The organism is Variovorax sp. 10N420 (assembly GCF_056394705.1).
In genome coordinates this window covers 1-57671 of the sequence record NZ_JBFTIJ010000010.1, presented here as the reverse complement: position 1 = coordinate 57671, position 57671 = coordinate 1, and the positions used below count along the sequence as shown (strand labels likewise).

The 57671-nt window shown below is 63.9% G+C and carries 46 protein-coding genes and 3 pseudogenes (1 of these 49 running past the window's edge); 20 read left to right on the top strand and 29 right to left on the bottom strand.

Annotated elements, in window-relative coordinates:
• A protein-coding gene (locus tag AC1DEK_RS23390) for a hypothetical protein (protein ID WP_478127686.1) crosses the window boundary here: on the bottom strand, window positions 1-180 show its beginning. 489 nt of this gene lie to the left of the window's left edge; only the first 180 of its 669 coding nucleotides appear in the window; it begins with the start codon at window positions 178-180; its stop codon lies off the left edge, out of view.
• A gap of 1162 nt (window positions 181-1342) precedes the next feature.
• Complete coding sequence (locus tag AC1DEK_RS23385) at window positions 1343-1687, bottom strand: hypothetical protein (protein ID WP_478127685.1); 345 nt, start codon at window positions 1685-1687, stop codon at window positions 1343-1345.
• Window positions 1688-2238: 551 nt separating this feature from the next.
• Between AC1DEK_RS23385 and AC1DEK_RS23380 the strand changes: the two genes are divergently transcribed.
• The 3 genes from AC1DEK_RS23380 (at window position 2239) to AC1DEK_RS23370 (ending at window position 6205) form a co-directional block, all read left to right on the top strand.
• On the top strand, window positions 2239-3159 hold the full coding sequence (locus AC1DEK_RS23380) for a DUF6502 family protein (protein ID WP_478127684.1): 921 nt from the start codon (window positions 2239-2241) through the stop codon (window positions 3157-3159).
• Window positions 3156-4547 (top strand): DUF5666 domain-containing protein, encoded by a 1392-nt coding sequence (locus AC1DEK_RS23375; RefSeq protein ID WP_478127683.1) that lies wholly within the window; start codon window positions 3156-3158, stop codon window positions 4545-4547. Before AC1DEK_RS23380 ends, AC1DEK_RS23375 begins: the two co-directional genes overlap by 4 nt.
• Before the next feature lie 197 nt (window positions 4548-4744).
• Window positions 4745-6205, top strand: a complete 1461-nt coding sequence (locus tag AC1DEK_RS23370) for a metal-dependent hydrolase family protein (RefSeq protein WP_478127682.1) — start codon at window positions 4745-4747, stop codon at window positions 6203-6205.
• Window positions 6206-6242: 37 nt separating this feature from the next.
• Here AC1DEK_RS23370 and AC1DEK_RS23365 read toward each other — a convergent pair whose 3' ends face one another.
• The 8 genes from AC1DEK_RS23365 to AC1DEK_RS23330 form a co-directional block, all read right to left on the bottom strand.
• A complete protein-coding gene (locus AC1DEK_RS23365) occupies window positions 6243-7553 on the bottom strand; it encodes a TolC family outer membrane protein (RefSeq protein WP_478127681.1) in 1311 nt (436 codons plus the stop codon).
• Window positions 7550-9652, bottom strand: coding sequence for a peptidase domain-containing ABC transporter (locus AC1DEK_RS23360; RefSeq protein WP_478127680.1), 2103 nt, complete (start codon window positions 9650-9652; stop codon window positions 7550-7552). Before AC1DEK_RS23360 ends, AC1DEK_RS23365 begins: the two co-directional genes overlap by 4 nt.
• A gap of 1 nt (window position 9653) precedes the next feature.
• Window positions 9654-10853: a beta-barrel domain-containing protein gene (locus tag AC1DEK_RS23355; protein ID WP_478127679.1), complete on the bottom strand. Its 1200-nt coding sequence runs from the start codon at window positions 10851-10853 to the stop codon at window positions 9654-9656.
• Between the two features lie 36 nt (window positions 10854-10889).
• A complete protein-coding gene (locus AC1DEK_RS23350) occupies window positions 10890-11717 on the bottom strand; it encodes a lysophospholipid acyltransferase family protein (protein ID WP_478127678.1) in 828 nt (275 codons plus the stop codon).
• A 548-nt stretch (window positions 11718-12265) separates the two neighbouring features.
• Window positions 12266-13300, bottom strand: coding sequence for a fimbrial protein (locus AC1DEK_RS23345; RefSeq protein WP_478127677.1), 1035 nt, complete (start codon window positions 13298-13300; stop codon window positions 12266-12268).
• A 1-nt stretch (window position 13301) separates the two neighbouring features.
• Entirely contained in the window at window positions 13302-15965 is a 2664-nt protein-coding gene (locus tag AC1DEK_RS23340; RefSeq protein ID WP_478127676.1) for a fimbria/pilus outer membrane usher protein, read from the bottom strand.
• A gap of 9 nt (window positions 15966-15974) precedes the next feature.
• Window positions 15975-16751: a fimbrial biogenesis chaperone gene (locus tag AC1DEK_RS23335; RefSeq protein WP_478127675.1), complete on the bottom strand. Its 777-nt coding sequence runs from the start codon at window positions 16749-16751 to the stop codon at window positions 15975-15977.
• Between the two features lie 226 nt (window positions 16752-16977).
• On the bottom strand, window positions 16978-17520 hold the full coding sequence (locus AC1DEK_RS23330; protein ID WP_478127674.1) for a fimbrial protein: 543 nt from the start codon (window positions 17518-17520) through the stop codon (window positions 16978-16980).
• 698 nt (window positions 17521-18218) lie between these two features.
• On the opposite strand from AC1DEK_RS23330, the gene AC1DEK_RS23325 reads away from it, so the two are divergent.
• Both AC1DEK_RS23325 and AC1DEK_RS23320 read left to right on the top strand, forming a co-directional pair.
• The gene (locus AC1DEK_RS23325) at window positions 18219-18956 is read left to right on the top strand and encodes a hypothetical protein (RefSeq protein WP_478127673.1); all 738 of its coding nucleotides are present in this window, start codon (window positions 18219-18221) and stop codon (window positions 18954-18956) included.
• Between the two features lie 127 nt (window positions 18957-19083).
• Window positions 19084-20721 carry a long-chain-fatty-acid--CoA ligase gene (locus tag AC1DEK_RS23320; RefSeq protein ID WP_478127672.1) on the top strand — a complete coding sequence of 546 codons (1638 nt, stop codon included), beginning with the start codon at window positions 19084-19086 and terminating at the stop codon, window positions 20719-20721.
• A gap of 27 nt (window positions 20722-20748) precedes the next feature.
• Here AC1DEK_RS23320 and AC1DEK_RS23315 read toward each other — a convergent pair whose 3' ends face one another.
• From AC1DEK_RS23315 to AC1DEK_RS23300, 4 genes are read right to left on the bottom strand one after another with little or no spacing between them, the layout of a single operon-like run.
• Window positions 20749-21168, bottom strand: a complete 420-nt coding sequence (locus AC1DEK_RS23315; RefSeq protein ID WP_478127671.1) for a DUF4189 domain-containing protein — start codon at window positions 21166-21168, stop codon at window positions 20749-20751.
• Window positions 21169-21226: 58 nt separating this feature from the next.
• Window positions 21227-22201 (bottom strand): Bug family tripartite tricarboxylate transporter substrate binding protein, encoded by a 975-nt coding sequence (locus tag AC1DEK_RS23310; RefSeq protein ID WP_478127670.1) that lies wholly within the window; start codon window positions 22199-22201, stop codon window positions 21227-21229.
• A gap of 57 nt (window positions 22202-22258) precedes the next feature.
• The gene (locus tag AC1DEK_RS23305) at window positions 22259-22621 is read right to left on the bottom strand and encodes an AtuA-related protein (RefSeq protein ID WP_478127669.1); all 363 of its coding nucleotides are present in this window, start codon (window positions 22619-22621) and stop codon (window positions 22259-22261) included.
• Window positions 22618-23991, bottom strand: a complete 1374-nt coding sequence (locus AC1DEK_RS23300; protein ID WP_478127668.1) for an acyclic terpene utilization AtuA family protein — start codon at window positions 23989-23991, stop codon at window positions 22618-22620. The genes AC1DEK_RS23305 and AC1DEK_RS23300 overlap by 4 nt, the downstream gene beginning before the upstream one ends.
• Window positions 23992-24087: 96 nt before the next feature.
• Here AC1DEK_RS23300 and AC1DEK_RS23295 point away from each other — a divergent pair, with 96 nt between their 5' ends.
• Window positions 24088-25044, top strand: a complete 957-nt coding sequence (locus AC1DEK_RS23295; protein ID WP_478127667.1) for a LysR family transcriptional regulator — start codon at window positions 24088-24090, stop codon at window positions 25042-25044.
• 6 nt (window positions 25045-25050) lie between these two features.
• Here the strand turns inward: AC1DEK_RS23295 and AC1DEK_RS23290 are convergent, their stop codons facing one another.
• On the bottom strand, window positions 25051-25377 hold the full coding sequence (locus AC1DEK_RS23290; RefSeq protein WP_478127666.1) for a hypothetical protein: 327 nt from the start codon (window positions 25375-25377) through the stop codon (window positions 25051-25053).
• Between the two features lie 127 nt (window positions 25378-25504).
• Here AC1DEK_RS23290 and trxC point away from each other — a divergent pair, with 127 nt between their 5' ends.
• Together trxC and AC1DEK_RS23280 are read left to right on the top strand one after the other, a co-directional pair.
• Complete coding sequence (gene trxC / locus AC1DEK_RS23285) at window positions 25505-25942, top strand: thioredoxin TrxC (RefSeq protein ID WP_478127665.1); 438 nt, start codon at window positions 25505-25507, stop codon at window positions 25940-25942.
• A gap of 75 nt (window positions 25943-26017) precedes the next feature.
• On the top strand, window positions 26018-26302 hold the full coding sequence (locus tag AC1DEK_RS23280; RefSeq protein ID WP_478127664.1) for a hypothetical protein: 285 nt from the start codon (window positions 26018-26020) through the stop codon (window positions 26300-26302).
• A 23-nt stretch (window positions 26303-26325) separates the two neighbouring features.
• Here AC1DEK_RS23280 and AC1DEK_RS23275 read toward each other — a convergent pair whose 3' ends face one another.
• The 6 genes from AC1DEK_RS23275 to AC1DEK_RS23250 form a co-directional block, all read right to left on the bottom strand.
• Complete coding sequence (locus tag AC1DEK_RS23275) at window positions 26326-27090, bottom strand: bestrophin-like domain (protein ID WP_478127663.1); 765 nt, start codon at window positions 27088-27090, stop codon at window positions 26326-26328.
• Between the two features lie 57 nt (window positions 27091-27147).
• On the bottom strand, window positions 27148-27468 hold the full coding sequence (locus AC1DEK_RS23270) for a hypothetical protein (RefSeq protein ID WP_478127662.1): 321 nt from the start codon (window positions 27466-27468) through the stop codon (window positions 27148-27150).
• A gap of 18 nt (window positions 27469-27486) precedes the next feature.
• The gene (locus AC1DEK_RS23265) at window positions 27487-27942 is read right to left on the bottom strand and encodes a FecR domain-containing protein (protein ID WP_478127661.1); all 456 of its coding nucleotides are present in this window, start codon (window positions 27940-27942) and stop codon (window positions 27487-27489) included.
• Between the two features lie 10 nt (window positions 27943-27952).
• Complete coding sequence (locus AC1DEK_RS23260; RefSeq protein ID WP_478127660.1) at window positions 27953-31582, bottom strand: two-partner secretion domain-containing protein; 3630 nt, start codon at window positions 31580-31582, stop codon at window positions 27953-27955.
• Between the two features lie 38 nt (window positions 31583-31620).
• On the bottom strand, window positions 31621-33192 hold the full coding sequence (locus tag AC1DEK_RS23255) for a ShlB/FhaC/HecB family hemolysin secretion/activation protein (protein ID WP_478127659.1): 1572 nt from the start codon (window positions 33190-33192) through the stop codon (window positions 31621-31623).
• A gap of 259 nt (window positions 33193-33451) precedes the next feature.
• Window positions 33452-34522: a flavodoxin family protein gene (locus AC1DEK_RS23250; protein ID WP_478127658.1), complete on the bottom strand. Its 1071-nt coding sequence runs from the start codon at window positions 34520-34522 to the stop codon at window positions 33452-33454.
• A gap of 219 nt (window positions 34523-34741) precedes the next feature.
• On the opposite strand from AC1DEK_RS23250, the gene AC1DEK_RS23245 reads away from it, so the two are divergent.
• The 4 genes from AC1DEK_RS23245 (at window position 34742) to AC1DEK_RS23230 (ending at window position 38535) form a co-directional block, all read left to right on the top strand.
• The gene (locus AC1DEK_RS23245) at window positions 34742-35164 is read left to right on the top strand and encodes an FHA domain-containing protein (protein ID WP_478127657.1); all 423 of its coding nucleotides are present in this window, start codon (window positions 34742-34744) and stop codon (window positions 35162-35164) included.
• 186 nt (window positions 35165-35350) lie between these two features.
• Window positions 35351-35971, top strand: a complete 621-nt coding sequence (locus AC1DEK_RS23240) for a response regulator (RefSeq protein ID WP_478127656.1) — start codon at window positions 35351-35353, stop codon at window positions 35969-35971.
• 157 nt (window positions 35972-36128) lie between these two features.
• Window positions 36129-36776, top strand: a complete 648-nt coding sequence (locus tag AC1DEK_RS23235) for a response regulator (protein ID WP_478127655.1) — start codon at window positions 36129-36131, stop codon at window positions 36774-36776.
• Complete coding sequence (locus AC1DEK_RS23230) at window positions 36766-38535, top strand: sensor histidine kinase (RefSeq protein WP_478127654.1); 1770 nt, start codon at window positions 36766-36768, stop codon at window positions 38533-38535. The genes AC1DEK_RS23235 and AC1DEK_RS23230 overlap by 11 nt, the downstream gene beginning before the upstream one ends.
• Window positions 38536-38539: 4 nt before the next feature.
• Here the strand turns inward: AC1DEK_RS23230 and AC1DEK_RS23225 are convergent, their stop codons facing one another.
• The 6 genes from AC1DEK_RS23225 to AC1DEK_RS23200 form a co-directional block, all read right to left on the bottom strand.
• Complete coding sequence (locus AC1DEK_RS23225) at window positions 38540-40201, bottom strand: alkaline phosphatase D family protein (RefSeq protein WP_478127653.1); 1662 nt, start codon at window positions 40199-40201, stop codon at window positions 38540-38542.
• Window positions 40116-44147, bottom strand: a complete 4032-nt coding sequence (locus AC1DEK_RS23220; protein WP_478127652.1) for a GMC oxidoreductase — start codon at window positions 44145-44147, stop codon at window positions 40116-40118. Before AC1DEK_RS23220 ends, AC1DEK_RS23225 begins: the two co-directional genes overlap by 86 nt.
• A gap of 132 nt (window positions 44148-44279) precedes the next feature.
• A complete protein-coding gene (locus AC1DEK_RS23215) occupies window positions 44280-44759 on the bottom strand; it encodes an H-NS family nucleoid-associated regulatory protein (RefSeq protein ID WP_478127651.1) in 480 nt (159 codons plus the stop codon).
• Window positions 44760-44858: 99 nt separating this feature from the next.
• Window positions 44859-45503, bottom strand: a complete 645-nt coding sequence (locus tag AC1DEK_RS23210; RefSeq protein ID WP_478127650.1) for a dihydrofolate reductase family protein — start codon at window positions 45501-45503, stop codon at window positions 44859-44861.
• Window positions 45504-45632: 129 nt separating this feature from the next.
• On the bottom strand, window positions 45633-46928 hold the full coding sequence (locus AC1DEK_RS23205; RefSeq protein ID WP_478127771.1) for a lytic murein transglycosylase: 1296 nt from the start codon (window positions 46926-46928) through the stop codon (window positions 45633-45635).
• Between the two features lie 96 nt (window positions 46929-47024).
• The gene (locus AC1DEK_RS23200; RefSeq protein ID WP_478127649.1) at window positions 47025-49721 is read right to left on the bottom strand and encodes a bifunctional acetate--CoA ligase family protein/GNAT family N-acetyltransferase; all 2697 of its coding nucleotides are present in this window, start codon (window positions 49719-49721) and stop codon (window positions 47025-47027) included.
• 147 nt (window positions 49722-49868) lie between these two features.
• Between AC1DEK_RS23200 and AC1DEK_RS23195 the strand changes: the two genes are divergently transcribed.
• The 8 genes and pseudogenes from AC1DEK_RS23195 (at window position 49869) to AC1DEK_RS23160 (ending at window position 57264) form a co-directional block, all read left to right on the top strand.
• Window positions 49869-52787, top strand: coding sequence for an adenosylcobalamin-dependent ribonucleoside-diphosphate reductase (locus tag AC1DEK_RS23195; protein WP_478127648.1), 2919 nt, complete (start codon window positions 49869-49871; stop codon window positions 52785-52787).
• A gap of 199 nt (window positions 52788-52986) precedes the next feature.
• Window positions 52987-53586: an NAD(P)H:quinone oxidoreductase gene (gene wrbA, locus AC1DEK_RS23190; protein WP_478127647.1), complete on the top strand. Its 600-nt coding sequence runs from the start codon at window positions 52987-52989 to the stop codon at window positions 53584-53586.
• A gap of 25 nt (window positions 53587-53611) precedes the next feature.
• Window positions 53612-53854 (top strand): hypothetical protein, encoded by a 243-nt coding sequence (locus AC1DEK_RS23185; protein ID WP_478127775.1) that lies wholly within the window; start codon window positions 53612-53614, stop codon window positions 53852-53854.
• Window positions 53751-54062, top strand: a complete 312-nt coding sequence (locus AC1DEK_RS23180; RefSeq protein ID WP_478127770.1) for an ester cyclase — start codon at window positions 53751-53753, stop codon at window positions 54060-54062. The genes AC1DEK_RS23185 and AC1DEK_RS23180 overlap by 104 nt, the downstream gene beginning before the upstream one ends.
• Window position 54063: 1 nt before the next feature.
• Entirely contained in the window at window positions 54064-54834 is a 771-nt protein-coding gene (locus tag AC1DEK_RS23175) for an SDR family NAD(P)-dependent oxidoreductase (protein WP_478127646.1), read from the top strand.
• Window positions 54835-54850: 16 nt separating this feature from the next.
• Window positions 54851-55705 (top strand): fumarylacetoacetate hydrolase family protein, encoded by an 855-nt coding sequence (locus AC1DEK_RS23170; RefSeq protein WP_478127645.1) that lies wholly within the window; start codon window positions 54851-54853, stop codon window positions 55703-55705.
• A gap of 9 nt (window positions 55706-55714) precedes the next feature.
• Window positions 55715-56520: pseudogene (locus AC1DEK_RS23165) on the top strand (beta-keto acid cleavage family enzyme).
• Window positions 56521-56604: 84 nt separating this feature from the next.
• Window positions 56605-57264, top strand: coding sequence for a hypothetical protein (locus tag AC1DEK_RS23160; protein WP_478127644.1), 660 nt, complete (start codon window positions 56605-56607; stop codon window positions 57262-57264).
• Between the two features lie 61 nt (window positions 57265-57325).
• Here the strand turns inward: AC1DEK_RS23160 and AC1DEK_RS23155 are convergent.
• Window positions 57326-57469: pseudogene (locus tag AC1DEK_RS23155) on the bottom strand (IS6 family transposase); the annotation flags it as partial.
• A gap of 21 nt (window positions 57470-57490) precedes the next feature.
• Window positions 57491-57671, bottom strand: a pseudogene (locus AC1DEK_RS23150) (L-idonate 5-dehydrogenase); the annotation flags it as partial.

Genomic DNA, 57671 nt, shown 5'->3' with positions numbered 1-57671 from the left:
CCGCGCCAGCGCCAGCGCCACCACCCCCGGCGCCAGCGCCAGCGCCACCACCCCCGGCGCCAGCGCCAGCGCCACCACCCCCGGCACCGGCACCAGGACCTCCGGCACCGGCACCGGCACCAGGACCTCCGGCACCGGCGCCAGCGCCCGGGCCGCTACCACCGGCACCACCTGATCCACTTCCCGCTCCGGGTCCGCCGCCGCCCGAGGCCCCTCCCGCGGCTGCGCCGGCCTCAGGGGCTATGGCAGCGGCGAAGCCTCCTATGGCGCCAAGACCCTTCGACATCGCAGTTCCTGTTGCTCCCCGTCCAGAAGATGCTGCATTCACGCCAGACCCGGACTGCGGCGCCCGGCCTGAGGCCTGAGCTGCGTTCACACACAATGCTTCGCCAAACGGGTTGTAAGGATCGCAATGTGCCGAGCCGCCCTGGCCCGGAGCAGTTCGCGCCGCCGTTTGGACCGGAGGGCGCACAGGAGGCGTCTTCGGGGACCTGATGGCGCTCGCCGGTTCGACAGATGCAGATGGCCTCGGCTCGGAGGGCACCGCGACAGGGACCACCTCCCGACGCTCGCTTTCGGAAGTGCGCGCTGCGGCGTGCAGTGTTTCATCGTCCCGACGCGATGTGCGCACGTGCCGAGGCGCTGCGGTGACCATTCGTACTTGCGATTGCGATTGCGATTGCGATTGCGATTGAGATTGAGATTGCGGTTGCTCGTGCGTTTGTGCCCCCGTCGTCGCCTCATCAACAGCGGCAACTTGTGGCTGCGGCGGATCCGGCGCGGCGACGCTTGGCTCGGGCGGCACCGCCGGTACTTCGTTCGATGCGGCAGGGGTCGCGGCAGGAGGTTCCGCCGCAACGGCCGGAGCGCTTGCGGGCGGTGGTTCTGGCGCCGGCTTGATCGCTGGCAATTGCAATTGGGCCGATGCGGACGGCTTCGGTACAGGGCTGTACTCCGCTGCGTGCTTCAGATTCAAGTACCAGAGGACAAAGGCTGCGCTCGCGATGACGATGGCGATCAACATCAGGAGGACGGATGCATCCACGTTCTTCGGAAAATGAGCCTGCACATCGCGCCGGGGCCTGGGCGCGATCTGCCAGGAGTCCGGGGCGGCGGTCAGGGATTGGCCATGAACCGCCAGGGGCAAGTGCGGCAAGTGCGGCAAGTGCGCCCCAGTCGTCAAGGGCACGGAGGGCTCTGTCGGACCGAAGGCATTCGCCAGAGTGCGGACGCCGGAGAACTTTCCCGCACACCCCCGGCAGTACTTGGCGCGATCCCTGTTCGGTGTGTGACACGCTTCGCAGAACTTTGTCATTGCGCCACTCCGCCAGGCCCCGGTAATTCAAGGAATCGATATGAAGGCAGTGATCACGATGAGCGAACCGATCACCACCGAGAAGGCCAGGAAATCCACGGCCCACGCGCGCTCCGGCGCGGCAGCGTTGGGCCAGATGGAAGCCATGAGGTGCGTGCGCCTTGCGTGGTCTCCCGCGGCATAGAAGGCGGGCAATTTGTGCGAGCAGCACTTGCACAGTTGCGCCGAGCGCGTGTTGATGGTGTTGCACGCATCGCACACCTCTGCGGATGGCCTCCAGATTTGCATTCGCGCAAGATCCACGATGCTTCCGAAGGCGATGTCGGAGGGCCGGCGTGAAGACTCGACAGGAACAATGGCGGCAGTTGTCATGAAGGTTCTCCTCGTGTGAAGTTCATCCGGATTCATCGAGCCGGCCCTGCGGCACACGAACGCTGGGCCCTGGCTTTCCCGAAAGCGCGCTTCAGTCGCTGTTCCGTGACCGCGAGCCGCGCGAACAGTCGCAAATCGAGGTCCGTCGGCCCCGGGCCGCGCCCTTCGATCCGTTGCGCGAACGCGAGCACGATCCGCTCATGAATGGCTTCCCTTGCTCGCATCGCGATGACCCACGTCCTGCGCGAACTCATGGCGCGGACCGCGAGGAGTTCACGCGCGGTCAAGGTTCTGCTGCGTGCATCCAGCACAAAGTGCCTCGCTCGTCGACTCATCAATCTCATTCGTTGCGTGGCGGGGTTCGGCATGGGTTCCTCAGTTGCTAAAAATGTGAAAACTTCACAGATGTAATGCTCTTGTCCTATAGTGAATCCCGTGCTGATGTCAGACAGCGCCTGATGTCACTGTCCTATGCGTAACTGCCGGTTAACTTCACGGGTCCGGACCCAGGAACATCGCTATCTACGGCACTCGGCCTGAATGCCATGGCCATGAAACGGACTGCATCGAACAACGCCACGCACGAAAAGGCTCCGCGGCTGCTGCGCCAGCCGATGGTTCAAGCCCGCGAAGGCCAGCTCGGCTGGGTGCTCGAGGCGTGCGCGCGAGTGCTGCGTCCCCTGGTGAGGCTCGCGCTCTCGTTTGGCGTGAAGCACGCGCACCTCGAGGAATTGCTGCGCGATGTCCTGGTTGACGAGGCGCGTCGGGCGTGGTCCGCCAAAGGTACCGAAGCCAACATCAGCCAGTTGTCGGTCACGACCGGCTTGAACCGAAGAGTCGTGACCAGCAGGGTGCGAGAGGCTGACGCCTCCTTGCCGCAAACCGAGATGTCGGTCGAAGCCAAGACCTTGACCTTGTGGCTCGAGATGTTCGCGAACGATCCTGCCGCGCGGTTGCTGCCGATTGCATCGCAGGAAGCAGACGAACCATCCTTCGAGGCGCTCGCGCGCCGTGCGAGCCGTGGCAATGTTCATCACCGCGCTATCCTGGATGAGCTCGCGCGGCTCAACATGGTCATCGAGCATGAAGAGACGGCAGAGTTGGCGGTTGCTGCCTTCGTGCCCGTCGGCGACCTGAAGGCCATGCTCGCCTTCCTTGGCGACAACGCACGCGATCACTTGTTGGCCGGCGTATCGAATACCGTGGGCGGAAAGCCGCCGATGCTCGAGCGATCGGTTTTCGCGGCCGGCATTTCGCTGGCCGACTGCGAGCGGATTCATCAACTTGCGCGTGAACGCTGGGGAGGCCTTCACCACGAGTTGACCCAGGAAATGCGACGCGCCTTCGAAGCTGCGAACAAGCAGCAGAGGGGGCGCATTCGAGTCGGCATTTACACCTTCTACGAAGACGTCGAGGCTGAGCCCGCTGCGGCGAAGGTCGGCCCGTCCAAACCACCGAAAGTAAAAGCATGACGAAATTCCTTCCGCGCCACGGCCTGCTGTCGTTGTTCGCCGCCTTGCTGCTGTCATGCGGGGGAGGTGGCGGTGGAGGGGGCGGCGGAGCAGGCCTGGTCCTCGGGGTTTCGGCGCCTGGGAACCCCGGCGCAACCGCGACGAGCCCCGTCGGCGGTCCCGGTGGCGCTCCGGGTTCGGGGTCGGGCGTGGGTCCGGGTACGAGCGGCGACGCGAGTTCCGGGGGCAATGGTCTCGGCGGTATCGACGGCAACACGAACGGCGGCACCACGACGGCTTCGGGAGGCGACGACGGATCGGGCGTGGGCTCCGGCGGCACCGGCGTGACCACCGCGGATGCGGTCGGCGTCGGCACAGTCGACGGCGCGGGAAGCATCATCGTCAACGGACTTCGCTACGACACCAGCGCCACGGTAGGCCACGTCGAGGACGCTCCGAATGGAATTCAACTGGGAATGACCGCGAAGGTGACTGGACCGGTCGACGCGGAATTCACGGGCGGCATTGCCCATCAGGTCGACTCCGCTGCGGACTTGCGCGGCCCGGTCGAATCGCTCGATCTGTCAAAGGGCAGCTTCGTCATCCTCGGCACGCGGGTGACGACCGACGACGCCACCGTCTGGGCCGACGCGTCCGGGCTTTCCGCGATCCCCGTCGGCAAGACCTTGCAAATCTGGGGCTTGCCGTCCGGGCCTGGGGTGATTCGCGCGACGCGCATCGAGCAGCGCGATCCCTCGACAGCCATTCTGTCGGGACCCGTTCAGAACCTGGACGCGGCGGCCCATACCTTCACGCTCAGCGGCCTCGTGATCGACTATGGCAGCGCGGTTCTCAGCGGAAGCCTGAATAACCAGCCACTTGCGAACGGCACCATTGTTCGCGTGCGGGCCAACATCGCTTCACCGGGACGCCTCGGCGCCATGCTGGTGCAATGGTGGTATCCGGTGCCGACGGCGAATGCGACGACCGCTCACTTGGAGGGCGTCATCACGGACTATGCAGGACTGGGCACGTTCCGCCTGCTCGGCTTCCCGATTGACGCCAGCGCCGCGCAGATCACGGGCGGACCAGCCAGGGGTCTTGGCAATGGTGTGAAGGTGGTCGTCGGAGGCACAGTGTCGAACGGCGTGTTGCGGGCGACCAAGCTCAAGATCCGCAACGTGCCGGGCACCGGCGGACCGGCGTCGTTCAATCTCATTGGGCCGGTGGGCGCCTTCAAGTCGCCTTCCGACTTCCGCGTCAAGGGACAACCCGTGAATGCGGGCGGGCCGGGGGTCGTGTTCTCCAACGGCACGGCGGCCAATCTGGCCAACGGCGTCAAGGTGAACGTGCAGGGCACGCAGGTGATCGATGGCGTTTTGATCGCCAACACGGTCGCCTTCGAGTGAAGATCGAACCGGAGAGTCAGCGAGCCAGCAGTCAGCGAGCCAGCCCCAGCGACAAAGGCGAGAAATTGTCAACGGCATGCGCTTGCCTTGGCGGGATCGCCTCCTCCGCCTAGGATGACGGGTCCGCGCGGACAGGCGCCATGAACGCGCCTGCCTGTCGCGTGGACTCGATCGATTGCAACGGAGAAATTTGACTCATGTACGCCTGCGCATCCCTGACAGACGACGCCGTGGTGCGCCGCGCCGTATGTCTTTGCCACCGCCCGGAAATCCAGACGCTTACTAACCGCATCAACGCCGATCTGTCGCGCCGCGGCTTCGTCGTCGGAATGGCCGCTTCCATCGCATCGCTGGGCCTTCCGTTTCGGGCTCGCGCGCAGTCGGCTTCGCCTGCGGCGCCCAGGGCGGTGCTGTTCACCAATGTGCGGCTCTTCGACGGCAAGTCCGCTTCGGTGCGTGACGGCATGTACCTCCTGGTCGAGGGCAATCGCATCAAGGGCATCGGTACAGGCACGCCGGCTGCACCGGAGGGCGCACAGGTGGTCAACGCAGGCGGCCGTGTGCTCATGCCGGGCTTGATCGACGCGCATTGGCACTCCCTGTTTGCGGCCTTGCCCTTGCCTGTCCTGCTGCAGGGCAACATCGGCTACATCCATCTCGCCGCCGCCGGAGAAGCCGAGCGGACGCTCATGCGCGGCTTCACGACTGTGCGCGACCTCGGTGGCCCTGCCTTTGCATTCAAGCAGGCGATCGACGAAGGCCTGGTCGTGGGGCCGCGCATCTATCCCTGCGGCGCCATGATCACCGGCAGCGGAGGCCATGGCGACCTGCGTCCGCTGGGCGAGCTTCCTCGCAGCCCGGGTACGCCGAGCGCCGTCGAGAGAACGGGCGCGGCGGCGATCGTCGACGGCCCCGACGAGATCCGACTGCGCGTGAGAGAGCAGCTCACGCAAGGTGCATCGCAGGTCAAGCTGGTTGCTGGCGGCGGTGTCTCTTCACCGCGCAGCCCGCTGGATCTGACCACGCTGAGCGAGGCCGAACTGCGCGCGGGTGTCGAAGTCGCGCGCGACTGGAACACCTACGTCGCCGCGCACGCCTACGCGCCGACGACCGTGCAGCGCGCCATCAACGCAGGCGTTCAGTGCATCGAGCATGCGCATCTCATGGACGAGACCACGGCCAGGATGATGGCCGACAAGGGCGTCTGGCTGAGCATCCAGCCCTTCCTCTCGGAGGAAGATACCGGCCCCATGAGCGGCCCCAACCGAGTCGCGGCGCTGCAGGTCTTCGCAGGCACGGACAGCGCCTACAAGCTGGCCAAGAAGCACAAGATCAAGACGGCATTCGGGTCGGACATGCTGTTTGCGCCGGCCCTGGCGAAGCGCCAGGGCACGATGCTCACGCACCTGACGCAGTGGTATTCCACCAGCGAAATCCTCGCCATGGCGACTTCGGTCAATGCGCAATTGCTCGGCCTGTCCGGCCCGCGCAACCCGTACCCGGGCAAGCTCGGTGTGCTCGAAGAAGGCGCCTACGCGGACATGCTGCTGGTCGACGGCAACCCGCTGGACAACATCGCGCTGCTCGCCAATCCCGACGCCAGCCTTCTCGTCATCATGAAAGACGGCAAGATCCACAAGAACACGCTGAAGGCCTGATATGGCACTGGCGGCAGCGCTGGCGGGAGCCTTGTGACTATTGCGAAACAGGCCCACCGGGCGTCAGAAGCGCATCGACTTGCGCGACTTCATTGAGGTCCAGCGTGCCCGTTTCGGCCTTGAGCTCCAGCAGCGACATCAGCGATTCGTATCGCGCGCGCATGAGGCTCTGTTGGTTGGCATAGAGTTGGTCGACGGCGCGAAGCACGTCGCCGCTTGTCCTGCCGGACACCTTGAACCCGATCCGAGTGGATTCGAGCGCCTTGTGGGAGGTCGCCACGAGTTGCGCCAGCCGGTCGGTCCGCGCGAGGCTCCATCGGAAGCGCGAGAAGTGATCCCGCGTGGCAGCTTCCGCTTGCCGGGACGCCGACAGGAGTTCAGCTTGTGCCTTGTGTTCCAGCGAGACGGCTTCCTTGTGGCGCGCATGCGTTTCTCCGCCGTTGAAGAGGGGGACGGTGATCGTCAGCATCGCTGTCGTCGTCGACGCGGGCTGCGAATAGCCCGCTGCCGCGCCGGCCGGCGTATGGTTTGCCGTCAGGCCGATCACCGGATAGTGCTCGGATCTCAACTTGCCCACTTCGAGTTCCGCAATGCGCAGCTGGATCTGTTGGCGTTGCACAGCATAGTTCTGCGATCGCGCCTGTGTGACCCAGCGTTCCGCGTCCTGTGGCTCCAGCGTTGGGCGTATCGCGGTGTCCGGCAAAGCCGACAGGAACGTGACGGGCACGCCGGTCGCCTGCTCGACCGCGCGATATTTCAGGCGTAGTTCGTTCTGCGCATCCATCTGCTGCAGGATCGCCTGCTGGCCGACGGATTCGGCTTCGTCCAGATCGATCACCGTGGCTTCGCCTGCGGCCTGCTGGCGGCGAAGCACCTCGAGATGCGAAGCGACCGCTGCCGCGTAATCCGTCGCTCTCTTGAGCTCGTCCTCGGCGGAAAGCGCCTCGAAGTAGTTGCGCGCCGCACGCAGGATCGTTGCCTGGTGCGCGTCGGCGAGATCGACCGCGCCACGCGCCACGATGAGATCCGCCTGCTTGTAGCTGGTCCAGCTCGTCCAGTCGAACAGGGGTTGCGACAGGCCGACGGTCCAGCCGTTCTGCCAATAGTCTGCCGTCGGAAGTCCATCGGTGGCGGTTCGGTTGTAGGCGCGTCCCCAGCCTGCGCTGAGCTTCGGCAACAGAGCGGCGCGCGCCTTGGGAACCGCTTGTCGCGCTGCCTCATAGCCTGCGCGAGCCTGGGCAAGATCCGCGTCGTGCTGGATGGCCGAGTCGATCACCGTCATGAGGTTGGCAGCGTTCGCACCAACTGCCTGGGCAGACAAGGCCAGCAAGAGCACCCTCAGCTTCATACCAGCGCTCCTGTCCGCCGGTCGCGCACGAGCCGACCTTCGACCAGTTCGTAACGCGTCTCGAAGGCGGATGCCAGGTGCATGTCATGGGTGATGACGACCACGGTGCAGTCCAGCCTTTGCAGCAGCGCGGCGATGCGCCGCACCGAGGCCGGGTCCAGGTTGGACGTCGGCTCATCGAGCAGCAGCAATTCGCGCTGCTGCATCTGGTAGAGCGCGCGGGCCAGGAGGAGGCGTTGGCGCTGCCCTGCGGAGACGTTTGCCATCGTGTCGCTGATGATCGTTCGCGTGCGCATCGGCAACCGCATGATGTCATCGAGCAAGCCGACATCTTCGAGCAGCGAATGAATGCGCGCCTCGTCGGCGTTTCCTTCGAACGAGGACACGTTGTCGGCAATGGTCCCGTGCAGAATGATGTCGCCCTGCCGCATGTGAACCGCGTGGCGTCGAATCTCGTCGACCGCGAGGTTGGGCCACGCAATGCCATTCAGGGCGATGTGCCCTTCGCTGAGCGGCTCCGCGGCCGCAAGCAGCTTGAAGATCGTTGACTTTCCGCTACCGGATGGTCCGGTGATGGCGATCTTGTCGCCCTTGCGGATGTCGATGCTCGCCTCCTCGAGCGTCGGGCGGTCCGACACGCCGTAGCGAAAGGTCACATCGCGCATCTCGATGCGTTGAAACTTGCGCACTTCCACGCTCTTGCGGCTGTCGCTCAATGGCGTGTAGCGCTCCGGGTCGCACTTGACGATGTCATCCACCCGGGCGACCGGCACGCTCAGCATGAAATAACCGAAGGCGGCATTGATGGAGCGTGCGAGCCGCTCCGACATCAGTGACTTGTAGATCAGGAACGAATAGAAGACGCCTACGGAGACAACGCCACTGAGCATGAAATTCGCCGCCAGCCAAGTGATGACGATCATGTCTCCGTAGTCGAGCAGCTTGAGCACGCCATCGCGCATGCTCCCCAGCCGGCTGCCTTGCAGGACCGCCGCGATGTATGCCTTGTACTTCGCCATGTAAATTGCCGTGCGCCGTGTCTCGCCTTGCGCCAGCTTGATGAGGGTCGCCGCGCGGATCGTTTCGAACAGCGCGTCATCGCAGCGCGCGGAGTTCTCCATCACGAGCGCGTGCGCATCGCGCATGGGCAAGAAGAGCGCGAAGGAGACGGCCACGTAGAGCGCAAAGATCAGGAGCGCTACGATCGTCAGCTGCCAACTCTGGACAAGCATCAGCACCAGCGCGAGCGCGGCTGCCGCCAAGTCGATGTACAGCGAGATGCGAGTTCGCGTTGCATACGCGCTGATCTCATCCTGCGCCTTAATCCGGGCGAACAAATCGCCCACGTTGCGCTTCTCGAACCAAGGGATGGGATTGCGCAAGAGATGCCCGAGCAACCCTGCTGTCATGTTGATCTGCGCCAAACCGTACAACAGTTCGACGAGGTAGCTCTGGACGAACTGGCTCAGCGCGCCAATGACAAAGATGCTGGCGAAGGTTAAGGCCAACACGTTCAACAGGTTCAGGTTGTCAGTGGCCACGACCTGGTCGAGTACGAGATTGCCGAGGTAGGGCATCGCCAGGATGGCGAACTGACCGCCCAGCGCGACGAACATCACCTTTGCGATTTGCGCGCCGAGTTGCGGATTGCATGAGCGCACGCGAGCCAACGCTGCTGGCACGCCGGACTTGGCCCGGATGCGCTGCATCTGCGGTGTCGCCGTGCACTCGAGCAAGTAGCCGGAGACATTCGTCGTGAAAGTTTCCCTGGTCACGCGCCGGCGACCGGAGGCCGGATCGATGAGGTGCACGTAGCCGCGGACAACCTTCTCGAACACCACGAAATGCGCCCCGCCGAAGTGGACGATCGATCCGCGCGAAAGCTCTGACAAATTCGCGGGGTCGAATCGATACGGCTGCACCGACAGGCCGAAATCCACGGCAACGTCGTACAAATCCATGAGCGTCAGGCCGTTGGCGGAGATCGGGCGATAGGCCGACAGCTCGCGCACTTCAGTGGCACGGCCGAGGTGCGACAGGACCATGGCCAGGCACGCATAGCCGCATTCGGCGACTTCGTTCTGATAGATCGTGCGCACGTCAGCCCCTCAGCACGCGAAACAGGGGAGCGAGAACCCACTCTGCGATCGTTCTGCGCTCGACGACGATGCTGGCCGTCGCACGCATGCCGGAAAGGATCTTGAATTGCTGGCGCTCGAATTCGAAGGTGTCGCCGCGCAGCGTCGCCCATGCCATGTAGTCGCCGCCGCCTTCCGCCGCCGACGGGTTGGGCGTGCCTTCCGTCGGAGCGGAGGCCCGCATGGTCGTCCCCGAAATCGAATCGATCCGGGCTTCGTAGCTGCCGAATCGCTCGTAGGGGAACGCGTCGAACTTGAGCCGAACCGTCTGACCCTCGCGCACGAAGCCGCGCCGCCGCGATGGAATGTGCAGCGCGGCGCGCAAGGGCCCGCTCTCGGCCGTGTCGATGACCAACGCGACATCTTCCGGTTCCAGCGACTGGCCGGCGACCAGATTGGAAAAGGACACGACCCCCGCCTTCGGCGCGGAGATTGTCATGTTCTGCCGCGCCTCTTCGAAGCGCACGCTCAGGTCCTGGAGTTCGCGCGCATGCTGCGCGTCGAGCGACGCGAGCTGCGTCTCTACATCGGTTTGCGTGCTTCGCAGCATGGCCAGCTCGCCCTGCAACTGCTGGCGCCGCGCCGCGCCCTGTGCGACGACGGCTTTCGCCTGGTGCATCTCCGCCGTGGCCTGCTCGATCCGGTCGACCATCACGTAGTCGGAGACGGATTGCAGCCGCGTGACCTTCTTTTCGAACTGGTACACCAACCGGCGGTTGTGAACGAGTTGATCGTCGAGTGCCGCAGCTTCTGCCCGCCGGCTGGTCTGCGTGAGCAGGGAAGCGTCCAACTGCGCCTTCAGGTTGCTTTTGCGTTGGCTGTATTGCATTGCGATCGTTCGAACCTGCTCGTCGCGCACCTGTTCATCGAACAGGGGGCGCTGGCGGCCGTCGCTCGACAGTGAGAGATCCTTTTCGAGAACGAACAGGGGCGTGCCTTGCGCGACGTGTTCGTTCGCCTGAACGTGGACCACAGAGACGAGCCCGGTCAGGCCCTGGATTTTGAAGTCCGCGGGAGAAACGATTTCACCCTTCACGTCCTGCTTCAGTTCGATCTCGTGAAAAAACGCAAAGGCGATTGCGACCGCGAGAAATGTCGATGTCGCGTAGCAAATCCATCGCCAGGAAATGTCGCCAAAATGAGGGAGGTGGGTCGAATCCATATGAACGCTGTCCGCATCAGGTGCAGCGTGTTCGCTTTATTTGGCTGGGGAGAAGGCGTACATGGAGGGGTGACCTCCGAGAAGCCAGTTCGGATAATTGTCGATCAATGCAGTTTCGATGCGATGAGCGAGTTGTTGCGGTGCATCGGCGTCGGCGAGCGCCATGGGCTCGAATAGCTTGGCACTGAATCGCCCCTGGTCGAAGCGCAGATAAAACGCCAAAAGCACGGCATTATGAGATGCGCCAAGCCGAAACACGCCATTGTGAATGCGCGCATTTCGATTGAACATCGAAACATCGACCGTCTGCATCGGATATTGGTGCATTGCAAATGGCGGCGCGTCGGTGAACATGGCGACAATGCCGTTGCGCCTCAGCGCCCGTGCAACACGCACGCCTAATCCATTGCGGTTTTCATCTCCGTAGGTGTACAAGACCTTGATGCCCGGAATTTGCGCATCGTCGTTCCCATAGATATGTCTGGGAACACCAGAGACAACAGAAATTGATTCAACGCCCAAAAGTTTCTGCAATTGATCTATGACATAGATGTTCGCGTATTGGGAGACGTAGTGGAATGGCGAAACGACGACGGGACGCTCCGGAGTCCTGGCCTTTAGACGAGCAATCTCATCGGCCAATGCCGCAGCCACCGTTTGCAGGTCTGGCCAGGCTTCATCGGCTCGCCGGCGCCTCCCGAAATAAATCCGCCGATCAATCAGACTTTCCAGCAAGGAGCCAGCGCTTGCGCGGCGCGCAAGCGCTGGCGTCAAGTGGAACATTTCGCGACCCATTTCAGCGCGTACCACGCCATCGGTGCGGATGCGACGACTGAAGAAACTGGCAACGAAAAACCAAACCATTATCGGCCGGCCACATACGGCCAATGGAATGCGGCCTATCAGTTCAGTCTGAATTTTGTATTTTGTGCGCGTAATCCAGTGTCGCAAAGCAAAGCAAGATTTATTCCGTTTTCACTGATGCGTAAACGGACCTTTCGGTCCGTTTACGCCTTTTTCAGGACGTCAGAAAGGAGCGGTCGGGTTACCTGGATAGTTAGGCGGCGGTGCCGGTATTGCCGGTGCTGGCGGGCAAGCTTTCTTACAGCATTTTGCGGCGCCTCCTGCGATCAACGATTTTGCAAGTTCATCCCTGTCAATTTTATGCATTTTATAACACTAGAGTTTCAGATAGTGCACTCATTAATTGAGTGCGGGCGAATGATATTTCAATTCCCGACACATCGGGGAAATCGCTCGAGAGACTTGTTTTATTCGTGCATTTCTTCTCGCTTTGGATTTTTATGACGAATTGAGTTCGATCTTTTGATGCAAAGGGGAAAGAATATTTTGATCCATTCGGTTGAACTGGATGGCACGCACGCGGTGATCAGGAATTGCGCATTGGATGACTACTTATAGTTGAGCGTGAATGTCGCGGTGCCGTCGGCGCGACCCGTCGTCACTCGGCTGCCCGTCTGAAAATAGCGCGCGGTGTACGGGAGCACATAGGCGCCATCCTTCGATTGGCCCACCAGCGCGTCGTCGCCGAACGTCACCGGGGCGGCGGCGTTGTTGTCAAGGATCTGAATCCCGACACCGCTGGCAACGTTCGTGCCGCCTTGCGTGATCTGCAGTACCCCCGGCTGGTTCGATGGGTCCTGTGTTGCATCCATGCGCAGATAGACCGTGTTCCGCATGTTCGCGCCAGCGCCGCAGTTCAATGTGATGTTGAAGTTCTGGTCGTAGTTGGCGGCAGGGGAGCCCCTGGCGCTGAAGCTGGTGAGCGGCACCTTGCCGAACCGCACCGGGATGTTGCGCGAGCCCGCGTCCACGGTGCACGAAGGAGTAATGATCGTGGTGCCGGTGCCTAGGAGTTGGGTTGTCAGTACCGAATACGCCGGGCCATCGTCGCCGTAGTAGCGGGTGTAGATGCCATGGGCGAGTGGGCCATTGCCAGTGATCGGTGCCGTCTTGATCAGTTCCACCTGGAACTGCGTGCCGACCCCGAAATGGAAGGCTTGGGTGATGTCTGTCCGAACCGTGTGCGGGTAGTAGACCGTCTCCGTGGATGAGATCTTGCGCGACAGCCGGATGCCCACGCCCGACACTGCGGTCGAGTAGACGTCGGGATAGTTCGGGTCCGGCGCCCCCTGCAGCATCACGCCGTTCACCGTGCCGCCGCCCGAGCAACTGACTATGTTCTCGGCCGGGCCGTTGGCCTGGAACGGGAACTGCCTCGACGCGATGAGGCCGCCCACCGGCGTGCCCGGAGAGATGAGGACGTTGCCCATGTCCATGTTGACGATGCGCTCGGCGACGCCAGGGGCGCGCGTGCATGCCGCCCAGGCGCCGGGCGCGCCGAACAGTAGGCACAAGGCCAGCAAGGCTGCGCGCGCTCGACCGCGCCGCAGGCCCTTCGTCGTTGAAGATCGAGTGCTGCTCATTTCATTCCTTTGCATTGGCATCTTGTGGGGTTTCTCGTGACGCAACAGTGGCGCCCGGCCCGGTGCACTGTCCGTCAAGTTCGCGGATCGGCGGCGGGTTCTCTTCGTCTGCCAGGCTGTAGGGCACGATGCACTGGTCGTTTTCGCCATGGCCCCAGATCACCTTCAGGTGGCCCGAGTTGGCGGCACCGGTGACGAAAGCCTGCCCGTCGGGTCCGACGATCCCGACTTCCTGGCCCGCTTCGTTCTCGATCTTCGAACCGAGCGGCAGAGGCTGGCCGAATTCACCCACCAAGGTCATCAGCAGGCGGTAGCCCACCGAGGTCTCGAACTTCGCGACCACGACGGCACCACGCGTCGGCACCACCTCCATTGCGGCGTTCTTCACCTCCACGGTGTCGCCGAGGTCGCCGGTGAGGATGGCGACCCGATTGACGCGGTAGGGGCTCAGGTTGGGGATCACCGCGTTGCCTGCACCGTCCGTCGCGATGCCGCGCTGCGATTCAAAGCCGACATCGTTCGCTTTCGGCGCCTGCACCAGCGCGATGGTCTCTCCGAGAGACTGCGAGAGCGTCGCGCCATCGCCATGCACCAGAACGCCGCCGGCCACACCCAAGGTGGTCTGGCCGAAACCGCTCCCTTGCGAACGACCGACGTCCAGACGCCCCACGGGCGAGAGATAGCTGGCGCTCGCGCTGCCATTGTTGCTGCCGCCTTGCTGATTGGAATGGCCGGCTGTCACGTTGTAGCTGAGTCGGCTGTCGTCGAATGCGGTGCCGTAGATGCTGGCTTGATGATTCACGCGGCCGCCTCGCTCGCTGGTGACCGAGTACTGTGCGCTGGCGCGCGTGCCGTCCAGGGGGATGCTCAAGGTCGCCATGATCTGGCGGGAGACAGGTCCGTTCAGGTTGGTTGCATAGTTGTAGAAGAGGCTGTAGCCAAACTGCTTGTAGTTGCCCGAATAGCCCACCTGCACGAGCCGATCCGTTGAGCTCGTTCCCCAATAGGACTGCTGTCGAGCCGACACGAAGACGGCACCCTTGTCGGCGATCTGCTGCGACATGTCGAAACGCAGCTCGTTGCGCCGGCTGTTGATTGGCGACGACCACACGGGGTCTCGCATCTGCACGGCTTCCTGGAAGGTGCGATAGCCGCTGGTCGAATAGCGATAGCCGGCAATGCGGAAGTTGGTGCCAGAGCCTGTGAACGACTTGGCATAGAGAAAGCGCAGCGATTGCCCGCTGTAGCCCGCGCTATCGCGGTCGGTCGAGCTCGCCGCCGAAAGGTCGACGGACACCGCGCCGAAGCCCCGCATGTTCTTGCCGACCCCGGCCAGCACGGATTGGTACACGTGCGTCGTGGACAGCGTCATGCCGCCGTAGAGCGTGTATTCGTTTCCGAGGCCGCGCGCCAGCGTGCCTTGCAGGAAGAAGGGTGTCCCTCGATCGGACTGCCCGCCATAGGAGGCAGTGCTGTAGCCATTGCGGTATTCGCCGCCAGTGACCGAGTAGCGCCATGCGCCTTCTCGCAGGAGCGTTGGAACCGCCGAGAAGGCCTGGACGAAGCGCGTCTCTCGACCATCTGCCTCGGTCACCGTCACCTCGAGGTCGCCGCTCGCAGCCGTGGGGTAGAGGTCGTCCAGAACAAAGGGGCCTGGAGCGACGAAGGTGCTGTAGACGATGAAGCCGTTCTGTCGAACAGTGACGCGCGCGTTGGTTTGCGCGACGCCGCGGATCGTTGGCGCATAGCCCTGCAGGCTGTCGGGCAGCATCGCGTCGTCGGACGAAATCTGCACGCCCCGGAATTGGGTGCTCTCGAACAAGTCCCCCGGCGTGGCGCCATCGCCGACCAGCACCCGGCCGCGGATGGACGGAAGGTCGCGCTGAATGAAGGTGTTGATGCCTTGCCAATTGCTGCGGCCATCGATGCCGCGGCTGAAAGTCGAGAAGTGACGAAAGCGCCAGTCGCCGACATTGAAGCCGGCGCGGACGCCGGCAAAAAGTGTGTCGCGCTCGAGGCGATTGCCTCCGTCGGGCCCGAACGAAGTGTTGCCACTGAAGACAGGGGTGTTCCTGCCGTAGTCGCTGCCGCTGTTGCGCGCGAAGTTGACTTGGTAGTCGAGCATGCCCGCGGTGATGCCCTTGTCCCATCTTGCGGGGTCGACCGCTCCACGGGCCGAACGATTCAGCGCGGCTTGCGGAATGCTCACGTACAGGCGCTGCTTGCCGGCATCGTAGGTGACGGTCGATTCGGGAATGACCGCGCCCAAGTCCACACAGGCATCCGTCGATGCTGCAGCCAGCGCCGGAAACACCGCCGTGTTGACGCCCCATTCGTCCAGAAGGGTGCGCGTCAGGCACGGGACGGCGTCGGCCTTGCCGTCCTGCTGGACAAAATGAATCGTGCTTTGCCCGGCGCTGCGTGCGTTGAGCGATACGTCAACGGTGTAGGTTCCGGCGGTGACGCGGTTGCCGAAGGAGAACAGCGACAGGTCGGCATGCGCCTGATCGCCGCCGATGCCGAGGAACTCCTGATTGAATGTCGAGGCGGCCACTTGCTGTTGCGCATGGCCCGGAGTTCCCATTGCGGCAAGCAACGCCGCGCAAATGGTCAGCCGGAAGGGTGCCGGGGACGGGATGGAGGAGGGGCTGGATCTTTCGTGCATGGGCCGTCCTCAGGGCTTCGCGGCGTCTGCCGGCTTTTCGACCAACTCGGTCTTGACGGCGACGGGCGTGGCACCCACAGGCACCTGCACGCGCTCTTCAGGCGTTTCGCCTCCGTAGTCGTTGATGGTGGTGTAGGAAACGCGTAGGGACTCCGGCGCCTCGACGGCGCTCAGCGGATACGAGACTTCGCCGAAAGGCGGCACGAGGTCGGCGTTGATCTGCTGCTGGCCGTCGTTGACCTTCAGACTCGTGAAGGTCACGTGGTAGGCCGACTCGTTGGCGACCTTGAGCACGGCTCCCTGCTTGTTGTCGTTTGCGCTGACCGCCCACTTGAGCTTTGTCCGTGCCTCGCCAGGTTTGCCGGCGAGATTCGATGGCCGATAGAAGAGCTTGATGCGCGTGCGCACGGCAATCTGAAGGACGTTCTCTTCGTTCGACTTCTCCGGGATCTCCTTGACGTTGAGCCAGAAAATCGATTCCCGGTCGACCGGCAGCGAGCCCCCGACGCGCATGATCCGCAGAATGTTTTCCATACCGGGGTCGAGGCGCGACAGCGGTGGTGTGACGAGCAGCGGCGTCTTGCCCGTGCCCTCTCCGGCGTCGATCCAGGCCTGAACGACATACGGGGACGTGCCGGTGTTCTTGACTGGAATGGAAGCTTCGCGGTTTTTCTCTCCGAGGATGACGCGCGTGCCTGAGAGCATCACGCCCGCACTGGCGGACCACTGGAGACCGAGCATCAGCAGCAGGCCGATGGCCCACTGACAGCGATTTTTAACGTACATACACATTCCTTCGTACGCGTCGGACACAAGGCACGAGACGCAGGCAAAAGCACAGCGGCGCGTCTGTGTCGACGCTCCGTCGGGAAACATTCAGGAAAACGAGGGGCCTGCGCAGTGCGAAGGTGCAGGACCTATCGCAGGCGTCAGGCGGGTGCGCGGCGGCTTGAAGCCCTGCAGGGCTCAGCCGGCCGCGCGTGCCGCGGGAACCGCGGACTTGCTTGTCGACTTACTTGTAGTTGACAGTGAACTGCGCAACGGCATCGGCGGGGCCGACGGTCACGACGGGGCGGGTTGCCACGTACACAGCTTGGAACTTCAGGGCGTTGTCGCCTTCGCCGAGGATGTATTCCAGCGATTCCGAGCCCAGGGCAATCTTGGTGCCGTTCGAATCGCCGAGCTCAACCGCCACGCCGGTGGCTCGTGCAGCGCCGACCGCCCCTGCATTGACGATGGTCAGTGCGGTGTTGTCGTCGCTGTCAGGCACGCCTTCGAAGGACACAGTGGCGCCCTTGGCGGTGGCGCCGCAGGCCAGGAGGTCGATGGTGAACTTGGCAGGCTGCGGTGCCTTCTTGCCGACTGCGCCGTCGAGCGCCGTGCGCGAGACGTTGCCCAGCGGCACGGTCATGTTTTGGCTGACGGGCGAAATGGAGCAAGGCGCGTCGACGATCTCACCAGTGAAGTTGATCGTGCCGTCGGCGGCAAAAGCGCCCTGCGACAGAACGCCAGCGAAGGCCAAGGCGGCGATTTGAACGAATTTAGTCTTTTGCATTTGATTCCGATGAATTAAGGGCTTGAAAAGGTTGTTGCCTGTACAGGGCGGCCGAAGGATAGCACCGCTATTTCGAGGTATTCATCGCGATTTAAAAATCAGAGTTTTCTCAAATGCGTCAATGGGAATTGGGAATGTTCCTAATTCTCTTGACGAATCGTTCGACAGTTTTCGACTGAAAGCCTGTTCCCCGCGTAGTGAAGCCGCTCTTCGAGTGGCCCGAGGGGAGACCGGATCCCATGAGCGACGGTCGAGGGCGTATTGCGCGCTCGGCCGGTGTTGAGAGGGAGATTGGACGCACGGTCGAGGTCTTTTGGGCGAGTTCCGCGCGATGGCAAGAGCGCTATTCGTCTTAAGAAGTGTCTCGGTGCCAATGAAATTGAGGAAAAAAGGTTCCAGAATCCGGAAAAGTCTCTAAGCCGCTTGAGACGGTTATGAATCGTGGTCGCGTAGCGGATGTGAACTATTGCACTCTCACTACGGATTTTTTAGTTCCTCATGGCCTTTATTTTTTGAATTTAATTCATTAAAGAGACAGTCATGAAAAAGAATGTTTCTGATGAAACAAAACCCAAATGGGGCGACGCCAATTCGTTCAGATGCAGCCAAAGGCGCAAGGCGGCGGCTGATGCGGCAGTTCCGGTGGAGCAGCCCCGGAATCGCCGAACCGCGCTTTCACCTGCCCTACACTGGTCCCGATGAGAAACCCTCGTCAACCGCAAACGGTGCAAGACGTCCTCACCTCCCATTTCTGGAGCGGCGATGCCATCCGCAGCCGAAGCGTCAGCGACCTTGTGCTTTCGGGCCTGGTCGACATACCTTCCCCTGCGGCAAGGCTCACGGCGGATTGGGAGAGGGAGGTCTTGCGACTGGGCCTGGAACCTGGGGACGTCGAAGCCTTGTCCCTGGCGAGAGCACGTGCGCGCTGGCCGGACTTCAGGCGAACCGTGCAGTCCACATCCGAATGGGCGCGCTCGCTGGGTCTGCATGAAGCACTCGCCGAATCGGACATGGCGCTCATGGCCTGCCGCGGCGCGAGATATCACCATGACGGCGAGCAGTATGGAAGCGCGGCGTTCTGCAATCTCTTCCTGAGCGAGGACATGGGGCTGGACGTGCATTTCTTCGCCAGCGGCGATCGAATCCCACTGAGACGAGGCACGGCCATCATCTTTGACACGTGCCAGCCGCACGGCGTCGTTCAACGAGGCGGGGAGAGCTTCGACCCCGTCGATTTCGCGTCTCTCGATTGCACGCAGGTGTTTCTGACTTGGGAACTGCCGATCGAGGATGCGCACGTCGCGCGCATGCTCGGCGTGACCTTCGACGTCGATCCCGCCACCTCGTTGCAAATGGACGAAGAGCAAGTTCGCCGGGGCGGCAAGCGCTTGCGTGTGTGTCCGCAAACGGGGCGATGGGCGCCCGTGGAGCCTTGACTCACGATTCGGCGGGCTTGCGAAGTTGGCGAATCAACTGAGATGCGGAACGGCGTTTCCATAGTACAAAGCCATCGAAAAGCCACAAAGCCACAGGCCACAAGCCGCCAAGCAAGGAGACAACGCCATGTTGGGACTGATGCAGGATCGGCCTTTGCTGATCTCCTCGCTGGTGGAGCACGCGGCCACCTTTCATCCTTCGACCGAGATCGTTTCTCGCAGACCCGAGGGTGGAACGCACCGCACCACCTGGCTCGGCATTCGCAATCAGGCGTGTCAGGTCGCTGGTTTGTTGCGCGAACTGGGCGTCCGGCAGGGGGACCGGGTCGCCACGCTGGCCTGGAACTCCGATCGTCACCTGGCGCTTTACTACGGCGTGTCGGGGTCTGGCGCCGTTTTGCACACCGTCAATCCGCGGCTTTTTCCGGACCAGATCGACTACATCGTGAATCACGCCGAGGACGAAGTGCTCTTCTTCGACGCCTGCTTCGCGCCGCTTGTCGAAAAGCTCGCGCCTCGATTCACGACCATCAAGCACTTCATTGCCCTCTGCGGGCGCGAACACTTGCCGAAGACTTCGCTGCCAAACCTGCGCAGCTTCGATGAACTGGTGGCTGCGCAGAGCACGGACTATGACTGGCCCGAGTTCGACGAGCGCACGGCTTCGTCGCTCTGCTACACCTCCGGCACGACGGGCAATCCCAAGGGCGTGCTGTATTCGCATCGCTCGACGGTGCTGCACGCGTTGATGGAACTCGCGCCGGACACTTTCGGCCTCAACTCCAGTGAGAGCTTGATGCTGATCGTGCCGATGTTCCATGCCAATGGCTGGGGCACGCCGTATGGCGCGGCAATGGTCGGCGCCAAGCTCGTGCTGCCGGGCCAGTTCCTGGATGGCAAAAGCGTCTTCGAGTTGATGCGCGACGAGAAGGTGACTTTCTCGCAAGGTGTGCCTACCGTCTGGCTCATGTTTTTTCAATACGTCGATGCCAACCCCGATGTCGACATCTCAGGGTTGTCGCTCAAGCGGGTCGGTATTGGGGGTGCGGCCGTGCCGCGCGCAATGCTGGAGCGCTTCGAAGGCCAGTTCGGCGCAGAGGTCGTGCAGGGCTGGGGCATGACGGAGACCAGCCCGATCGGCGTCATCAGCAAGCTGTTGCCAAAGCATCAGGCGCTTTCCGGCGAAGAACTGGTCAAGGTCAAGCTCAAGCAGGGAAGGGGCGTGTGGGGCGTCGACCTGAAGATCGTCGACGACGCCGGCATGCCGCTGCCCTGGGATGGCCAAGCCTTCGGACATCTGCGCGTGCGCGGGCCCTGGATCGCCAGCGGCTACTACAGGGCAGAAGGCGGCGTGGTGATCGACGATGAAGGCTTCTTCAGCACCGGCGACATCGCGACCATCGACCCGGATGGATTCCTGCAACTGGTCGATCGCGCGAAGGACGTGATCAAGTCGGGCGGCGAATGGATTTCATCCATCGACGTCGAGAACGCCGCCGTGGGTTGCCCGGGCGTGGCGGAGGCGGCCATCATCGGCATCGCGCATCCCAAATGGGGGGAGCGTCCACTGCTGCTGATCGTCAAGCGTCAGGGCGCCGATGCCAGCAAGGAAGCAGTGCTGGATTTCCTCGCCGGACGCATTGCCAAATGGTGGTTGCCAGACGATGTGGTGTTCGTCGATGAACTCCCGCACACTGCCACAGGCAAGCTTCTCAAGACGAAGTTGCGCGAGCAGTTTCGCGATTACAAGTTGCCTACTGCGTGAGTCGAAGACCTGAGAGCCTTCATTGGCTCAGCGCGGCGAACACACGCTGACGACCAGCTTGCAGGGCTCCGTGGGAAGGTGGTTGTCGCACTCCCTGACGGCCGCCACCCCGGCATCGCTCGCGGTACGAGCAAGTGCGGTGCCCCATTCGCCATAGTTGCCGGTCGCCAGTGCGCCGCAAGTCCGATCGAAGTACGCGCGGACCACGCAAGTGCCCGGACGTCCCGCCGCGCGATCGCATTGGGCGCGTGCCGTGCGCTCGGCTTCTTCGCGGGATGGGTGGTTGTAGGAGAAGCCGTACCAGCCTGACATGGCTGCAATCGCGCCCCAACTGGGGCTGGAGGCCGGTTCGGCGCGGGCTGGTGAAACGGCGATGCCGGTCGGGCCGAAAGCAAGCAGGAGTATCAGCGCGGCAGACGCGCGTACCGCGTCGGATCGAAAGTTCATCCGGCAAAGCTTAGCGCCTGCAAGCTGCCAATCCGGTCCGCGCTCCCGCCTTTACCTTTTACTCAGCCTCGATCCCCGCCGCCTTGACGATGCTTCCCCACTTCTTCGATTCGGCCGCCTGGAACTTCGCCATTTCTTCGGGCGAGTTCGTGAACACCTCGGTGCCGGTCGGCTCATAGAAGGCCGTCTTCGCGGCTTCGGTATGGGCGGCCTTGACCAGCAGTTCGTTCAGCCGCTTGACCACGGCGGGTGGCGTCTTCGCCGGCGCGTATGCGGCAAACCAGTAGCCCATTTCGTAGCCCTTCACCCCCGCCTCGGCGATGGTTGGAACATCCGGCGCAAGGGGCGAGCGCTTGCTGCTGGACATGCCCAACGCGCGCAGCTTGCCGGACTTGACCTGCGGCAGTCCGGTCGCGGTGTCGGTGATCATCATATTGATCTGGCCGCCGAGCAGATCCGTCACCGCCAGCGTGTTGCTCTTGTATGGCACATGCAGCAGCTTGATGTCGGCCATCTGCTGCAGCAGTTCGCCCGCCATGCGGCTGGACGAACTGCCGCTGCCGAAGCTGTACTTGCCGGGTTCCTTCTTCGCAAGCGCGATGAATTCGGCGACCGTCTTCGCAGGGAATGAGGGGTTGACCACCATGATCTGTCCGCCCTTGCCCAGCGCGGTGATCGGCGCAAAGTCCTTCACGGGGTCATAGGGCAGCTTCTTGAAGAGGTGCTCGTTGGCTGCGTGCGTGGTGTTGGTGGTGATGAGCACGGTGTAGCCGTCCGGCGCCGCCTTGGCCACGTTCTGAGCGGCGATGAAGCCGTTGGCGCCAGCCCGGTTGTCGATGACCACGGCCTGCTTGGTTTCAGCCGCGACCGCGTTGCCGATGGCCCGCGCGATCTGGTCGGTCGCGGTGCCGGCAGCGAAGGGCACGACGAAGGTGATGCTCTTTTCAGGAAACCCATCGGCCTGCGCCAGCACAGGCGCGAGGCCAAGGGCAGTGATCGCGGCAGCGAGTGCGATCGAGTGAATGCGGGTCATGTCTTGTTGTCTCCGGATGGTGGTTGAATTCAAAAAAGGGAAGTCCGCGATCGGCCTTCAGTGGTCCGTCTTGCCCATGAGCAGGTGCCGAAGCTTCTCGGGAACTTCGATGGCCATGTCGAGCAACAGGAACGACAGCGACTTGCCATGTGTGTCGAGGTTCAGGGCATCGTTGACGCCGCCGTCGAGCACTGCGTCGAGCACGAAATTCATGGCGTGCAGCTTCGGCAATACGAAGCGCTGCACGCGGCTCGGCGCTCGATGGCGAAACTGCGCGGCGACTGCGTCGGCTGTGATCTGTTCGACGAGCAATGGGAACAAGTCCGGATGCCAGGCAATGACGCTGATGTTGGAGCGATCGCCTTTGTCGCCGGTGCGCCCGTGCGCTGCGCGATAGAGGGGAACCAGGGTCGAACTCATGGCGACACCATTTCGAAGCGGGCCGGCACCGCTTCTCGCGGCAGCAGGCATGAAATCGTATTGAGCCGCGGCGTGAGCGTTCCGCGGACTCCGCCGCCGCCTGCCGGGCCGCAGGTGTAGAGCGCCGTCACTTCGCGGATCAGGCGTTCGGCTTCGGCGCGCTCATCGTGCGTGGCGGCGACTCGCAGGCGCACGTCGCGGGCACCGCGGTCGGGTGTGGCCTCGAGCATGCGGCCGCCGTCGTCGGCGAGGATGCTCACAGCGCCGATCAGGTCGATGCGAAGTGTGAGCCGTTTCAGGCGGCTTCGCAGCACGTCGGCCGCCAGTCGCGCGCGAGCTTCCGCTCTCGGGCCGGCGTATGAAATCTCGCCTTCTGCCAGCCAACCGCCTTCGTGGCACACATTCACCTTGTAGTGCGCTGGGCGAGGATGGCCGCGCACACCGGTCAGCTCGACGCGATCGGCTCCGGCGGCGTTGACCTGGGCTTCGCTGATGTCGGCGGTGACGTCCGGCGTGAGATAGGCGGACGGGTCATGCACCTCGTAAAGCAGTTGCTCCTTGACCGTCGCCTCGTTCACCAGGCCACCCGTTCCGGCGGACTTGCCGATGGTGCAACTGCCATCGGCCTGGATTGCTGCAATGGGAAATCCGACGTTGTCGAGCCCGGGTACTTCCTTGAAGCCAGGGTCGGCGAAATAGCCGCCGCAGACTTGCGCGCCGCATTCCAGCAGATGGCCCGCCATGGTCGCGCGGCCGAGTTTTTCCCAATCGTCAGGACGCCAGCCGAAGTGCGACATCGCAGGACCGACGGCGAGTGACGGATCGGCGACCCGTCCGCATACGACGACCTGGGCACCTGCGTCGAGTGCGGCTGCGATGGGCTCGGCGCCGATGTAGGCGTTGGCGCTCACGATGCGCAGCTTGTCGAGGCCTTCGCCAAGTTGTTCGCGCAACAGCGCACGCTGTTCCGGCGCCGAAAGATCGTCGCCCTCGACCACGGCGATGCGCGGCGCGGGCGCGCCGAGTTCCACGGCGATGCGAGCGATGTGCCGCGCCGCCGCGCGCGGATTGGCGGCGCCGAAATTGCTGACGATGCGAATGCCGTTGTCCAGGCAGCGCTTGAGCATCGGGCGCAGCATCTCGTCGAGCAAGGGTTCGTACCCGGTGTCCGGATCGGCGCGGCGACGCAATTGCGCGAGCGCCAGCGTGCGCTCTGCCAGGGTTTCGAAGATCAGGAAGGCGCGTTGCCCCGCCGGGCCGCTTGCGAGTGTCGCGATCAAGGTGTCGACCACCGGCCCCGCCGCATCGGTGCGGTCGCCGGAGAAGCCGGCGGCGCAGCCAATCAGCAATGGAACAGTTGACGCATTCATGTTCGGGCGGTTGTCTCTGGTGCCCGCAATTTACGGCTACGCCGGTTATCTGCAAAATCGAAAGTTCGAATCAGTTCATTGGAGTTTCAAATAATCATGCGGCCCGCCGATTTATCGACTCGCCAACTCCGCGCGTTCACGGCGCTGGCGGAGCAGCGCAATTTCACACGGGCCGCTCAGCGTTGCCATCTGTCGCAGCCGGCCTTCAGCGCGCTCATTCGCACGTTGGAGGACGCGGTCGGCGCGCGGCTTTTCGACCGCGACACCCGCAGCGTGCAATTGACGCCCGAAGGGCGCCAGTTCGAGGGCTCGGCAAGGCGCTTGCTCGAAGACATGCAGGACCTGATCAGCGACTTGAGCGATCGGGTGGCGCTGAAAAAGGGCCGCGTGAGTGTTGCGGCTTTGCCGTCGCTCGCGGCCGGCTGGTTGCCTGCCATCCTCGCGGAGTTCATGCAGGCGTGGCCGGGCATCGCCGTCGAGTTGCACGATGCACTTTCGGATGCGTGCATTGCACATGTTCGCGATCATCGAGCCGATTTCGCGCTTTCGGCCGGCAGCATGCATTCGGCGCCGGCAGCCGATCTGCGCAGCGCCAGGCTATGCAGCGACCGGTTTCATCTCGTGTGCCGGAGCGATCATCCCCTGGCCAAGGTCGCACGCCTGTTGCCCCGGCAACTCGCGCCTTTTCCGTTCATCCAGATGACCCGGAACAGCAGCGTGCGCCAGGCGCTCGACGCAGCGCTTCATCCGTTGCGACTGAACACCGTCTTCGAAGTCGAACACCTGGCGACCGTGACGGGCCTGATCGAAGCAGGCGTCGGGATCAGTGTCGTGCCGACGCTGACGCTCTTTCACTTTCAACGCGAGTCGCTGTTGACCCGGCCGATCTCCGCCAGGGGACTGAGTCGCACGATTCATCTTGTGCAACGGCGAGAAGGCAGTCTTTCGCTCGCCGCGCAGGCGCTGCACGACCTGATATTCGAGCGCATGGGCGCGCTCAAGGAGGAAGACATGGTTGCCCGAAACGTGCCGAAAGCTACCCGTGCGTCGTAGCAAGGCTCATTGCTGCACAGGCTTGGAGCCTCCGGCGGGCAGCACGATCGTCGATCGGCCATCGGGTGAAGTGATGGTGTTGTCGTTCGTCTGCGGGGGCGGCGAGTTGGGCGCCGGGCCGCCGCCGCGAGCGCGATCGAAGGCCCTTCCGGCATCCCGCACGCAGGCGTCGCGCTCCGGACGCGGCAAATTCGAGTTGTTGCAATAGGCGATGGCTCGCTCATAGCGCTGCTGGGCGTTGGCGGCATCGGGTGGCTGCTGGGCGGACGCGGTCGCACTGGCCACGCAAGCGGCGCAGAAGATCGCGGCATTCAGGTGGCTTCGACTTCGCATTGCGGTGCTGCTCCTCTCGGAACGGGGAAGCGTCATGCTGCCACGGATCGAGTGACCCTTCAGACCTTGCAAAACGGCGCGGAAGCCCTCAGGTCAACCGGATCGAGGCCATGCCGAAGGAACTGCCATGAATGAATCGCTGCACATCGTCTGCCCGCACTGCAACACCACGAACCGGGTCAAGCGCGAACAACTCGGCAGCGCGCCCGATTGCGGAAATTGCCACCGGCCGCTTTTCGAGGGGCGCTCGACGGCGCTCGACGAAGCGGCGTTCGACCGCCACATCGCGCGCAACGAGATTCCGGTGCTCGTCGATTTCTGGGCGCCGTGGTGCGGGCCATGCCGCCAGATGGCCCCTGGCTTCGAGCAGGCGGCCGCGCGGCTGGAGCCGAACATCCGCCTGGCGAAAGTCGACACGGAGGCGGTGCCGGCCCTGGGCGCGCGCTTCGGGATTCGCAGCATTCCCACACTGGCGCTCTTCAAGGGCGGGCGCGAAGTTGCCCGGCAGGCGGGCGCCATGGGCGCCGCCGACATCGTGCGATGGGCGGAGGCCCACGCGCGCTGAGCGATGACGCAGGCGTTTTCAGCGCCGCTTAAGTTGTGCGGCTGAGACTGAGGCGACACCCCGAAAGGAACCCTCATGCCGTCCGATTCGCAGATCCTGAACGCCGAGCAGATCAGCCATGTGCTCGAGCTGATCGAACTGAACCTCTTGGCGCCCAACGAGGCGACCCGAAAGCTCGAGGCGCTGACTGCACTTGGCCAGTTCTCCCAATCCCAGTGCTACGGGATCCGCATGCTGCTGGCGCTGGACTACGCCGACATGGTGCAGGCGCTGCGCGGCGTGAGCGAGGATGACGAAGGCTTGGCGCTGGTGCGCGACCATCTGGTTCACGAAGCGCGGGTGGTCTGTGAAGGCGACTGACTGCGGGCCGCTGTATCAGAGGCCTACCGGCCGATCGTCTCCAGCGCAATGCGAAGCGGCGCATTGGAGATATGCATCAGTCCGCTGAAGGGTTGGTTCATGTCCAGCACCAGGAAAATCGCGCCCGCCACGGAAAGCGATCCAACGAAGAGCGCGACCAGCACAGTCCCGTTGCTGCGGCTGAGAAAGCCGAAGCCCACGAACAGGACCACCAGCCAGAACACCAGCACCACGAGGAACGGCCATGAAATGGAGCCGCCGGCCTGTTCGTGCAGCAGCTGCCGCTCATCGCCTATTTCGGTGAGGAGCTGCAGGGCACGGGTCTTTGCAAAGAGTTGGCTGTCCGTCGATGGTTGCATGTTGACCACATGCTCGATGAGCGCCTCGTTCTGTTCGCGCGTGGCGCGGGAGGCTTCGGGACTCGCCTTGGCTTCTCCACGATTCGGCCATGTCTGTTCGAGCCTGGCCGCGACCAGTCCGCGGAACATGTTTCGCGCTAGCGCCGCACCGGGCCCATAGCCCGCAAACACGCGGTCGAGCTGGACGATGTGAATTCCGAGCGCCTGCACTTCCGACTCTTGCGTGACGTAAGCCGAATGCGCCGTCGCGATGAGCAGGCTCATGACGAGCGCGGAGATGGTCGCGATCAAGCCCAGGACCAGTTTGACGACATCTCTGGAGTTCTCTGCCTTGTGGTGCGCTGGCAGCTTCCGGTGGAGCACCATGCCCGCGAGCGCACCGCAAAAGGTGCAGGCAAGCACGATCAGCCCGACCAGGATGGGACTCATGGGTTCAGCCTCCTGGCGCATTGTGCGCCGGGGCGGCGCCTATCTCTGTCTCCATCTTTATCGCACTTCGCAATCCACCGTGTTGGACTTTGCGGGCGAGGTTGATGGATTTCCTGACACCGGAACGAAAGAAGGCGGAGGCGTGAAACGAATGCCAGGATTGACTGGCAAGACGACCGGGGGCTTCACCTGAGATGGCGTGAAGCCGAACTGCCCCGCCGCGAAGCTTGTCGTGCCGGCCGGATTGGTGACATGGATCAGGCCGTCGAGGACTTGCACGTAGAGCCCTGGAGCACGCGGCGCAGACGGGGGCGCCACCTGGGCCGAGGCCGCTGCCCACTGCCATCCGAACATCAGGACGATCAGCAACTTGTTCATGGTTTTCTCTCTCGGCAATCAGGGACGGGGCGGAGTCAGGGACACGACCATGCTGGCGCTCCCCTGGAGCACTCCCACGGGCGTGTTGATCACCGTCGCTTCCGTGCTGCGGCGTGCGAGCTTGCCGGCGGAAGTGCGAACGCCGCCTTGCGCCAGACCGAGTTCGACCTTGTCTTGCTGCGGCTTGTCGGCGTCGTAGGTGTAGCGGGTGACGACCAGCATCGAATCGGGCTCCAGCAGCACTTCGGCGTCGTCCTTGAAGACGATCCGGGCGTAGCTGTCGCGCTGGGTCGAGAGCGTGTCACCCTCGCGTACTTGCGAGTTCACGGCAAGCACCCTGCTCGTGCCGTCGGACGCTCTCGAAACCAGCATGCCCGACAGGTCGGTGACCGTACCGACTGCCTGAGCGAACACAGCGTGGGCCGAGAACAACAGGGCAGCAAGAGGCAAGCGAAGAAGGCTGTTTGGATTCATGCGTTGCTCCTTAATTGCAGTACATCTTTTTGACGGGCTCGTTCTTGGTGCCGGACTTGTCCGCGGAGGCAAGCTCTTTGGTGTCGCTCTTGTCCGCTGCCTTGGTCGTGGCCTTGTCCGGGCCCTTGCCGTCGTCGCTCGTACTGCTGGACGAGGGCGGCGCCAATATTGTGTTGATCGTATTGATGACTTGATTGGACGCCTGCACGGCCGGCTTCGCGGATGCGGATGCGATCGGCGGTGCCAGCACCTGACAGAGCGCTGAATCCGGCGCGATGGTGCAGATGTCAGGCGAGGGTGCTGTCGTTGTCGTTGTTGGCGCTGCTGGCTCTGTAGGCGTAGGCGTAGGCGTCGGTGTCGGTGTCGGTGTCGGTGTCGGTGTTGTCGGCGGGAGAACCACCTGGCAGCCCGCCAATCCGGGACTTACCGTACAGAGGGCCACCGACGGCAACACTGCCGAACAACCCACCGTCTCCGGTGCTGCGATGCAGGTCGGCAACGACGGCAGGACGCTCGCACAACCGGCGGCGGACGGATTGGCGATGCACGCATTCAAAGACGGGACGACGGTCGCCGTCACGCGCGCCGCGGCGGTGCCTTGTGCGGGATAGCTGACCGCCAGCGTCGCCACACCGGCAGGGTACGAGACGGCCGACGCCACCACTTGATCGAAGGCGCCGGTATTGTTGCCGCCGCGCGCGACCACGAAGTCCGCAGACCCCGAGTTCGCCGGCGCAAAAGTCCCGAGGGCATGGACCTGCAGCGTGCCCCCGAGGCGCGCAGAGCCGTCGACGTCGAGCAAGTCGAACTCGCCGGCGCCCAGTCCGCCCAGCTTCACGTCGAGCACGCCGCTGCTGCCCTGACGATAGTTGCCCTGCACGGACAGCGTGCCGACCGCGGCACTCGTGCCTGGCGCCACGATGCCGTTGTTGAACAGCGTGCCGCCGTTGGCGCCGCCCATCGCAAGCGTGCCGCTGCCACTGATGCTGCCGTTGTTGTAGATGTCCGTGCCGCCCGTGCGCAGCGTACCGCCGCCCTGGAGCACGATGGCGCCATTGTTGATGTGCGCCTCGTCGAAGGTCGCATCGAGCAACCCCTGGTTGATGAGCACCTTCCCGCCGGCCTGGTTGTTGAAGCTGCCCCCGTCCTGCAGGATCAACGCCGATGTGCTTGCCGGACCGACGCTCAGGGTTCCGAGGTTGTTCCAGACCGATTGATCGAGCAAGGTGACCTGCGCCCCGTCCGCATGCACCAGATTGCGCGTGGTGAGCACATTGCCCTGCCCATTGATCACCGTGTTCGGCCCCAGCGACAGCTCGGGTGCGCCGGCGCCGACGTCCACGGCGCCCGTCAGCGTGATGTAGTTTTGCCACACCATCGTGCCTGCGCCGAAAAAGGAGGCATGGCTGTTCAGCGCTACGTTGTCGAGCGTGACTTGCGCGCCGCCCGCGACCTGGACTTGCCCATCGAATTGCGCACTCGTCACGCTGAGCGAACCGGCCTCCGAGCGCACCACGCTGCTTGCGGTGCTGCCAAAGCCCGTGTAGACCTGATCCACCGCACTCGTCTTGACCAGGCTGCCGTTGTTGACGAAGTTGGAAATCGCGCCTCCGGCGCCGCGCAAGACATAGGTCTCGGTCCCGGAAGTGGTGATGATCCCGTCATTCTGAAAGCGCGTGCCTTCGTCGGACGATGAAATTGCGCCGTTGCCCACGACCGCCACGCTCGTGCCGTTGGTCCAGGCGGCCGAGCCGTGCAGCGCAACGCGGCCATCGACCACCACGCCTGCGCCCCGCGTCGACAGCATGCTGGAGCCAAGGCCCCACATGTCGGTGTCGTGCAATACGAGCGCATTGCCGCCGCTGACGAAGAGCAGGGAAGTGCCGATCGCGACCTCGCCGGCCCACTCCACAGTGCCGCTTCCGGTGAAAGAGGTCCCGGGGTTGAAAGTCTGGCCGCCCGACATCGACAGCCCCGCTCCCGGCGCGACGTAGAACTCGCCCGTATGCGTACCGCCGTGGTCGAGAGCCGCCGGTCCCGGGGAGGCGACCACCACCGTGCCGCCGTTGTTCAAGCTCCCTGTCAGCGCGGACCCGGTGCGGTAGATCGCCAAGGTGGCGTTCGGCAGCACGTTGACAGTGGCTGCGTTGATCGAGGACGTCACCATGCCCAGGGAAGTCGTTCCGGCGCCGATGTCGAGCGTGCCGTTGCCATTGCCGCCCAAGCCTTCCGACACGTTGAGCACGCCTCCGTGCAGATCCAGGTTTGCGTTGAGCTTCACCGCATGATCGTCAGCGGGATAGTTGGCCTGGTAGTTGCTGTTGAGGTTCAGCCCGAGCGCACTGTTGACGCTGGTGATCGGCGCATTGATGGTGATGTTGTTGCTGGCGTTGAGCGTGAGTGCCGAAGAGGCACTGCCCGCCTTCGTGATGGCGGCCGAGACTGTGATGTCGCCGTGCGTCAAATCGACGCTCGGATCTCCCGTGCCCGTGGTGATGCTCACGTTGGCGCCCTGATCGAGCTGCGCTGCGATGGTGCCGGCACTGATCCGCGCGCCGGACTCGTTGGAAACGAGCGCGCCGTCCATGCCTGACGTCGGGCCGGACTCCACGATGTCGATGTTGAACGGATCGATGTGCCACTCTCCGCCCCGGCCCACCACCGGCGCGTTGACGACGTCCAGGGAGCGATGGCCCGAAGTGTCGATGTAGCCTCCCTTGCCTGCGCTGCCCGTGGCTGCGACCCTGCCGTCGATCGATGCGGCGCCGTCGGCGATCAATTCCACGCGCCCACCCGTGGTGCCGTTGGCGCTGATGTCCGATGCAGCCGATGTTTTCACGTCGCCCGATGCGCGAAGAAAAACGCGCCCGCCCTCGCTCACCGCACTGTCGGCATGGATCTCTCCGCTGTTGGTCACCAGGCCGGCCGCAAGGCCGATGCGTCCCGCTTCGGCAACGATGCGTCCGAGATTCTTCACCTCTCCCGGAGTGCCGGTGATCTCGACGGAAACGCCGGGCGTTCCGGTGTCCATCAGTTGCACGTTTTGCCCGGCGGCCAGCAGCACTTCGCCATTCGGCGCGTTCAGCGCGCCCGTGTTGACCACGCTCGGCGCCACCAGGTAGATGCTGCCGCCCCTGGCCGCGTTGATGGTGCCCGCATTGCGCACCTCGCCCGCCATGGCGCCGCTCTTGAAGGTGAGCCGGCCTGCGAGAAAGTCGCTGTCGCTCACGCCCAGCGTGCTGGCGACGAAGGTGCCCACATCGATGCGCGCACCTGCGCCCACCATGATGCCGGCGGGATTGATGAGCCACAGAGCGCCGTTGGCCTTGATCTGCCCGTCGATCTGCGAAGCGTTGCCGCCGGTCGTACGCGCCAGCAGCGCGGATTGCGCGCCCGGCTGGCGAATGTCGACAACGGCACCCGAGCCCACGTTGAAGGTCTGGAAGTTCACCAGCGCTCGCGAACTCGTCTGGTTGATGTTGAGCGTGGTGCCGTTTCGCGAGATGGTGGCGTTGCCGGAGGTGACGTTCCAGCCCGTCGGCAGCGCGCCGGGTTGCACCTGCGCCCACAGCGGCGGGCTGGTTGCGGCGCAGAGCGTGGCGATGACGAACGGCAGATGACGGAGTCTGAAGCAGCGCATTGGGATCTTTCCTTTTTCTTCTTGTCGACTTGTTGTCTTCAGTACGCCAGCACCGCGAGAAACTGTGCACGCCAGTCGCCGCGCTTCTCGTTCGGCGCAGTGCCTGGGTCGAGCACGCGAGCCACGTCCAGTCGCAAATTGAAGTCGCGCGTCCAGGCATAGCGCGTGCCGATGCCGACGCTCGACACATTGACCGTGCTCGGCACGGAGACGCCATCCGCGCGGTTGTTGCTGCCGTGCCCGGCGTCGAGAAACGCGAGCATCCGCCATTGGCCCGTGATGCCGGCCCACCCTGCCAGTTCCGGCGTGTAGATTTCCGCGTTGACGACGAGGCCGCTGTCGGCCACCACCGCGCGCTCCTCGAAGCCGCGCACCAGCGTCGCGCCGGTCAGCGAAAACTGTTCGCTGCTCACCAAGGGCGAAGAGGTGTACTGCCCCGTTGCCGCCAGGCGCATCTGCCAGCCGCCCGCCAATGCCCTGTTGAAGGCGACCGCTCCGTTGACGGCCATGAAGCCGTCGATGGTGTCGCGGTTGCCGGAGGTGAGATACGAATAGCGGTCGACCCGCCCGTCGACGTTGGTGTAGCGGCTGCCGGTCGGGATGTTGCGCCACACGCCAGCCGTGTAGCTCAGGCTCTGGTCGATCCCGTCGCGCTGGCCGACATAGCTCAGGCTCAGCGGCGTCGTCTGATAAGGCACGCAAGAGGCGATAGGCGGGGTTGGCCCTTCGATGCTGATCTCCTCGCCGCCGATGTTGCAGCGCGAGTCGATGTTCTTGTGGTTCAGGCTGAGCACCAGCTTGGCGGAGCTTTCACCGTCACGGCCGAGAAAATGGTTCCAGCCCATGCCGTACACGTTGCCCTTGCCGGTGAAGCCAAGCACGCCGCCGAGCGTCGGCGAAGCGGCCGGCGAATTGGTGTTCGACTTGCCGTAGATGAAATCCAGGCTGTCGCCCGCTCCGTAAAACGGAATGCGATAGCCCAATGAGTAGAGGTCCATCCGCACGCCCTCGGGCTTGTCGGGCGAGGTGGTATAGGCGAGCGTTCCGACCTGGTCCCGGTCGAAAAGATTGGCGTGCTGGAGAGCGATGCCGGTGCGCCATGTGCCGGTCGATGGCACTCCCGTGTTGTCGACCGTCGCGATCACGCGAAGCGGGCGGTAGTCGTTGACGGCAACCTTCGCATCGATGGTGCCGGGCGTGGCGCCCTCCGCCAGCGTCACGCCGATCTGTTTGGCCGGGTTGTCGTTGGCAAGCTGGAGCGATTCCGAAATCGCGCGCAGCCTCGGCGGCTGCCCCACTTGCAGCGGCGTGATGCTGGCGCGGATGTTGTCGGCGCCAAAATGCTGGTTGCCGACGACGGTGACCGACGCGATCACGCTTTCGGTCACCTTGATGCGAACTACGCCGCCCGTCAGTTCCTGTTCGGGCAACCCCACGGCGACGGTGCTGTAGCCCGCCTGTCGGTAGGCGTCTTGCAGTGCCTCGACGGCCAGTTGCACGTCGCCATACGTGCGGCCCGGGCCCTGGAGTGGAACGACGCGCCTGTCGATTTCCGAAGCCCGAAGCAACGTATTGCCTTCGACCTGGAAGCGCGTGATGTCGAATTGCACTTCTGCGGAGCCTGCATGTGCGGCGGCGGATGGGGCGACGGCCGTGGCCGCTGCAAACGCCAAGGTGGCGGTCAGTCCGCACCGGCTCAGGGATCTCTTCTTCTTCTTCAAGCGTCCGCTCGCAGTTCTTGCTCAGTCCAATCGGCTGAACAAACGACGCGCGGGGCAACTAACTCTGTTCAGGATGCGGCGATGGTAACGCCATGTAACTGGAAGGTGAATTCGCCTACCGCGCGGGTTCGTGAAATCCGCCCTGTTTTCACTTGGGCCGCGGGTCCCGGAGCCCCGAACCTGGGGGTTTCAACTGCCCCGTTCGCAGCTGCTCGACGGTGCGAGCCACTGCACGCGCGACGTTCCGGACTTCCTCGTGCAAGCCGTGGTCTCGGTCCAGCGCCTGGTGGCTGGTTGCATAGGGTTCGTAGTAGCCGACGTACCGATCGAGCCGTGCTACGGCGCCGGCATCGACCAGGCCCATCCAGTCGAGCCAGTCACTGAGATTGCGCCGCAGGCTTTCAATGCCGGCCACGTCCCCATGCACGACCACGCCATAGGCGCGGCCTTTCAGATGCTTGGGGTAGTTCCATCCCTTGAGCTCCAGTTCCTTGGCTTCTTCGGGCTTCTTGCCGTGCGTGGATGTGGGATCGGGATTGCCGCCGTCCGCACACACCAGGCGATCGATCATGAGCTTGAGCGCGCTGGTGGCCTGATACCAGTGGGTCGGCGTGAAGAGGATCACGCCGTGCGCCGCAACCCAGCGTTCGAAGATCTCGTTCATCCAGTCGCCCGTCTGCCGCAGCGAATGATTCGGGTAGCAGCTGCAAGGCCAGTGGCACAGCGGCATGGCCGTCGCCACGCAGCCTTTGCAGGGGTGGATCTTCCGCCCGTACTCGGATGTAAGCATGCTCAGGTCGAGCACGTCCGTGTGAATCTGCTGGCCTTCGAGCACTTCGCGCGCGAACTGCAGCAGTCGATGCGTTTTCGACATCTCACCGGGACAGGTGCCGTCGTTTCGCGGCGAGCCGTTGACGAGCAGGACGCGCGAAGGCGTCGCCGGATTGCCCCATTCAGTCTGCGCCTTTTGGATGCGCTCGCTTGCCGCCAGCCATTCGACTGAAAGCTCGTACTCGGGGTCTGCAAATCCAGCGCCCGCCTTGCGGGTGACCGGACTCTTGCGCCCCTCCGCGTAAGCCTTCCAGGCGACGGCCTCAAGGCGCCCCAGCGCCTCGGCTTCGGCGTTGAATGCGGGATCACGGTACGAATCCATAAAGCGCTCGTGGAACTCTTCGCGCTCGAGCTGCCCCGGTGCCTGGCCTTTGCGAACGTCCGTCATGGGACGAAACTACGAGGCGAGCCTGCGCGGAAATCACCCCGGACAGGCCGATTCGGCGTAGGCCGAATTCCACAAATGGGGCACGGCTGCGGGCTGCGGGCCTTCAGCATTGGCTTCGGCGGCCGATAGTCTGGTTGACGCAACATTCTCAAGGGCTCATGAACACCTTCGCTTTCGTTCCTGCTGACTGCGGAACCCGCTTCTGTTGAGGTCGACGCCATGCCGATGCTCCTCATGATGACCGCGACCGGCGAGAGCCGGCAGGTGCAGCTCGTTCCGCTCGACAACAAGATCGGCCGCGGCCTCGCCAACGACGTGGTCATCGACTCCGCGCAGGCGAGCCGCGACCATGCGGTGATCGCGGTGGAACAGGCCTTCGTCACCATCACCGACCTCGGCAGCCGAAACGGTACGTACGTGAACGACATTCGGATCGAGAGCCAGGTCCTCGCGCACGGCGACGCCATTCGCCTGGGCGGCTACGAGATGCGGTTCATCGCAACGGACCAGGAGTTCACGCAGGTCGAGGCGCTGCGCATGCTGACCATGCAAGGCCTGCTGGTGAATATCGGCCAAGGGAAGGCCGACGCCGACGCACCGACGGCACCGGGTGTGCCCTTGAATCGCCGCGGCAAACCTTGATGGCGGCCGAGAGAATCAGAAAATTCTGATTGGAATAAGGCAGTTTCCATAGCGGCGAAGACGCATCTCGAAGTTCGGGTCGTGAAAAAATCCAGGGCGCCTCACAGGACGTGGAGGCGGCAGTGCGAAGCATTTTGCGGCGCACAAGTCATCGACCGTTGAACGGCGCGAGCCTAAGGAAGCGACATGTACTCAGTTGTGGTGGTCGATGCCCATCCCGCGATTTGCTTTGCGGTCAAGGCGACGATCGAATCTGATGGTGAATTCGAAGTCATCGGCACCCCGCATTCCGGACCGGCCGCTCTGCCGATGATTCAAGAGAAGATGCCGGATCTGGTCATCCTCGATCTGGACCTCTCCCCGGAAATGAGCGGTCTCGCTCTCATCGGGCACATCCGGAGCGAGCATCCCGCCATCAAGATCCTGGTGCTCACGGCACAGCATGAAGGCATTTTGGCAAGGCATGCATTGCGCGCGGGTGCCGGCGCCTTCCTCAGCAAGAGCGAGGACATGCGAATGGTACGCAACGCCGCCAAATCGCTCATGGAGGGCTACAGCGTATTTCCGCATTCCGCCATCCTGGCGCTCCGGAAAAGCGGTGGGTTGCCCCTGTCGAGCTTGACCGACCGCGAACTCACCGTGCTGCAGCAATTGGCGCGCGGAATGAGCCACCGCCAAATCGGCGATGCGCTCGTCATCAGCCACAAGACCGTCAGCACCTTCAAGGCCCGCCTGTTCGAGAAGCTCGGCATCTCCACGCCCGGCGAACTGCTGGATTTCGCGCGCTCGCACGACCTGATCACCTGAAGCGCACCTCTCCGCGCAAGGGGCCCGCTCCTCCAAAAGAAGGACCCCGGCGGCATTTGCAAAGTGGTAGTCTGGCGCGATTCCCAGGCTGCGTTCCGGCTGCCGCGGCTTCTGGGACATTTGGCCGGCGTTGCAGGCAGCCCTGGAGACATCTGAAATGCGCGCGCTCTGGATTGAAGACCATCAACTCGTCGGCGACTCCTTCGAGCTTCTGCTTCAATTGATCATGCCGGACGCGTCCCTGGACAAGGCGCGCGATCTCGACAGCGCCAAGCGGCTGATCGAAACCTTTCCCTATGAACTCGTCCTGCTCGACTGGTGGCTCGGCACGCACGATGGCGAGCGCTCCATCCGTGCGCTGCGCGAGACAAACAGCCATACGCCCATCATCGTCGTCTCGGGCGACGACCGCGACGTCGTCATGGACCGGGCGCTCGCCCTCGGAGCGGCCGGCTACGTCTCCAAGGGCGCTGATCCCGCGGCGCTGCTCGACGCAGTGCGTGTCGCCTTGCGAGGCGGCATCAGCCGTCCGCAGCGCCACCCGGGCCGCGCAGGAGAAGGGCCGCCCAGCGGCGTCGTGCATCCGATCGATGTCGAGGCGCTCTACCCGGAGTTGACCCCCCGCCAGGCGGAGGTCTTTCGTGCGCTGATGCGGGGCACCTCGGACAAGCAGATCGCGCGGGATCTCGACATTTCGGACACCACGGTGAAGACGCACGTGCGAGCCATTCTTCAGATCGTGGGCGTACACAAGCGAGGAGAAGCGGCGCACGAGGCTCGCGTCAGGGGTGCAGGTGATCACTGACGCGAGCGTCGGCCTTCCGGCCGCGGAACTCAGGCCGCTCGTCGAAGCGGAGCAGGCGCGCCTGTCGATGCAGCAGTTGCGCCGCCTTCTGGGGCCGCTCATCATCGCGGACGCCTTCGTCACGTGGGTGGCCCTGCAAGCGGGGCTCGGCGTCTATGCATGGATCTGGTTCGCCGTCATGGCGGCGGCGCACGTGGCGCGGGTCATCTATTTGCTGTGGCTTGGGCAGCCGGGCCGCGTGACGCCGGCGCAATGGCTCTCGCGCTCGGCCGCCGCCATGGTGGGACTGGCCGTAGTCCGCGCCTCGGTGGTGTTGATGATCTTTGCGCGACCCGTGAGTGAACTGCACTACATCCTGACGATGATCTTCGTCGGCAGCGCGGTCGGCGCGATCTCGCCTGTGACCGGGCATTTGCGTACCTATGTTGGATGGGCGGCGATCATCGGGGGCACCTTGTCGATCGCATGGCTGACGCGCGGCACCATCGACGGCACGGCCATTGCGACGCTGCTTCTTCTTCTGTTCACGGTGCTCACCTTTTATGTGCGCGATGAGGGGCGAACGCTGGTGACTCTCGTCACGCTGTCCGAGTCGCTTCGGCGCGAGCGCGACCGGGCTGAAAAAGCGAGCGAAGCCAAGACCCGGTTTTTTGCCGCGGCCAGCCACGACCTGCGTCAGCCCTTGACGGCGCTGTCGTACAACGCGGCGACAGTGCAGGAACTCGCACGGCTGAGCGGCGACGAGATGCTGGACAAAGTAGGGCAGGGCATTCGCCGCGCCCTGTCGGAAAGCAGTTCGCTGCTCGACAGCCTGCTTGAAGTCTCCAAGCTCGACGCCGGTGCGGTGCGTGCCGAGTCGCAGGAAGTCGACGTGATGCAGTTGCTGGCCCACACGGGCGAAACGTTCACGCCGGTGGCGAATGCCGCCGGCCTCGACCTTCGATGCCTCGGCGGGCATCACAAAGGCCTCTGGGTGCGGACCGATGTCGCGCTGCTGCGCCGCATCGTGCAGAACCTGGTGGGCAACGCCATCAAGTTCACGCGTGAAGGCCATGTATCGATCGAGGCATTCGCGGACGGCGCGCACGAGGAAAGAGTTTGCATCCGCGTGTCCGACACCGGGCCGGGCATTCCGGTCGAGGCGCAGGCGCATGTTTTCGAGGAGTTCTACCAGGGCGGCAATCCGGAACGCAATCGCAGCCGCGGTTTGGGGCTCGGGCTCGCCATCGTGCGGCGCATCTCCGACCTGCTGGGAGTCAGCGTCAAGATGAACAGTGCGCCGGGCCAGGGCGCGGTCTTCGAGATTTCGCTGCCGCGCATACCGTCACCCGCGCGGGTCGGCCCCGAAGTCAATCGGGCCGATTCGGCATTCGATCCGACCAGCGTTCGCAGACGGGTTCTTTTCATCGACGACGAGCCCGAGATTCGGGAATCGTTGACCACCTTGCTGGACACGCTCGGCTGGGAAGTGCGTTCGGCTAGCGACCAACAGGAAGCCGAGCAGATTCACGCAGGGGGCTTCTCGCCCGACGTGCTGCTCATCGACTTTCGCTTGCGCGACAACGCATCGGGCCTTGACGCATGGGAGGCATTGAAGCGCCGTGGCTGCGATGCGCCGGGCTTGATGATCACCGGCGAGACCGAACCGCGGCGCATTGCCGACGCGCGAAAAGCCGGGATCACGGTGCTCTACAAGCCCGTCGATGGCGTACAGCTGATCCAGGCCATGGGCCGCGCCGTGGAATCGGTCGCGCACTGAGCGATCAAAGGTGGATTGACCGCCGCGCCTGCCCGTCCGCACCATCGAAATCCACATCGAGCCGCCAGGACGAGGCACCCGTCGGGCAAGGCCTGACGATTGCGAAGCCGTCACCGGTGCGCGGAAAGAAGGTTTCGACGCTGCACCGGAATCGCCGCCGCTTGCCGCTGTGGTCATCCTGATCATCCTGTTCGAACTCGAAGCAGTCAGGCGACGCGAAATCTTCCACCTTTGAATTGGCAAACGCATAAGGCGCATACAGCGCCGAGCTGTGAATGGAATGAACGGTCACGCACTTGCCCGGCACGTCGAGGCGTTCGATCTTGATCGTGGCGAGGCAGGACAGATGCTCGTCGCCCGAAAGGAAGACGATGCGATGCGCTTCGGCGTCATACACCCACGCCAGCAGATCGTGCAGCGACTTGGGGTATCCCGCCCACGAATCCGTCTGCAGGGCGACAGCGTGGCATGCGCTCGTGACTCCGCACTTCTGCATCGACAGGTAGCGCGGCAGCAGGATCGATGAAGAGACCACGAAGCTGGGTCCGTCCGAGGCGCGCTGGCCTTTGATCCACGTGTGCAGGTTGTCGGATTGGCCTGTGCCGAGGATGGTGGCGTCCTTCAGGTTTTCGATGGTCCGGCCCGTTCGCTGCGTGCGCGCGTCGGCAAAGAAGAACGGGTATCCATGCACCTGCCTGCTGACCCACAGCTGGTCCTTGCTGGGCGACTCGTCGTGGGTCGACTTCGGCCACATGCTGCGTTGGCGCGCGACATACGCCTGGCGGCTCTGCTTGATCTCGTCCTGGATCTCGTCGTGCCCGAAGCCCCGCGGCCGGGGCTCCCAGTTGTCCGAGACCTCGTGGTCGTCGAGCATGGGAAAGATCTCGGCGCCGGCAACGCGCAGTACGCGCTGCAGCCCGGCGTTGAGCATGAAGGCTTCGTATGCAAAGGCAAGCCGTTCGAGCAGCTTGCTCGGATCGAACAAGCCTGCCGTGCGGTCGACGTACACCTGATCGCCCGTCAGCACGGTGAAGCGGATCGACTCGTCGTTCTCCAGGCGCTCGCCCAGCCGCCACAGCGAGCGCTCTGCGGGTCCGATGTAGCGATCGTCCAGTGCGCGGCTGCGCACTCTCACGCTGCCGTCGAGCATGCCGGCAGGGTACTGGCAGCTGCTGACGGCGAATGCTGCATGCGTGTTGGGCACGTCCGCTCCCGATCCCCGGCGTGTGACGACGCCGCTTTCGAGCGAAATGGCTTCCTTGTGATCGACGATCTCGTCGAAGTCCTGATCGCTCGCGATCTCCACGTCGACCTTCGTCTGCGGATGAATCAGCAGGAGCACGGCACGATCGGTGCCGGAAGGCCAGGAGAGGGTCGTGGTCACGGTTGCGCCGTCGGCAAGAACGTCCGCCATGACCGCTTCGGCGCCGATTCGCCGGATGTCGCGCAGGTCGACGGGCTGTCCTTCCTTCAGGATCTTCCATTGATCCTGGTGCACCACTACCGGCATGAGGACCGCCGACGTCGGCACCCCATTGCGCTGGTCGAAGCTCGCCCGGAATGTGAGCTTGCCGTCGCTCTCAAGAATTGGCGGCGCAGCGAAGGACCTCGGCGGCAGCATCTTGCGCAGCAGCCGCCGAGGGGTCAACGCGGGGTTGGTCGTCATAGCTCGATTCCTTGGACAAGAATTGGCAGATGGCGCGATAGACGGCCGGCGCACGGCGACCGATCAGGCTGTCTTGGTGGCCCATGTCGCGGAACTCGATCGACTGCCCCGCGCAATGCGCGTCATTGAGCAGGTCGATCATCCTCTCGCGTGTCGCGATGTCCAGGAGCCCGTTCTCGGTGCTGTGCAGGCACAGCGTGCGGTGTGTGGAGTCCCTGGTCCGCCAGACCTCCGCGATCCGGCTCGGCACCATGCAGGCGCCATCGCCGCGGCGGTCAGTGACGATGCCGTAGCGCGCGAAGGCAATGACTTGCGCAACCGTCTGCAGGTTCATCGGCCCGAAGAAATCGTCGATGGCTTCGAGCACTGCATCCGACATGCCGTCCAGCTTGAAGGTGACGCCATACAGGGCGTCCATGCGGTGCCGGGCCGCCGCCCAGGTGGTGCGTGCGCCCGGGGGCCACATCGGGTTCTCGCGAAAGAAATCTGCTTGCGGGTAGGGCACGGCCGCGAGCAGGCGGTCGGCCATGTCGTCTGCCGTACCCGGCTTCTCGGGCGTGAACTCGAAGCTTCCCAGATTCACGAACTGTCGCAGCCACTGCATGACATAGGCACGAGCCATATTGGCCGGCGACATGACCAGCGCGGGGCCGACCTGCGACAGTACGAGCCAGCCCAGACGCTGGTGCAGCGCCGCACGCAGTTTCGGAAAGCGGTCGACGCCGGGCTCCAGCTTCTCCGCGAAGAGGCCCAGCGCCAGCATCGCCGCGCCCATGCAATGCGCGACGACGTCCACGCGCTGCGCACCGGTGCAGCGGCAGATATGGTCGATTGCCAGGGGAATGTCCTGGCAACCCATTTGCTCGAAGAACCACGGCTCGCGCGCCGTCGGCATGCCGGCGCTGCTGCGCAGATCGAGCACCCACACATCGCGCCCGTCGCGGAACAGCGCGCCGGCAAGCCCGCCCCCCGGAAGCAGCGGATGGGCGAAGGTCGTGCCGCTGGCGCTGTAGCCGTGGATGAGGATCACGGGGTTGGCCCCGTGCTTCGCGCCCGGCCCGTAGCGCGTCAGGCGCAGGTGGACGGGGGTGTCGTCCCTGAGCCGATCGACGGCAAGCTCCACGATGTCTGGCAGCGGCAACCCTTCGATGGCGCCCGGCAGCCGCTTGGCTTCACGCGGCTCCGGCCGATCCGGAAGACGAAGCGACCATGCATGCAGCGGCAGCATGACGCGCGACACATACAGCAAGAGCGATGCGACGTCGACCAATGCGCTTGCCTGATCGGATTGCGACACCACCCGCGCCAACGGGACGTTGACGCTCGCGAAGTAGGGCAGATCGACGCTGATCGGCTTGCGCTCGTCGGAGCGATGCCGATGAGGAAAGTCGACCAGATCCGCATACATCCATTGATTGGCGGGATTCGCAGCACGCTCGTAGGTCAGCCGCTTGACTGCGCGAACGCGTCCGTCCTCCCATTTCGCATCGCCAAGCGTTTTGGCAACGTGGGCTGGCTCGAGAAGCCGCAGGTCATATTCGAGCAAACGGGTGTCCGCTGCGCGAGAGGCCAGGTTGAAGACCGACTTGACCAGCGTCCAGATGCTCGCGCGACCCTTGGACGGGCGCCCGCGAAACCAGTCGATCACCGATTGCGAAGCGTCGCGGAATCCGCGATTGCGAAACCACGACCACAGTCCGGACAGCGTGCGGGAGAGCCGGCCCGACGGCGAGTGGCGCATCATGGTCAGCTCGCCCTGAACTGGCGCTTCGAGGACCATGTCTTTGGCTGGAGAGCCTTGCCTGGCCGGCGCACCCAGTTCAATGACGGCAGGCAGGATCGGCGAAGGCGTGAAGAGCCGCACGCGGCTGCGCGTGGGGTCGACGACCATCTGCCGCTTGGAGCGCGCGGCGATGAGATCGGGAATCGCCGCCGGCTCGAACCAGAGCGTCAGTTCCATGTCCAGCGGCACCGGCTTTCCCTTGCAGTCGATGGTCACGCGTCCCTTCATCTGCTCTGTCATCTCGATGCACGTCGGCTGCGCCGGCTTCGGCGGGGTCGGATAGGTAAACACCGGCCGCAGCGGATTCCATGTCGATGGCGCTTTCGGCGGTTTCGGCGGCTCCACTGCGGCATCCAATGCAACAAAGCCCCATTCGGTGCGCAGATGGCGGATGGCTCGACGCGCCAAGGTCGCAATGGTCAACGATGGATTGATGCCGAGCGAAGTCGGCATGATCGAGCCGTCCAGCACGACCAGTCCCTTGTGGACGCCGCCCTTCGCATCGCATTCGAAGACGCGGCCGTGTTCGTCGACCACACCCGTCGCGGAAGACTCGCCCATCGCGCAGCCTCCGAGCGGATGCACCGTCAACACCGGTCCGCGAGCCGGGCCGAAAAGCTGCTCCAGCATGTCCGGAAGCGGACGCCACGCCGGGTTCGGCAGAACCGCCGCGCCCGGCAGTTGCTGGTGCACCAGACGTTCGAGGATGTCCTGATGGTGCTCGAAGCTCGGGTCCTTGCGCACTCCCGGCCAGACCACGCCAAGCGTGCCTTGAGTCCCCTTCGGTGTGCCCTTGTTGCCCTTCGTGCCTTCGGCCGCATCGGGAGGGAGCGAGAGGCGCCCGCTCGCGCTGTCGTGCCCGATGACGGCAACCACCAGGCTGTTGTCGATCGCATCCTTGTCGATGCCGGCGCTGTCGGGTTCGTCCGGCGTGCCTGCATAACGGGTCGAGTCGGCCTTGGTCAGCGAGCGGATGGTGGCGACCGTGGTGGCGGTTTCCTCGAGCAGTCGACGCAGCGCGGCCGGAATCGCCAAGTCCTGGATCACGACGGGCTTGTCGTCCTTCTTGAGCCGGTTGTGCTCTTCGCGCAGATCGATCATCCGCGTGATGGTCGGTCCGTCCTGATCGACCGCCGAAGGTGTGGCGCCCGCGTGTCGATAGATGGTGCTCAGGTTGTCCCCGTTGGTGGAAAAGCGCTCCCCCAGGACGGCCGATACCGCGAGCTTGTTGTTGCGGGAACGCATGAGCAGCTCGGTGGAACCGAGCGCGCCTGCCGCAACGATGAGGCACCGGGTGCGCAATGCGTAGGGTTCGCGAATGTGGCGGCGCAAGCCGGTGTCCGTGTGCGTCACCGAAATTTTCCAGTCGTGATCGCCCAGCTTTGCGAAGGTGGTCACTGTCGCGCCGGTCACGATGCGAAGTGGCGCCGGATGCCGCGCACAGGCGTCGGCCATCAATGTGACGTCGAGCGACAACTTCGCGCGTTCGTTGCAGCCCGTGGCGCAGGCACGGCAGCCCGTGCAATGCCGGATGCCTCTTGTGGTGTCGTCATGCTGCGCCACCGTGACGTCGACCGGGTGCGCCACTCCGCCGCCGAGTTGGCTCATCAAGGCACCGCGACCAGCAAATGCCTGGCTCGAAGTCGACTTCAGTTGCTCGCTGACTTCGGCCATCGCGGCGAGCAGTGCCGCGTCTTGACGGATGCCATCGGGCCAACGCGGATGCTGCAAGACCTCTGGCAGCGGCGCGGCCATCACGCCCGCATTGATCAGGGAGCCGCCCCCCAACCCGTTGGCCAACACCACATTCACGTCGCCGCCGATGCGCAGGTCGAAGAGCCCGGGAGTCTCTCCATGCACCGCACCGGTGCCGGCCCTGCTGAAACGCACATGGCCCGCCAAGTCGGCCATTCGGGAAGGAAAAGCGCCGGCCAGATATTCCTTGCCGCGCTCGAGCATGGCGATGCGCAGGGGCCTTCCATTGATGCCATGGCCCGCAAGCTCGCTCAATGCCATGGCGCCGCCATACCCGCTGCCGACGATCACGACGTCGAAGTCAGGTTCGGCTCTGGAATGAGTCGGCTCGTAAAGCCGCAACTCGTCAGCCAACTCGGCCAGGTCGCACGACAGCCATGCCGTCGCGCGTTGTTGTTCGTCATCCATTGCGGGGTCCCTCGCCTGGCCTCCGCGCTATTGCGGCGTGTGCGAGTTCAGCACAGCGAACCCGCCGCTGTCCATCCGCAAGAAGGTGGAGTGGGCTCGGCCGAAAGACCGAGTGGCCGGAAGATCAGGCGGTCAGGCGGACATTTCTTCCAATGTCTTGCCGCCTTCGAGTGCTTCTTTCAGCCAGCGCGGACGTGGCCCCATGCCGCTCCAGGTGTGGCCGGCATCGTCGCGGTACAGAACGCGCGACTTCTTCGGCTTTACGCCGTTGGCGCGCCCATTGGGCTTTGCCGCGGCGCCGGTCGCGAACTCTTCGAGTGCTCGCCCGGCGGCGAGAGCTTCGCGCAGCCAGTCAGGTCGCTTGCCGATGCCACCCCAGGTGTTTCCCGTTCCGTCGGCATAGCGTGCGACGCGGGCCCCCGATTTGCCCGGCCGGCGAGTCTTTTGTTCGGCGGGGAGTCTGGCGAACAGTTGTTCAGGCGTCAGTCGGTAATGTTCAATGGCGACCCGAATGCGCGCCACCACTCCCTCGATCTCCTTGTCGCGCAGTTTCTCGGCCTTGAGTTGCAGGGTCTGGATCTGCTTCTGGATCTGGCTGTAGCTTTGAGTCATTAATTAATCGCTTCCAAATGTGAGTCAATATGTGAGTCAATCATAGAGCGTCAACCTGACTGGAAGTCTCAGGTTCGACAATTCAGTTTCCGCGGTGTGTCAGCGCTTCTTGAGAAAGACATGCGTTGCGCGTTCACCCGCGACTGAATCAGCACATTCATAACCCAGTGCATGCAAGTCGATGTCGCGAAAGAGATGCTCGCCGGACCCCAGCAACACGGGCCTGAAGGCGAGATGCAGATCGTCGATGAGTCCTTCCTGAAGGTATTGCCGGACTGTCGATACGCCGCCTCCCAGGCGAATGTCTTGCCCACCCGCAGCGGCTTTCGCCTGTGCCAAGGCGACGTGGATGCCTTCGGTGACGAAGCGGAACTCGGTGCCGCCAGCCATTGCGAGCGGAGCGCGGGGATACTGCGTCAGCACGAAGACTGGCGTGTGATATGGCGGCTCATCGCCCCACCAGCCCTTCCAACGATCGTCTGGCCATGGGCCCCTCACGGGACCGAACATGTTTCGACCCAGAATCCACGCGCCAATGCCTTCGAAGGCTCGTTCTGCCATGTCGTTGTCGATGCCGGTTTCGCCGCCTTCGAGGCCCTGCATCTTTCGCCACACGCGCGTGGGAAAGAACCATTCCATCAACTCGGGCCCTCGAACGCCGAGCGGATTTTGGAGATTCTGATTCGGCCCGGCGCCGAAGCCATCGAGTGAAACGGAAAAGCATTGAACACGTAGCCTGGACATGGGAATCCTTTGGACTTTCAAGAAAGAAGAAAAAAAGACCGCCGTGCAAACGCGCCCAATGTAGACGCAGCCTTGCCATGGTTCAAGCTGCCACCGCTCGCGTCCTTTGTTCGTTGATGGAGGCTTCGGCTACGGCTGCTGCAAACGCTGAAGCAATTGCGCACTGGGATAACCGTCTGCGGGCATTCCGATGCTGCGCTGGTAGCGGCGCACTCCATCGCGCGTAGCCGGCCCCATGACACCGTCGGGTGCGCCCGTTGCAAAGCCAAGTTGATTGAGCGCAGTCTGCAGTTCGATCAACTGGCTGCGCGAAAGAGTGCCCAAGTCGCGCGGCCAGGCCGCCTGCACGCCCGGGCCGCCATCCAGCCGTTGCGCGAGAAGCCCGACCGCCAGCGCGTAGCTGGTGGAGTTGTTGTAGCGAAGAATCGCGCGGAAATTCGGTCCAACCAGGAAGGCCGGTCCGCGCGAGCCGGCGGGCAGCAGGATCGAGCCGTCGCTGAAATCCGGCAGTGCGTTGCCGTCGATGCTCTTGATTCCTTCGGCCGACCATTGGGCGGAGGACTGGCGCACGGCCATGTCCGCGCGGGCGTACTCGAAGCCCTCCGGCAAGCGAACCTCGACGCCCCAAGGCTGCCCTGTTTGCCAACCTGAACGGGCCAGGAAATTGGCGGTGGAGGCAGTGACGTCGGCCATGCTGCCCCAGATGTCGCGCCGTCCGTCGCCATCCGCATCCACTGCATAGGCCAGGAAGTTCGACGGCAAAAATTGCGTCTGGCCCATGGCCCCGGCCCAGGAGCCGATCATGCGTTCGCGAACGATGTCGCCGTTGTCGAGGATCTTCAGTGCCGACAGCAATTCGCGTTTTGCCCAATCTTCGCGGCGCCCTTCGAAGCCGAGCGTTGCCAATGCGTCGATGGTGGGTGTGCTGCCATAGTTGCCGCCGAAATTGCTTTCCATGCCCCAGATCGCGACCACGATGCTGGGCGGAACGCCATAGCGGCGTGCGGCCGCGTCGGCTTCGGTGCGCACTTGAAGCAGCTTGTCCTGGCCGAGCGCGACGCGTTGAGCTGTCACGGTGTTGTCCAGGTAGTCCCAGACGGAGCGCGTGAATTCGGGTTGGGCGCGATCGAGTTCGATGACTCGCGGCAGGAATTGAACACCATCAAAGGCGCTGTGCAGCGTTGCTTCGCTGACGCCCGACGCGCGCGCGGATGTGCGGAAGTCTGCGACCCACGCAGCGAATTTTTGCTGCAACGCTGCGTCGTCGGCGGGCGGCACTGCAGGGGCTGTTGGCGCTACTGGCGTTGCTGTTGCAGGAGGCTTCGCCGTGGGTTGTGTACTCTGAGCGGCAACGGCAGGCGATGACGTCCCAGCGGGCGGCGCGGAGGCGCATCCCGCGAGGAGCGCGGCCGTCGCGGTCAACATCAAGGAGGCGATGCGAGGAAATCGAAGCAATGTGAATCTGGCTTGTTGCATCTGCGGATTTTGACCTCCTGCGAGACGGCAACATCGTCGCCCGGTTCAGAGGTTGAAGGTCACCAGCCGGAAATCGGGATCCTCGTCGAAACGCTTGACCGAAAAGCCCAGCTTTCGCATCAGCTTCAACATCTCCGAATTGCTTGTCAGGACGAGCCCATCGATTTCCGAGAGGCCCTTCTCGCGCGCCGCTTCGATGATGCTTTCCATCAGTCTAGAACCGATGCCCTTGCCGCTGAATTCATCCGCGACCAGCAGCGAGAACTCGCAGCTTCGCTGGTCGGGGTTGGTGATGTAGCGCGACACGCCGACGATGCGTTCCGTCTCGTGGCTGGCGCCCGACGCATCGGTGGAACGCTCGGAGAACACCGCCACGATCGCCATTTCGCGGTCGTAGTCGATCAGCGTGAAGCGCGACAGCATGGTCGCCGGCAGTTCCTGGAACCAGGACACGAAGCGGAAGTAGCGGCTTTGCGGCGACAAGTGCTGCACCAGTTCCTGCAGCATCTGCGCATCGCCCGGGTGAATGGGCCGCACGGTGTACATGCCGCCGCCGGGCATCGGCCATACGCGCTCATGCCGGGCGGGGTAGGGGAGTATCGACAGGTGGTGATAGTCGTTCGAGCGGCCACTGGCTGGCCGCGACGCACTGTCGATCAGGATGCGGGCATCCACCGCCACTGCGCCCGAAGCGTCGATGATGATCGGATTGATGTCCATCTCGCGCAGCTCGGGCAGCTCGCACACCATCTCGGAGACACGCAACAGCAGTTGCTCGAGGGCCTCCATGTCGACCGCGCTGGCGCCCCGCCACTCTCCCAGCGTTTCGGCCACGCGCGAGCGCGCAATCAGCTGGCGCGCAAGAAAGGTATTGAGCGGCGGAAGCTCCATCGAGCGGTCATTGATGAGTTCGATCATGGTGCCGCCCGCGCCGAAGACGATCACCGGGCCGAAAGGCTTGTCCGTCACCAGGCCGACGTGGATCTCGCGCCCACGATGCGCCCGGGCCATCTTCTGCACCGTCACGCCGTTGATGCGCGCATCGGGCATCAGGCGCCTCACGCGCTCCACCATGTCGAGGTAGGTGTCCCGCGCGCTGGCGCCATTCATGATGTTGAGCGCCACCCCGTCCACGTCAGACTTGTGGCTGATGTCGGGTGAATCGATCTTGAGGGCTACCGGAAAGCCGAGTTGCGTCGCGATCATCATGGCCTCGTGCGCAGTGCGTGCCAGCAGGGTCCTCGTGATCGGGATGTGAAAGGCCGAGAGCAAGGTCTTGGACTCCATCTCGGTCAGCACCTTGCGCCGCTCCGCCAGCACGCTTTCGATTACCAGCCTGGCCCCTTCGATGTCCGGCTTGGCCATCGTCGACAAGGGCGGCGGGATCTGCTGCAGCAATTGCTGGTTCTGGTAGAAAGCCGCGATGTTGCCGAAGGCACCCACGGCGGCTTCCGGCGTGCGAAAGGTGGGGATGCCCGCCTCGTTGATGATCGCGCGCGCCTCGCCGACCGACGCATCGCCCATCCAGCACGACAGCAGCGGCTTGCTGATGGAGCGGTGCGCGCTGACGAGCGCGCGCGCCATCGCCGATGCATCGGTGCCGATCTTGGGCGAATAGATGGCGAGAAGGCCATCGACAGCCGGGTCCTTGCCGGCCGCCGCGATGGCCGCCTCCAGGTTGACCGGCGTGGCGTCTTCAGACAGGTCGATCAGGTCGGACAACGACGCGAATGCCGGCAACTGGGGCGTCAGTGCAGCGACCGACGCCGGCGACAGCTTGGCGAGGTCGAGGGAGATTTCGTTGACCCAATCCGCCGCGAGCACACCGGGGCCGCCCCCGTTGGTGATGATTGCAAGCCGCCGCCCCACGGGCCGGTACCGCGAGGCCAGGCACTTGGCTGCGGAGAAAAGCTCCACGAAAGAGCGCACCCGCACGGCCCCCGCGCGGCGAAGTGCGGCATCGAACACATCGTCGCTGCCGACGATGGTGCTGCTGTGCGTTTGCGCGGCTTCGTTGCCGGCAGGCTTGCGTCCGGCCTTCAGTACGACCACCGGCTTGGCGTTGGCTGCGGAACGCAGCGCGCTCATGAAGTGGCGCGCGTTGTTGATGCCTTCGAAGTACACGATGATGCTCTGCGTCTGCGAGTCGTGCGCCAGGAAGTCGAGCACTTCGGCAATGTCGAGACTGCTGTGCGGGCCGACCGACACGACCGCCGAGAAGCCCACCATGTTCTTGCGCCCCCAATCCAGCATGGACGCAGTGAGCGCGCCTGACTGCGACACCAGCGCCAGCGAGCCCGGCTTGGCCAGCGGCCCCGCGACGCTGGCGTTGAGTTGCAGATGCGGGCGCTGGAATCCCAGCGAGTTGGGCCCCAGCAGATGCATGTCCTCGCGCTGGGCGATCTTCTTGAGGGCCGCGGCTTGCCCGTTGTCGATGCCGTTCGATATCACCAACGCGGCCCGGCAGCGGATGCGCCCCGCCAGCTCCAGCGCGGCGGCGATCTCCTGAGGCGGCAGCGCAATGACGGCGAGATCCGCGCGGGCCTGGGCGAGATCGCCGAGCGTTCCACTTGTGTGGATGTCGAGGAAGTGGAGCGTGCCGGCAAAGCGCTGCGCGCGCAGGGCCTCCTGCAGTGCTTCGACGAGCACCGGCACGGACGGGCCGCCCGTTTCACCGCGTGCTCCGGCAAAGACGATGACGGAGGCAGGGGAAAACAGGGGTGCGAGGTAGTGCTTTTCCATGGGCTCGGCTGCGCTTCGGGCGCGGGAGCCACGAGCCTACCGCGACATGGTTCAAGAAGCAAAAACGGCGGCGCCGGCCCCGGGCTGGACGAAAGACCCGTTGGCATCGCATCATGTACGCCTGTGCTTCATCCGAGAGGGTGCGCCATGTCGACGGATACCGATGCCCTGAAGACTTCGCCTACGCCCACGCGCGAGACGCTGCCTGTGCAGCCGATCAGCCGCGAGGTGCTGCTCGAGAAGTACGCCAAGGACGACGAGCGCAGCATCGCCGACGTCTGTCGGCGCGTGGCCCGCGCGGTCGCTCAAGCCGAGAAGCCTGAGTTGCGCGCGCAATGGGAGTCGCGCTTCCTGCGTGCTCTGGAAGATGGCTTCCTGCCTGCGGGGCGCATCCAGTCGGCGGCCGGCACGGCCTTGTCCGCAACGCTGATCAATTGCTTCGTGCAGCCGGTGGGCGACTCCATTGCGGCCGACGACGAAGGCTATCCTGGTATCTACGTCGCGCTGACCGAAGCGGCCGAGACCATGCGCCGTGGCGGGGGCGTCGGTTACGACTTTTCGCGCATTCGCCCGCGCGGCGCCTGGGTTGAAAGCACGCGGTCGAGCGCATCCGGGCCGGTGTCCTACATGCGCGTCTTCGATCGTTCATGCGAGACGGTCGAGTCCGCGGGTTCGCGCCGGGGCGCCCAGATGGGCGTCTTGCGTTGCGACCATCCGGACATCGAGGAATTCATCCATGCCAAGGACGAGGGCGACCTGAGCAATTTCAATATCTCGGTCGGGTTGACGGATGCGTTCATGAATGCGGTGCAGGAAGACAAGCCTTTCGAACTGGTGCACCGCGCCGCACCGGGACCGCGCTGGAAAGGCGGCGGCGAACGCCAGCGCGAAGACGGCCTGTGGGTCTATCGGTCGGTGTCGGCGCGCACGCTGTGGGACCAGATCATGCGATCGACCTACGACCATGCGGAGCCTGGCGTTCTGTTCCTGGACAGGATCAACCGCGACAACAACCTCTCGTATTGCGAGAGCATCGCGGCCACCAACCCCTGCGGCGAGCAGCCGCTCCCGCCATACGGATGCTGCTGCCTCGGCTCCATCGACCTGACACGGTTCGTGCGCCATCCTTTCGAAGCGGATGCTGTTTTCGACGAGGAGGCCTTCGCGCGGCTCGCGGCCGTGGCGGTGCGCATGCTCGACAACGTGCTGGACATCTCCGTGTGGCCCCTGGAGCGCCAGAGTGAAGAGGCGCGCAACAAGCGCCGCATCGGCCTGGGCTTTACCGGGCTCGGCGATGCGTTGGTGATGCTGAACCTGCGCTACGACAGCGCCGCGGCGCGCGATGCCGCCAGGCGCATTGCGGAGGTCCTGCGCGATGCCGCATACGGAGCATCGATTGAACTCGCGGCGGAGAGGGGCGCCTTTCCGCTGTTCAACGCCGACCTCTATCTCAGGCGCGACACCTTCGCCTCGCGGCTGCCCGCGTCCCTCAAGGAGCGCATCCGTGCGACGGGCCTGCGCAACTCGCATCTGCTTTCGATCGCGCCCACGGGCACCATCAGCCTTGCCTTCGCGGACAACGTCAGCAACGGCATCGAGCCAGCGTTCTCGTGGACCTACACACGCCGCAAGCGCACGCCCGAAGGCGGCTTCGAAGAGCATGCGGTCGAAGACCACGCATGGCGGCTGTACCGGCATCTGAAGGGAGAGGCTGCGCCGCTCACGGAGGCTTTCGTGACTGCGCTGCAAATGAGCGCGCAGGCGCACGAGGAAATGGTCGCGGCCGTGGCGCCGCATGTGGACACGGGCATCTCGAAGACGGTGAATGTGCCCGCCGACTATCCCTATTCGGATTTCAAGGACCTGTATCTGCGTGCCTGGAAGTCCGGCCTGAAGGGCATGGCCACCTATCGGCCCAATGCCGTGCTGGGCGCGGTGCTGAGCACGCCATCTTCGGCCGGTGCGCAGCAACCCATGACGATCGATGCCGGCCCGCTGAACGAACGGTTGCTGCTCGAACGCATGCCGCAGCCGGTGCTCGCGTCACTGCGCTGGCCGGGCCGCCCGGACCTGCCGGCGGGGAACGCCGCGTGGTCGTACATGGTTCGTCATCCCTACGGCGAGTTCGCTCTCTTCATCGGCGAACTGCCAGAAGATGGCAAGCAAGCGCCCTTCGAAGTGTGGATCAACGGCGCCGAGCAGCCGCGTGGCCTGGGTGCGCTGGCGAAGACACTGTCGATGGATCTTCGCGCCAAGGACGCCACGTGGATGCGCCTGAAGCTCGATGTGCTGACCACCGTGCAGGAAGAGCGTTCGTTCGAGATGCCGTTTCCGCCGAACGGAGAGATGCGGCGTTTTCCTGGCGTCGTGGCGGCCACCGCGGCGGTGATCCGCTGGCGCTGCGACCAGATGGGGCTCTGGCAGGGCGACGAGGGCGAGAAGGGCGCAGAGGGCGCGGCCACGCCGGTCATCGACGCGCTGTTCAGTCGCGAGGAGCCGCAGACCGGGCCCAACGGAACGCTCGCCTGGGCCGTGGACGTGCACAACCCGGCAAGCGACGAGACCTTTACCTTGATGCTCAAGGAAGTCCTGCTGCCGGACGGGCAGGGCGGCAAGGTTGCCCGGCCGTGCGCGCTGGGACTCTCGGGCAACTACCCGAGGGCTTTGGACGGGCTGGTGCGAATTCTGTCGCTGGACATGCGCGTGCTCGACCCGGCATGGATCGGCATGAAGCTGCGCAAGCTGCTCAACTACGCCGAGCCCCTGGGCCACTTCATGGCGTTTGTGCCGGGGTTACCGGCGGGCAGCCAGCGTCAGCAGGTCTGGCCTTCGACCGTTGCTTATGTGGCGCGGCTGATCATCCATCGCTATGCCATGCTGGGCGTGCTCGACGCCGAGGGATATCCGCTGCGGGCGATGGGCATCCTGCAAGCCCCCGTGACCATGGCCGACCAGCCGCTGCCCATGCTCGGCGCCGTGTGTCCCGAATGCGGCAACGCCACGATGATCCAGAAGGACGGTTGCGACTTCTGCACGGCGTGCGGCCACATTGGAAGCTGCGGCTAGCGAGGTCCGCGGGAAATCGGCTGCCATCGGCTCCGACGATGGATGCCATCGAGACAAACAGGCTTCCGGAAGAAATGACGAGCTCCTAGTCTTCAGGCATGTCATCGCAGCACGCCGGAGTCCGCTACGACAGGACCCCGGTAATGACGTCGGCTCGCGGCCGCTGCGTTCGGCCGCACCAGCAACCCTGGAGATCATCATGAGCAAAGTTCTTGTCCTGTATTACTCGTCCTATGGCCACATCGAGAAGTTGGCCGAAGCGGTGGCCGAGGACGCGCGAAGCGCGGGGGCGCAGGTGGACATCAAGCGCGTACCCGAAACCGTGCCCCTGGAGGTCGCGAAGGCCGCGCACTTCAAGCTCGACCAGACGGCTTCCATCGCGGCGATTGCGGACCTCGAGAGCTACGACGCGATCGTCGTGGGTACGGGCACGCGCTTCGGTCGCATGTCATCGCAGATGGCTGCATTCCTCGACCAGGCCGGTGGGCTTTGGATGCGTGGTGCTCTCCACGGCAAGGTCGGAGGCGCATTCAGCTCATCTGCCACGCAGCATGGCGGCCAGGAGACGACGCTGTTCTCGATCATCACCAACCTGCTGCACTTTGGAATGACCATCGTCGGGCTCCCATACAGCCACCAGGGCCAGATGAGCGTCGACGAGATCGTCGGAGGTGCTCCCTACGGGGCGACCACCGTCGCCGGAGGCGATGGATCGCGTCAGCCGACGCAGATCGATCTCGCGGGTGCGCGGCACCAGGGCGAGCTGATTGCAAAGACGGCAGCCAAGCTGTTCGGTTGAGTCTTGACCCTTCCCGGAGAACATCATGAGCACCACGAACGCTGCGGGCGAAGCGGCAAAGGCCCTCATCCGCCGCAATACCGAAGAGGTCCAGGGTGGTGGCAACTACGCGCTCTTCGACGAGCTCTTTGCCGATGACTTCCTCGACCACACGCCGCAGCCCAATTGCACGCCGGACAAGGCTGGCGCCCTGGGCCCTCTACAAGACGCTGCGCACCGCGTTTCCGGACTTTCACGCGGACATCCATTGGCAGCGTGTCGAGGGTGACGTCGTGACGACGTTCAAGACCTATCACGGCACGCACCAGGGCGCCATGTTCGGTATTGCGCCCACTGGACGAAAGATCCACTTCGAAACCGTCGATGCCATGCGCGTTCAGAACGGAAAGATCACAGAGCACTGGGGCGTAGCGAATCTCTTCTCCTTGCTGCGGCAACTCGGCGCCTGGCCGCCAGCCATGCAGGGGCAGGATTGACATGAGCAACATTCTCGAAGGCAAGGTCGTCCTCGTCACCGGCGCGGCCAGCGGCATTGGACGGGCCATCGCGATCGGTGCTGCCCAGTATGGTGCAAAGGCCGTCATCGTCTCGGACATCACCGAGACTTCCAATGAAGGCGGCAGCACGATCGTCTCGGAAATCGAGGTGCTTGGCGTCGCCGTTCGTTTTCATCGCACGGACGTGAGCAAGCGTTCGCAGGTCGACGCACTGCTCGATACGGCTTCGGAGTTCGGCGGAGTGGATGTGATGGTGTGCAATGCCGGCATCACGCTGCGTTCGGACGGTGCCGATGTAGCCGAAGAAGACTACCGCCGGCTGATGGCTGTGAATCTCGATGGCGTTCTGTTCAGTGCTCAGGCAGCGGCGCGGCAGATGAAGGCGCGCGGCAGGGCGGGCAGCATCATCCTGATGGCCAGCATGGGCGGGATCGCCGGTGCTGGCATGACCGTGGCGTACTCGACGAGCAAAGGCGGTGTCGTGCTGATGGCAAAGGCCCTTGCCGACGCGCTGGGACCTGAAGGCATTCGCGTCAATTCAGTCGCCCCAGGAATCATCGACACGCATCTTCTGCGCACCAATCCCGCGATTGCCGCCGTATCCGACGGCTTCAGGCAGCGCACGCCGTTGCGGCGCCTCGGCAAGCCATCGGAGATTGCCGATGCGGTCGCGTGGCTCGGCTCCGACATGTCGAGCTACGTCAGCGGCATCGCGCTTCTGGTCGACGGTGGCTTGCTTTCCGTGATCTAGCAACAGGAATCACACCATGCGACTTCTAGCATTCAACAGCAACGGCAAACCTGCACTCGGCCTGCGTATCGATCAGGAGATCGTCAACCTTACTGCCGAAGGTTTGCCTTCCACGCTGGATCAACTGCTTCGCGCCGGGTCCGCCGGCATGGAAGCAGCCAGGCACGCCGGAGAGACCGCGCGCAGCCGATTGCATGCGTCGGAGATCGCATGGCTGCCTCCTGTTGCCGCGCCCGCGAAGGCTATCGCCGTGGGGCTGAATTTCGTGGACCACGTGGCGGAGAGCCGCTTCGAGCCGCCAAAGTACCCTGTGCTTTTCCATCGCTACCCGAGTTCATGGGTGGGGCATGGCATGCCGCTGGAGCGGCCGCACGTGTCTACCCAGTTCGACTACGAAGGAGAGCTGGTCGTAGTGATCGGGAAGGCGGGCCGCTACATCGACAAGGCGCGTGCACTGGAGCATGTGGCTGGCTATTCCATATTCAACGACGGCTCCGTTCGGGACTACCAGACGAAGTCCGCTCAATGGATGATGGGAAAGAACTTCGACCGGTCTGGGTCCTTCGGGCCTGAATTCGTCACCGCCGATGAACTGCCTCGCGGCGCGGTGGGGCTGCGCCTGCAAACCCGCCTCAACGGTCGGATCCTGCAGGATGCCAATACGCGCGACATGATTTTCGACGTCGAACGCCTCGTCGCCGTCTGCTCTGAGCCCTTTGCGCTGGAGCCCGGCGACATCATCATCGCAGGCACGCCTTCGGGCGTCGGCGCAGCTCGAAATCCACCGATCTTCATGAAGGCAGGTGACGTCTGCGAAGTGGAGATCGAAGGCGTCGGATTGCTCTCGAACCCCGTCATCGACGGCGACTGAGGAAAACCAATGTCCGATCCGCGCAAGGTCATCGTCACCTGCGCCATCACGGGCGCGATCCACACGCCCTCGATGTCGCCCTACCTGCCAGTGACGGCAGCCGAGATCGCGCAGGCTGCCCTGGATGCAGCCAGCGCGGGCGCGGCCATCGTGCACCTTCACGCACGTGACCCGTCAGACGGTCGGCCCAGTTCGCGCCCGAGGTCGCGTCGCTCAACATGGGTTCGATGAATTTCGGACTCTACGAGATGCTGAATCGCTTCAAGGAGTTCAAGCACGACTGGGAGCGACCGTACCTGCAGAACAGCGACGATCTCGTCTTCCGCAACAGTTTCAGGGACATCGAATACATCCTGAGGTCATGCTCGGCCAATGGAACGCGCTTCGAGATCGAGTGCTATGACATCGGCCACCTCTACACCGCTGCGCATTTTCTGGATCGCGGTCTCGTCAAGGGGCCGCTCCTGATTCAGTCCGTGTTCGGCCTGCGCGGCGGCATCGGCGCGCAAGTGGAAGACCTGATGCACATGCGCCGAACGGCTGAGCGCCTGTTCGGGGATGCATACGTGTGGTCGGTGCTGGGTGCGGGGCGCAATCAGATCCCCATGGCGACCCTGGGAGTTGCTGTCGGCGGCCATGTGCGCGTGGGACTGGAAGACTCGTTGTGGGACGGTCCGGGTCGTCTCGCTCGCTCCAATGCCGATCAGGTCCGCCGCATCAGGACAGCCATCGAGGCGCTTTCGCTCGATGTCGCCACGCCCGATGAGGCCAGGCAGATGCTTCGCCTGAAAGGGCGAGACGCCGTGAATTTCTAGCCCAGGCTGGACACGGAATCACCTCCTGATTCGGCAGCGGCGAGCCCGCTATCGCCGATCGGGAATTCACCAGGAGTAGAGAAGATGACAACCGCAAATCTGTCCGGGCGCAGCCCAGCGCTCAATACAACCGACGCGCTCACCCTCATGCGCATTCCGCTGAAGTTCGACGTCACCGAGTGGCCGCGACAGGTCGAACGCTTTCTGGAGCAGACACAGAAGCCCTTGCACCGGGCAATCCTCAAGAACTATTTCCGTCACCTTCTGCTGGAGGTTGCCGGTTATTGGGATCAGATCATCGTGCCCGAACTCACGATCGACGAGCCCATGTACCGCGTGGGAGATCGCAGGGAGATGCGAGTGTTATCGGGAAAGGTAGCCGTCGAAGGGTTCTACAGGGAAGCGTTCGAGACCCGGCAGAACGTCATGGGTGCGCGCACCATGAACATGGGCGCGGAGGACTATGGCGTCACCACGGAGGCCGTCTGGACCCACGTGGTGCCCGGCAGCTGCCTCGGGGACCACGACATCGATGCCGATCCCGGTGCCTACTACCTCATGAACCACCATCTGTTCCAGATCTTCTCGTACACCAACGACCCGCAGCCGAAGCTCATTGCGGAGCGCATCTACGATGACCCGGAGAGCTATAGCTACGAAAAGCTCGACCCCGCGGATGTGGTGACGCCTGAAATGGCGCGCGAACAGCTGGCCCCCTTTCTGGCGCGGGCGACCCTCGACTGACGTGAAGGGCCTTGTCACGTTGAAGGTGAATGGTCGCAACATCGGCAGGCGGCGTTGCGATTCAGAAGGCGGCAAGCGGATTTTGGGTGAGGCCCGTGAAAAGACGCCAGGCGTCGAAGCGCGCAGCCAGTTGCTTGCGATAGGGCGGTGGGCGCAACAGGTGATGCTCGAGCGCAAAGTGCTGGCGGATGGGATCGAAGCTCGAGAATGGCGCGAGGGGATGCGTTCACTCGAAGTTCAGCAGCACTTTCATCGCCCGCGTACGATCGGCCGCCAGCGCAAAGGCGCGGGCCGAATCGCGGTACGACAGGGTTGCCGATATCAGCGGCTTGACGTCGACCAGCCCCTTGTTGAGCAGCTCGACGGCGACCGCGAATTCCTCGTGAAAGCGGAAGGCTCCACGAAGA

Excerpts from the sequence above, each read along its gene's own strand:
- AC1DEK_RS23220 (WP_478127652.1), bottom strand. The coding sequence starts at position 44,147 with ATGGATGACGAACAACAACGCGCGACGGCATGGCTGTCGTGCGACCTG.
- AC1DEK_RS23160 (WP_478127644.1), top strand. The coding sequence starts at position 56,605 with ATGACAACCGCAAATCTGTCCGGGCGCAGCCCAGCGCTCAATACAACC.
- AC1DEK_RS23355 (WP_478127679.1), bottom strand. The coding sequence starts at position 10,853 with ATGGATTCGACCCACCTCCCTCATTTTGGCGACATTTCCTGGCGATGG.
- AC1DEK_RS23215 (WP_478127651.1), bottom strand. The coding sequence starts at position 44,759 with ATGACTCAAAGCTACAGCCAGATCCAGAAGCAGATCCAGACCCTGCAA.
- wrbA (WP_478127647.1), top strand. The coding sequence starts at position 52,987 with ATGAGCAAAGTTCTTGTCCTGTATTACTCGTCCTATGGCCACATCGAG.
- AC1DEK_RS23300 (WP_478127668.1), bottom strand. The coding sequence starts at position 23,991 with ATGAATGCGTCAACTGTTCCATTGCTGATTGGCTGCGCCGCCGGCTTC.
- AC1DEK_RS23275 (WP_478127663.1), bottom strand. The coding sequence starts at position 27,090 with ATGAGTCCCATCCTGGTCGGGCTGATCGTGCTTGCCTGCACCTTTTGC.
- AC1DEK_RS23385 (WP_478127685.1), bottom strand. The coding sequence starts at position 1,687 with ATGACAACTGCCGCCATTGTTCCTGTCGAGTCTTCACGCCGGCCCTCC.
- AC1DEK_RS23175 (WP_478127646.1), top strand. The coding sequence starts at position 54,064 with ATGAGCAACATTCTCGAAGGCAAGGTCGTCCTCGTCACCGGCGCGGCC.
- AC1DEK_RS23350 (WP_478127678.1), bottom strand. The coding sequence starts at position 11,717 with ATGGTTTGGTTTTTCGTTGCCAGTTTCTTCAGTCGTCGCATCCGCACC.
- AC1DEK_RS23305 (WP_478127669.1), bottom strand. The coding sequence starts at position 22,621 with ATGAGTTCGACCCTGGTTCCCCTCTATCGCGCAGCGCACGGGCGCACC.
- AC1DEK_RS23195 (WP_478127648.1), top strand. The coding sequence starts at position 49,869 with ATGTCGACGGATACCGATGCCCTGAAGACTTCGCCTACGCCCACGCGC.
- AC1DEK_RS23330 (WP_478127674.1), bottom strand. The coding sequence starts at position 17,520 with ATGCAAAAGACTAAATTCGTTCAAATCGCCGCCTTGGCCTTCGCTGGC.
- AC1DEK_RS23205 (WP_478127771.1), bottom strand. The coding sequence starts at position 46,928 with ATGTTGACCGCGACGGCCGCGCTCCTCGCGGGATGCGCCTCCGCGCCG.
- AC1DEK_RS23295 (WP_478127667.1), top strand. The coding sequence starts at position 24,088 with ATGCGGCCCGCCGATTTATCGACTCGCCAACTCCGCGCGTTCACGGCG.
- AC1DEK_RS23250 (WP_478127658.1), bottom strand. The coding sequence starts at position 34,522 with ATGACGGACGTTCGCAAAGGCCAGGCACCGGGGCAGCTCGAGCGCGAA.
- AC1DEK_RS23310 (WP_478127670.1), bottom strand. The coding sequence starts at position 22,201 with ATGACCCGCATTCACTCGATCGCACTCGCTGCCGCGATCACTGCCCTT.
- AC1DEK_RS23320 (WP_478127672.1), top strand. The coding sequence starts at position 19,084 with ATGTTGGGACTGATGCAGGATCGGCCTTTGCTGATCTCCTCGCTGGTG.
- AC1DEK_RS23325 (WP_478127673.1), top strand. The coding sequence starts at position 18,219 with ATGAGAAACCCTCGTCAACCGCAAACGGTGCAAGACGTCCTCACCTCC.
- AC1DEK_RS23200 (WP_478127649.1), bottom strand. The coding sequence starts at position 49,721 with ATGGAAAAGCACTACCTCGCACCCCTGTTTTCCCCTGCCTCCGTCATC.
- AC1DEK_RS23170 (WP_478127645.1), top strand. The coding sequence starts at position 54,851 with ATGCGACTTCTAGCATTCAACAGCAACGGCAAACCTGCACTCGGCCTG.
- AC1DEK_RS23270 (WP_478127662.1), bottom strand. The coding sequence starts at position 27,468 with ATGAACAAGTTGCTGATCGTCCTGATGTTCGGATGGCAGTGGGCAGCG.
- AC1DEK_RS23370 (WP_478127682.1), top strand. The coding sequence starts at position 4,745 with ATGTACGCCTGCGCATCCCTGACAGACGACGCCGTGGTGCGCCGCGCC.
- AC1DEK_RS23265 (WP_478127661.1), bottom strand. The coding sequence starts at position 27,942 with ATGAATCCAAACAGCCTTCTTCGCTTGCCTCTTGCTGCCCTGTTGTTC.
- AC1DEK_RS23235 (WP_478127655.1), top strand. The coding sequence starts at position 36,129 with ATGCGCGCGCTCTGGATTGAAGACCATCAACTCGTCGGCGACTCCTTC.
- trxC (WP_478127665.1), top strand. The coding sequence starts at position 25,505 with ATGAATGAATCGCTGCACATCGTCTGCCCGCACTGCAACACCACGAAC.
- AC1DEK_RS23365 (WP_478127681.1), bottom strand. The coding sequence starts at position 7,553 with ATGAAGCTGAGGGTGCTCTTGCTGGCCTTGTCTGCCCAGGCAGTTGGT.
- AC1DEK_RS23210 (WP_478127650.1), bottom strand. The coding sequence starts at position 45,503 with ATGTCCAGGCTACGTGTTCAATGCTTTTCCGTTTCACTCGATGGCTTC.
- AC1DEK_RS23225 (WP_478127653.1), bottom strand. The coding sequence starts at position 40,201 with ATGACGACCAACCCCGCGTTGACCCCTCGGCGGCTGCTGCGCAAGATG.
- AC1DEK_RS23340 (WP_478127676.1), bottom strand. The coding sequence starts at position 15,965 with ATGCACGAAAGATCCAGCCCCTCCTCCATCCCGTCCCCGGCACCCTTC.
- AC1DEK_RS23280 (WP_478127664.1), top strand. The coding sequence starts at position 26,018 with ATGCCGTCCGATTCGCAGATCCTGAACGCCGAGCAGATCAGCCATGTG.
- AC1DEK_RS23240 (WP_478127656.1), top strand. The coding sequence starts at position 35,351 with ATGTACTCAGTTGTGGTGGTCGATGCCCATCCCGCGATTTGCTTTGCG.
- AC1DEK_RS23315 (WP_478127671.1), bottom strand. The coding sequence starts at position 21,168 with ATGAACTTTCGATCCGACGCGGTACGCGCGTCTGCCGCGCTGATACTC.
- AC1DEK_RS23290 (WP_478127666.1), bottom strand. The coding sequence starts at position 25,377 with ATGCGAAGTCGAAGCCACCTGAATGCCGCGATCTTCTGCGCCGCTTGC.
- AC1DEK_RS23185 (WP_478127775.1), top strand. The coding sequence starts at position 53,612 with ATGAGCACCACGAACGCTGCGGGCGAAGCGGCAAAGGCCCTCATCCGC.
- AC1DEK_RS23375 (WP_478127683.1), top strand. The coding sequence starts at position 3,156 with ATGACGAAATTCCTTCCGCGCCACGGCCTGCTGTCGTTGTTCGCCGCC.
- AC1DEK_RS23345 (WP_478127677.1), bottom strand. The coding sequence starts at position 13,300 with ATGAGCAGCACTCGATCTTCAACGACGAAGGGCCTGCGGCGCGGTCGA.
- AC1DEK_RS23335 (WP_478127675.1), bottom strand. The coding sequence starts at position 16,751 with ATGTACGTTAAAAATCGCTGTCAGTGGGCCATCGGCCTGCTGCTGATG.
- AC1DEK_RS23260 (WP_478127660.1), bottom strand. The coding sequence starts at position 31,582 with ATGCGCTGCTTCAGACTCCGTCATCTGCCGTTCGTCATCGCCACGCTC.
- AC1DEK_RS23245 (WP_478127657.1), top strand. The coding sequence starts at position 34,742 with ATGCCGATGCTCCTCATGATGACCGCGACCGGCGAGAGCCGGCAGGTG.
- AC1DEK_RS23380 (WP_478127684.1), top strand. The coding sequence starts at position 2,239 with ATGAAACGGACTGCATCGAACAACGCCACGCACGAAAAGGCTCCGCGG.